General features: G+C 63.2%; 50 protein-coding genes (1 of these 50 running past the window's edge). 26 read left to right on the top strand and 24 right to left on the bottom strand.

Going from position 1 to position 56,277, the window contains the following annotated elements:
• Both BBG20_RS21050 and BBG20_RS21045 read right to left on the bottom strand, forming a co-directional pair.
• Positions 1-175, bottom strand: the beginning of a protein-coding gene (locus tag BBG20_RS21050; protein WP_065906727.1) for a diguanylate cyclase. 884 nt of this gene lie to the left of the window's left edge; the window shows 175 of its 1,059 coding nt (coding positions 1-175); it begins with the start codon at positions 173-175; the stop codon falls past the left edge of the window.
• An 82-nt stretch (positions 176-257) separates the two neighbouring features.
• Positions 258-890, bottom strand: coding sequence for a LysE family translocator (locus tag BBG20_RS21045; protein WP_065906725.1), 633 nt, complete (start codon positions 888-890; stop codon positions 258-260).
• A 123-nt stretch (positions 891-1,013) separates the two neighbouring features.
• Between BBG20_RS21045 and BBG20_RS21040 the strand changes: the two genes are divergently transcribed.
• Positions 1,014-2,423, top strand: a complete 1,410-nt coding sequence (locus BBG20_RS21040; RefSeq protein ID WP_065906724.1) for an aminotransferase-like domain-containing protein — start codon at positions 1,014-1,016, stop codon at positions 2,421-2,423.
• Here the strand turns inward: BBG20_RS21040 and BBG20_RS21035 are convergent.
• From BBG20_RS21035 to BBG20_RS21015, 5 genes are all read right to left on the bottom strand, one after another.
• Positions 2,401-3,480 (bottom strand): sigma-54 interaction domain-containing protein, encoded by a 1,080-nt coding sequence (locus BBG20_RS21035; RefSeq protein ID WP_065906723.1) that lies wholly within the window; start codon positions 3,478-3,480, stop codon positions 2,401-2,403. The genes BBG20_RS21040 and BBG20_RS21035 overlap by 23 nt on opposite strands.
• 140 nt (positions 3,481-3,620) lie before the next feature.
• Positions 3,621-4,286: a methionine ABC transporter permease gene (locus BBG20_RS21030; RefSeq protein ID WP_065906722.1), complete on the bottom strand. Its 666-nt coding sequence runs from the start codon at positions 4,284-4,286 to the stop codon at positions 3,621-3,623.
• Positions 4,283-5,029 (bottom strand): methionine ABC transporter ATP-binding protein, encoded by a 747-nt coding sequence (locus BBG20_RS21025; RefSeq protein WP_083221453.1) that lies wholly within the window; start codon positions 5,027-5,029, stop codon positions 4,283-4,285. The genes BBG20_RS21030 and BBG20_RS21025 overlap by 4 nt, the downstream gene beginning before the upstream one ends.
• On the bottom strand, positions 5,026-5,820 hold the full coding sequence (locus BBG20_RS21020) for a MetQ/NlpA family ABC transporter substrate-binding protein (RefSeq protein WP_065906720.1): 795 nt from the start codon (positions 5,818-5,820) through the stop codon (positions 5,026-5,028). The genes BBG20_RS21025 and BBG20_RS21020 overlap by 4 nt, the downstream gene beginning before the upstream one ends.
• Positions 5,821-5,833: 13 nt before the next feature.
• Positions 5,834-6,868, bottom strand: coding sequence for an isopenicillin N synthase family dioxygenase (locus BBG20_RS21015; protein ID WP_065906719.1), 1,035 nt, complete (start codon positions 6,866-6,868; stop codon positions 5,834-5,836).
• Between the two features lie 237 nt (positions 6,869-7,105).
• Between BBG20_RS21015 and BBG20_RS21010 the strand changes: the two genes are divergently transcribed.
• Both BBG20_RS21010 and BBG20_RS21005 read left to right on the top strand, forming a co-directional pair.
• Positions 7,106-7,846, top strand: coding sequence for a response regulator (locus tag BBG20_RS21010; RefSeq protein ID WP_065906718.1), 741 nt, complete (start codon positions 7,106-7,108; stop codon positions 7,844-7,846).
• Positions 7,843-9,147 carry an ATP-binding protein gene (locus tag BBG20_RS21005; protein WP_065906717.1) on the top strand — a complete coding sequence of 435 codons (1,305 nt, stop codon included), beginning with the start codon at positions 7,843-7,845 and terminating at the stop codon, positions 9,145-9,147. Before BBG20_RS21010 ends, BBG20_RS21005 begins: the two co-directional genes overlap by 4 nt.
• 104 nt (positions 9,148-9,251) lie before the next feature.
• Here BBG20_RS21005 and BBG20_RS21000 read toward each other — a convergent pair whose 3' ends face one another.
• The gene (locus BBG20_RS21000; RefSeq protein ID WP_065906715.1) at positions 9,252-10,184 is read right to left on the bottom strand and encodes a LysR substrate-binding domain-containing protein; all 933 of its coding nucleotides are present in this window, start codon (positions 10,182-10,184) and stop codon (positions 9,252-9,254) included.
• A gap of 256 nt (positions 10,185-10,440) precedes the next feature.
• Here BBG20_RS21000 and BBG20_RS20995 point away from each other — a divergent pair, with 256 nt between their 5' ends.
• The 6 genes from BBG20_RS20995 (at position 10,441) to BBG20_RS20970 (ending at position 17,834) form a co-directional block, all read left to right on the top strand.
• Positions 10,441-12,084 carry an ABC transporter substrate-binding protein gene (locus BBG20_RS20995; RefSeq protein WP_065906713.1) on the top strand — a complete coding sequence of 548 codons (1,644 nt, stop codon included), beginning with the start codon at positions 10,441-10,443 and terminating at the stop codon, positions 12,082-12,084.
• A gap of 49 nt (positions 12,085-12,133) precedes the next feature.
• Positions 12,134-13,087, top strand: a complete 954-nt coding sequence (locus tag BBG20_RS20990) for an ABC transporter permease (RefSeq protein ID WP_065906712.1) — start codon at positions 12,134-12,136, stop codon at positions 13,085-13,087.
• Complete coding sequence (locus BBG20_RS20985) at positions 13,084-13,920, top strand: ABC transporter permease (protein ID WP_065906710.1); 837 nt, start codon at positions 13,084-13,086, stop codon at positions 13,918-13,920. The genes BBG20_RS20990 and BBG20_RS20985 overlap by 4 nt, the downstream gene beginning before the upstream one ends.
• 2 nt (positions 13,921-13,922) lie before the next feature.
• Positions 13,923-15,563 (top strand): dipeptide ABC transporter ATP-binding protein, encoded by a 1,641-nt coding sequence (locus BBG20_RS20980; protein WP_065906705.1) that lies wholly within the window; start codon positions 13,923-13,925, stop codon positions 15,561-15,563.
• 84 nt (positions 15,564-15,647) lie between these two features.
• Positions 15,648-16,817, top strand: coding sequence for a hypothetical protein (locus BBG20_RS20975; protein WP_065906703.1), 1,170 nt, complete (start codon positions 15,648-15,650; stop codon positions 16,815-16,817).
• A gap of 141 nt (positions 16,818-16,958) precedes the next feature.
• Complete coding sequence (locus tag BBG20_RS20970; RefSeq protein WP_065906701.1) at positions 16,959-17,834, top strand: LysR substrate-binding domain-containing protein; 876 nt, start codon at positions 16,959-16,961, stop codon at positions 17,832-17,834.
• On the opposite strand, the gene BBG20_RS20965 is transcribed toward BBG20_RS20970, so the two are convergent.
• The 5 genes from BBG20_RS20965 to BBG20_RS20945 form a co-directional block, all read right to left on the bottom strand.
• Positions 17,781-19,157, bottom strand: coding sequence for an MFS transporter (locus tag BBG20_RS20965; protein ID WP_065906699.1), 1,377 nt, complete (start codon positions 19,155-19,157; stop codon positions 17,781-17,783). The two genes, BBG20_RS20970 and BBG20_RS20965, sit on opposite strands and share 54 nt — an antisense overlap.
• 180 nt (positions 19,158-19,337) lie before the next feature.
• Positions 19,338-20,771, bottom strand: a complete 1,434-nt coding sequence (locus BBG20_RS20960) for an NAD-dependent succinate-semialdehyde dehydrogenase (RefSeq protein ID WP_065906697.1) — start codon at positions 20,769-20,771, stop codon at positions 19,338-19,340.
• Positions 20,768-21,802: an aldo/keto reductase gene (locus BBG20_RS20955; RefSeq protein ID WP_065906695.1), complete on the bottom strand. Its 1,035-nt coding sequence runs from the start codon at positions 21,800-21,802 to the stop codon at positions 20,768-20,770. The genes BBG20_RS20960 and BBG20_RS20955 overlap by 4 nt, the downstream gene beginning before the upstream one ends.
• Before the next feature lie 10 nt (positions 21,803-21,812).
• Positions 21,813-22,325, bottom strand: a complete 513-nt coding sequence (gene fae, locus BBG20_RS20950; RefSeq protein WP_065906694.1) for a formaldehyde-activating enzyme — start codon at positions 22,323-22,325, stop codon at positions 21,813-21,815.
• 104 nt (positions 22,326-22,429) lie between these two features.
• Positions 22,430-22,906, bottom strand: coding sequence for a GNAT family N-acetyltransferase (locus BBG20_RS20945; RefSeq protein ID WP_065906692.1), 477 nt, complete (start codon positions 22,904-22,906; stop codon positions 22,430-22,432).
• A gap of 271 nt (positions 22,907-23,177) precedes the next feature.
• Here BBG20_RS20945 and BBG20_RS20940 point away from each other — a divergent pair, with 271 nt between their 5' ends.
• The gene (locus BBG20_RS20940; protein ID WP_005788524.1) at positions 23,178-24,428 is read left to right on the top strand and encodes a ribonucleotide-diphosphate reductase subunit beta; all 1,251 of its coding nucleotides are present in this window, start codon (positions 23,178-23,180) and stop codon (positions 24,426-24,428) included.
• A gap of 63 nt (positions 24,429-24,491) precedes the next feature.
• Here the strand turns inward: BBG20_RS20940 and BBG20_RS20935 are convergent, their stop codons facing one another.
• The gene (locus BBG20_RS20935; RefSeq protein ID WP_065906690.1) at positions 24,492-24,791 is read right to left on the bottom strand and encodes a putative quinol monooxygenase; all 300 of its coding nucleotides are present in this window, start codon (positions 24,789-24,791) and stop codon (positions 24,492-24,494) included.
• Between the two features lie 238 nt (positions 24,792-25,029).
• Here BBG20_RS20935 and BBG20_RS20930 point away from each other — a divergent pair, with 238 nt between their 5' ends.
• Complete coding sequence (locus BBG20_RS20930; RefSeq protein ID WP_065906688.1) at positions 25,030-25,518, top strand: DUF1289 domain-containing protein; 489 nt, start codon at positions 25,030-25,032, stop codon at positions 25,516-25,518.
• A 48-nt stretch (positions 25,519-25,566) separates the two neighbouring features.
• Here the strand turns inward: BBG20_RS20930 and mdeB are convergent, their stop codons facing one another.
• A complete protein-coding gene (gene mdeB, locus BBG20_RS20925; RefSeq protein WP_065906685.1) occupies positions 25,567-28,245 on the bottom strand; it encodes an alpha-ketoglutarate dehydrogenase in 2,679 nt (892 codons plus the stop codon).
• Positions 28,246-28,436: 191 nt separating this feature from the next.
• Here mdeB and BBG20_RS20920 point away from each other — a divergent pair, with 191 nt between their 5' ends.
• The 3 genes from BBG20_RS20920 to BBG20_RS20910 all read left to right on the top strand — a co-directional run bounded on the left by BBG20_RS20920 (position 28,437) and on the right by BBG20_RS20910 (position 31,190).
• Complete coding sequence (locus BBG20_RS20920) at positions 28,437-29,351, top strand: class I SAM-dependent methyltransferase (protein WP_065906684.1); 915 nt, start codon at positions 28,437-28,439, stop codon at positions 29,349-29,351.
• A gap of 149 nt (positions 29,352-29,500) precedes the next feature.
• Positions 29,501-30,217, top strand: a complete 717-nt coding sequence (gene pcsA / locus BBG20_RS20915) for a phosphatidylcholine synthase (RefSeq protein WP_065906682.1) — start codon at positions 29,501-29,503, stop codon at positions 30,215-30,217.
• A 193-nt stretch (positions 30,218-30,410) separates the two neighbouring features.
• Positions 30,411-31,190 (top strand): TSUP family transporter, encoded by a 780-nt coding sequence (locus tag BBG20_RS20910; protein WP_065906679.1) that lies wholly within the window; start codon positions 30,411-30,413, stop codon positions 31,188-31,190.
• Here BBG20_RS20910 and nudC read toward each other — a convergent pair.
• A complete protein-coding gene (gene nudC / locus BBG20_RS20905) occupies positions 31,158-31,991 on the bottom strand; it encodes an NAD(+) diphosphatase (protein WP_065906678.1) in 834 nt (277 codons plus the stop codon). The two genes, BBG20_RS20910 and nudC, sit on opposite strands and share 33 nt — an antisense overlap.
• Positions 31,992-31,996: 5 nt before the next feature.
• Entirely contained in the window at positions 31,997-32,809 is an 813-nt protein-coding gene (locus BBG20_RS20900; protein ID WP_065906677.1) for a crotonase/enoyl-CoA hydratase family protein, read from the bottom strand.
• 192 nt (positions 32,810-33,001) lie between these two features.
• On the opposite strand from BBG20_RS20900, the gene BBG20_RS20895 reads away from it, so the two are divergent.
• The 4 genes from BBG20_RS20895 (at position 33,002) to BBG20_RS20880 (ending at position 37,134) form a co-directional block, all read left to right on the top strand.
• The gene (locus BBG20_RS20895; protein WP_065906676.1) at positions 33,002-34,249 is read left to right on the top strand and encodes a chloride channel protein; all 1,248 of its coding nucleotides are present in this window, start codon (positions 33,002-33,004) and stop codon (positions 34,247-34,249) included.
• A 95-nt stretch (positions 34,250-34,344) separates the two neighbouring features.
• Positions 34,345-34,899, top strand: coding sequence for a UPF0149 family protein (locus BBG20_RS20890; protein WP_065906675.1), 555 nt, complete (start codon positions 34,345-34,347; stop codon positions 34,897-34,899).
• A gap of 556 nt (positions 34,900-35,455) precedes the next feature.
• Entirely contained in the window at positions 35,456-36,712 is a 1,257-nt protein-coding gene (locus BBG20_RS20885) for a 3-phosphoshikimate 1-carboxyvinyltransferase (RefSeq protein WP_065906673.1), read from the top strand.
• Positions 36,713-36,744: 32 nt separating this feature from the next.
• Positions 36,745-37,134, top strand: a complete 390-nt coding sequence (locus BBG20_RS20880) for a hypothetical protein (protein WP_065906750.1) — start codon at positions 36,745-36,747, stop codon at positions 37,132-37,134.
• Positions 37,135-37,213: 79 nt separating this feature from the next.
• Here the strand turns inward: BBG20_RS20880 and BBG20_RS20875 are convergent, their stop codons facing one another.
• Positions 37,214-37,819 (bottom strand): NAD(P)H-dependent oxidoreductase, encoded by a 606-nt coding sequence (locus BBG20_RS20875; RefSeq protein ID WP_065906672.1) that lies wholly within the window; start codon positions 37,817-37,819, stop codon positions 37,214-37,216.
• Positions 37,820-37,891: 72 nt separating this feature from the next.
• Here BBG20_RS20875 and BBG20_RS20870 point away from each other — a divergent pair, with 72 nt between their 5' ends.
• Positions 37,892-38,494, top strand: a complete 603-nt coding sequence (locus tag BBG20_RS20870) for a TetR/AcrR family transcriptional regulator (RefSeq protein WP_065906671.1) — start codon at positions 37,892-37,894, stop codon at positions 38,492-38,494.
• A gap of 6 nt (positions 38,495-38,500) precedes the next feature.
• Here the strand turns inward: BBG20_RS20870 and BBG20_RS20865 are convergent, their stop codons facing one another.
• Positions 38,501-39,172 carry a GNAT family N-acetyltransferase gene (locus BBG20_RS20865; protein ID WP_065906669.1) on the bottom strand — a complete coding sequence of 224 codons (672 nt, stop codon included), beginning with the start codon at positions 39,170-39,172 and terminating at the stop codon, positions 38,501-38,503.
• Between the two features lie 152 nt (positions 39,173-39,324).
• On the opposite strand from BBG20_RS20865, the gene BBG20_RS20860 reads away from it, so the two are divergent.
• The 5 genes from BBG20_RS20860 (at position 39,325) to BBG20_RS20840 (ending at position 46,012) form a co-directional block, all read left to right on the top strand.
• Positions 39,325-40,035: a FadR/GntR family transcriptional regulator gene (locus BBG20_RS20860; RefSeq protein ID WP_065906667.1), complete on the top strand. Its 711-nt coding sequence runs from the start codon at positions 39,325-39,327 to the stop codon at positions 40,033-40,035.
• 108 nt (positions 40,036-40,143) lie between these two features.
• On the top strand, positions 40,144-41,337 hold the full coding sequence (gene lhgO / locus BBG20_RS20855) for an L-2-hydroxyglutarate oxidase (protein ID WP_065906664.1): 1,194 nt from the start codon (positions 40,144-40,146) through the stop codon (positions 41,335-41,337).
• A gap of 58 nt (positions 41,338-41,395) precedes the next feature.
• Positions 41,396-42,721, top strand: a complete 1,326-nt coding sequence (locus tag BBG20_RS20850) for an MFS transporter (protein ID WP_065906662.1) — start codon at positions 41,396-41,398, stop codon at positions 42,719-42,721.
• Positions 42,722-42,802: 81 nt separating this feature from the next.
• Complete coding sequence (locus tag BBG20_RS20845; RefSeq protein WP_065906660.1) at positions 42,803-43,657, top strand: CAP domain-containing protein; 855 nt, start codon at positions 42,803-42,805, stop codon at positions 43,655-43,657.
• 168 nt (positions 43,658-43,825) lie between these two features.
• Positions 43,826-46,012, top strand: coding sequence for an ATP-binding protein (locus BBG20_RS20840; RefSeq protein ID WP_065906658.1), 2,187 nt, complete (start codon positions 43,826-43,828; stop codon positions 46,010-46,012).
• Positions 46,013-46,014: 2 nt separating this feature from the next.
• Here BBG20_RS20840 and BBG20_RS20835 read toward each other — a convergent pair whose 3' ends face one another.
• From BBG20_RS20835 to BBG20_RS20820, 4 genes are all read right to left on the bottom strand, one after another.
• Complete coding sequence (locus BBG20_RS20835; RefSeq protein ID WP_065906656.1) at positions 46,015-47,181, bottom strand: GGDEF domain-containing protein; 1,167 nt, start codon at positions 47,179-47,181, stop codon at positions 46,015-46,017.
• Positions 47,182-47,233: 52 nt separating this feature from the next.
• Positions 47,234-49,471 (bottom strand): 1,4-alpha-glucan branching protein GlgB, encoded by a 2,238-nt coding sequence (gene glgB, locus BBG20_RS20830; protein WP_065906654.1) that lies wholly within the window; start codon positions 49,469-49,471, stop codon positions 47,234-47,236.
• Positions 49,468-52,815, bottom strand: a complete 3,348-nt coding sequence (gene treS, locus BBG20_RS20825) for a maltose alpha-D-glucosyltransferase (RefSeq protein WP_065906649.1) — start codon at positions 52,813-52,815, stop codon at positions 49,468-49,470. The genes glgB and treS overlap by 4 nt, the downstream gene beginning before the upstream one ends.
• A gap of 149 nt (positions 52,816-52,964) precedes the next feature.
• Positions 52,965-54,953: an alpha-1,4-glucan--maltose-1-phosphate maltosyltransferase gene (locus tag BBG20_RS20820; protein WP_065906644.1), complete on the bottom strand. Its 1,989-nt coding sequence runs from the start codon at positions 54,951-54,953 to the stop codon at positions 52,965-52,967.
• Positions 54,954-55,156: 203 nt separating this feature from the next.
• Here BBG20_RS20820 and BBG20_RS32970 point away from each other — a divergent pair, with 203 nt between their 5' ends.
• On the top strand, positions 55,157-55,330 hold the full coding sequence (locus tag BBG20_RS32970) for a hypothetical protein (protein ID WP_162946078.1): 174 nt from the start codon (positions 55,157-55,159) through the stop codon (positions 55,328-55,330).
• Here the strand turns inward: BBG20_RS32970 and BBG20_RS20815 are convergent.
• Entirely contained in the window at positions 55,308-55,799 is a 492-nt protein-coding gene (locus tag BBG20_RS20815) for an MgtC/SapB family protein (protein WP_065906642.1), read from the bottom strand. The genes BBG20_RS32970 and BBG20_RS20815 overlap by 23 nt on opposite strands.
• Before the next feature lie 122 nt (positions 55,800-55,921).
• On the opposite strand from BBG20_RS20815, the gene BBG20_RS20810 reads away from it, so the two are divergent.
• Positions 55,922-56,161 (top strand): DUF3203 family protein, encoded by a 240-nt coding sequence (locus BBG20_RS20810; protein WP_065906641.1) that lies wholly within the window; start codon positions 55,922-55,924, stop codon positions 56,159-56,161.
• Positions 56,162-56,277: the final 116 nt, after the last annotated feature.

Here is a 56,277-nt window from a genome sequence, read left to right as displayed (position 1 = left end):
AGGCCAGGTGCGGCCACGCGAACGCGTTGATCAGCATCCAGGCCCACAGCCATGCAGGTGGGTTCAGCGGATACATGCCGAACACCACGCAGACGAAACCGAGCGTCAGCCCCAGGGTACGGGATTTGTACAGCCGTGAAGCGAGCGGAAGTCCGTTTCCTTCTGCAGCTGACATGGTGGGGTGAGGTCCTGGAGGAATGCCTGGAGTCTATCAGGGCACGGGCAGATCGCCACTACCGCTCATAAGGCTGTCACCGTCAGTGCGCAAAGCCACGCCCCAGCATCAGCGCCACCCCCAGCAGCAATACTGCCGTGACCCGCTGCAACAGCACTCGGCGCCGGGGATTTTCCAGCACGTGCTTGATGCGTTGACCGAAGTAGCAGTACAGGCAGCCGCTGGCAAATTGCAGCAGCAGAAACGTCAGCCCGAGGATGGCGATGTCCGTCATCAAGCTGTGCTCCCCTGCCCCCGCGAACTGTGGGAACACGGCACTGAACATGATGAGGGTCTTGGGGTTGGAAAACCCGGTGAGCAAACCCTTGCCGAACAGGCCGCGCGCGCCGTCCACGGCGCCCATCCGGTCTATCGACACGCCGCTGCTGGTCCACTGCCGGTAGGCCAGGTAAAGGATGTAGGCCACGCCGACCAGCTGGATTCCTTGGGTGATGGCCTGGTTGCCCTTGATCAATTCCGAGAAGCCCACGGCGAAGACCAGGATCGAAATCAGGTAAGACACACTGGCGCCGAGCTGCGCCGGGAGTGAACTGCGCAGGCCGGCCTTCAGGCCCAGGCTCAACAGCAGCAACGTCATGGGGCCAGGACTGAAGGTCATGGTGGCGCAAAACAGCAGGAAGTAGAGAAACGAAGAAAGCGTCAATGCGCTGGTCATGGCGTGGACCTTGGGTAAGAAGGCCTGCAGTCTAAGCAAGCGGCCGTGTACAAGGCAGGTAAAGTAAGGCCTAATCCGCTCTGACTTTACCGGTGAAATCACCAGCAAACACAAGGAAGGTCCATGTTGGTATCCGCCATTGCCTTTGTACCGGGCGTGCCCAAGGTGCAGCAGATCGTCGAGGCGTTCAGCCAGGCCATCGAGCACGGTGAGTGGGCGCCCGGCAGCAAGTTGCCGTCGGTGCGTGAACTGACCCAGGTGCTGGGCGTCAGCAAGTTCACCCTCAATGAGGCGCTGGACCGCCTGCGCGGGCGCAACCTGCTCACCTCCAGCCAGGGCCGTGGTTTTTTCGTGGCGATAGACCGCGTGCGCCCGGCCTCGACGGCCTGGGTCGAGCTACTGCCCCAGGACCTGCTCAGCGTGTTGCGACGCCCGCTGGCCACCGCCGGCGGCGATCTGCGCCCCGGCGGCGGCCACTTGCCGGAGGAATGGCTGGACGCCGAGCCGATTCGCCAAGCCATGCGCAGCACCGTGCGCGCGCCCTCGTTGCGCATCGCCGGGCTGGGCACGCCGGCCGGGCTGCTACCGTTGCGCCAGGCCCTGCAACAGAAGCTGCACACGGAAGGCCTGTCGGTGCCGGTGGAACAGATCATCACCACGCCCAACACCGTGCAAGGCCTGGACATGCTCATGCGCCTGCTCGCGCGGCCCGGCGACACGGTGCTGCTGGACGCGCCCTGCTACTTCAATTTCCACGCCAACCTGGCCTTGCATGGGGTCAAGGTGGTGACCCTCGAACGCCGCCCCGACGGTTTCGACTTCACCGCCCTCGAACACCTGCTGGCCGAACACCGTCCCAGCCTGTACTTGACCACCAGCGTGCTGCACAACCCCACCGGCCATTCGTTCAGCCCCAGCCAGGCGTTTCGCCTGCTGCAACTGACCCAGCAGTACCACTGCCATATCGTCGAGGATGACCTCTACGGCGATCTGCACCCCAATCCGCCGCCACGCCTGGCCGCCCTCGCCGGCCTGGAGCAGGTCACCTACCTGTCGGGGTTCTCCAAGATTCTCAGTGCCAACGCCCGCGTCAGCTACGTGGTGGCCGCGCCGCAACTGGCGGCCAACCTGACCAATATGAAATTGATGAGCGGCGGCGTGACTTCAGAGCTGTTCGAGCAGATCGTCTACCGCATGCTCAGCGAAGGCAGCTACGGCAAGCACCGCAAGCGCATGGTCCAGCGTTTGATGGAAGCCGGTGGGCGCGTCGAGCAATGGCTCAAGCGCTGCGGTTGCGAGCTGCCAATGGGGTTTGAAGGCGGGATGTTCATCTGGGCGCGGCTACCCGCCGGAGTCGACGGCGAGCAGTTGGCGCAGGCCGCGCTGAAGCAAGGCATGGTGTTGGCACCGGGCACCTTGTTCGGCTACGACCCGGCGCACCGCGATTCGATGCGTTTCAATGTGGCCCACAGTGACGAGCCACGGGTGCAGCAGCTGTTCGAACAGTTGCTCAGGGCTTCGCGCGCCCCTTGAGCATGCCGTGATTGACCAGCAGCGTGCGCATCGCATTGCGGGTAATCCCCAGCAAGTCGGCGGTTCGCAGTTGGTTGAAGCCACAGAACGCAAACGCCTCGCGCACGATCAAGTCTTCGATGTCGTGCAGCAAGGTATCCCCCGGCACCTCGAACAGGCGTAGCAGTTGCTCGCGCATCACCTCCTGGGGGATGCGCGGCGCGCTGCTGTTGGCACTCGAATGCAGGGCACTGAGCCCGGCGGAAAACTTCAGGTGGTTGGGCATGATCGGTTTGTCGCCGGCCACCAACAGTGCCAGATGCACGACATTTTCCAGCTCGCGGATATTGCCCGGCCACGGGTAATCGAGCAGTGCCTGGGTGGCGGACTCGGAGAGCATCGGCTCGGCGATTTTCAACTTGGCGCTGTACAGCCGGCGGAAGTGCTCCACCAACGGCAGGATATCCAGCGGCCGTTCGCGCAACGGCAGCACCTGCACCTGGGCAACGTTGATGCGGTAGAACAGGTCGAGGCGGAAATTGCCCGCTTCCACAGCTTGCTCAAGGTCGATGTTGGTCGCAGTGACCAGGCGGATATTGATCTTGATCGGCTTGCGCGAACCGACGCGCACCACCTCCTGTTCCTGCAACACTCGCAGCAACTTCACTTGCAAAGGCAGTGGCAGGTCGCCGATCTCATCGAGAAACAGCGTGCCGCCATCCGCCTCTTCAAACCAGCCGATGCGCCGCCCGGACGCCCCGGAAAACGAACCGGCTTCGTGACCGAAAAACTCACTCTCGGCAAGGTTCTCGCTGATCGCGCCGCAGTTCACCGGCACAAAAGCGCCGGTCCGCCCGCTGGCACTGTGGATGTAGCGCGCCACCAACTCCTTGCCGGTACCGGTCTCGCCATTGATCAACACCGGCGCTTCGCTGGGCCCGACACGCTTGAGGTAGTCGAGCAATTGCAGTGAGCGCGGGTCGGAAAACACCAGGGCCTTGGCGCGAATCGACAGCGGATCCTTTTCGCCCTGGGGCAAGGTCAGGATCGGCGTGGGGTGCCCGTAGGGACGGCTCATGAACAATTTCCCGGCGGCAAGGATGGAAGATGAAGCGTGACTGTACTGACTCCTCGTTATAACCGAAAATATTTAAAATTCATTAGCAAATAACCATAAGCCCTAGACGCTGGCTGGCCTGCGATAGCCGCGCATCCCCCTCAGCGACGGTGCGCCAATGAGCGTACACACCGATCACCCAGGCTTTGCACGCCCTGCACCAGCACCACCAGCACAATCACCGTGACCACCATGATCTGGTTGTTGAAACGCTGGTAACCGTAGCGGATCGCCAGGTCGCCCAGCCCGCCGCCACCGATCACCCCGGCCATCGACGAAAAGCCGATAAGCATCACCAGCGTCAAGGTCACCCCGGCCACCAGCGCCGGCAGCGCTTCGGGCAACAGCACCTTGAGAATCACATGGCGGATATCGCCGCCCATGGCCACGATGGCTTCGATGCGGCCTTTGTCCACTTCATCCAGCGCGGTCTCGACAATCCGCGCAAAAAACGGAAACGCGCCGATGGTGATCGGTACTACCGCCGCCGTGCTGCCCAGGGTGGTGCCGACGATCAGGCGGGTCAGCGGAATCAGCGCAATCAACATCACCACGAACGGCAACGAGCGCCCCAGGTTGATCACCCCGCCGAGCACACGATTGACCCGTGGCAACGGCAGCAGTCCGCCACGCCGGCTGATAAACAGCAGCACGCCCAGCGGCAGGCCGATCAGCAGGGTGAACCACCCCGCGAGCAGCACCATGTACAGGGTTTCGCCGGTGGCGTTGAAGAGCAATTGCAGGATGTCCTGCCAGTCGGTTTTCATACGGCCCTCACCACTTGCAGGCTGGGGGCCAGCGACCTGCCCAGGCGCGAGGATGGGTCGGCCTGCAATTGCACCAGGCTGCCGCTTTCCACCACGCGCCCATCGGCCAGGGACACGGCGCTGTCGCAAATCGCCTTGACCACCTCCAGCTCGTGGGTGATCAGCACGATGGTCACCCCCAGTTGCCGGTTGATGTCGCGCAACAATTCGAGGATCGACGCCGTGGTTTCCGGGTCAAGGGCGCTGGTGGCCTCATCCGACAACAGATACGCCGGACGCGCCGCCAATGCACGGGCGATGCCGACGCGCTGTTTCTGCCCGCCCGACAGCTGCGAGGGAAAGGCCTGGGCCTTGTCGCTCAAGCCCACCAATGCCAGCAACTCGGCGACCCGCGCGGCACGTTCGGGCTTGGGCATTTTGGCGATTTCCAACGGCACCGCGACGTTATCCGCCACGTTGCGCGAATGCAGCAGGTTGAAACCCTGGAAGATCATGCCGATGCGCTGGCGTTGCTGGCGCAGTTGCTTGTCGCTCAGCTGCGTGAGGTCCTGGCCGTCCATGAGGATGCGTCCGGAGGTCGGCCGCTCAAGCAGGTTGAGGCAGCGCAGCAAGGTGCTTTTGCCCGCACCGCTGCGCCCGACGATGCCAAAGATCGAACCGTCGGCAATCTGCAACGACACGTTATCCAGCGCCGGTGGCTGGCCATTGGCGTAGGTTTTGCTGACCGCCTCGACGACGATCATTCGGCTGCCACCGGGATCACGGAACCGGCGTATTTCTCGCTGATGAACTTGGCCACCGCCGGTGAGCGCAGGTCGTTGGCCAGCTGCTTGATGCGCGGGTCTTCGAGCAATTTCGGCGTGGTCACGAGGATATTCGCATACGGATTGCCTTCGGCCTTTTCCAGCCCCAGCGCATCCTTGGCCGGCTGCAATCCGGCTTCCAGGGCGAAGTTGCCATTGATCACCGCCAGGTCCACGTCATCCAGGGCCCGAGGGATCTGCGGCGACTCAATTTCGAGGATCTTCAGGTGCCTGGGGTTCTCGGCGATGTCCTTGGGCGTGGCCTGGTCCTTGGAGGCGTCGTTGAAGCCCGGCTTGAGTTTGATCAGGCCGTTGGCTTGCAGCAGGTACAACGCGCGGCTGAGGTTGGTGACGTTGTTCGGCACGGCCACGGTGCCTTTGTCCGGCACCTGGGCGAGGCTGGTGTGGCGATGGGAGTAGATGCCCAGCGGCTCGATATGCACGGTGGCCGCCACCGCAAACTTCTGGCCGAGCGCCTGCTCCTGGGAATTGAGGTACGGCAGGTGCTGGAAGTAATTGGCGTCGACATCGCCATGCGCGAGCAACTCGTTGGAGTTCACGCCGCTGGGGATCTCGATGATTTTCAGCTTCAGGCCCGGGTCGAGCTTTTGCACGTATTCAAGGATTTGCGCGTGGGGAATCGGGTCGGCAGCCACGCGCAAGGCGTCGGCGGCCGACACGCTGAAAGAGGCCAGCAACGCCGCCAGGGTAAGTGCAGATTTCTTCAACATAGTGATCTCCTGATCAGGCGGAAAGTGCGTGGGGAAGCGTGGCGTCGGCGTAGAAACGTTGGGCGACATCGGGGTGCGAGCGCAGGCGGCCCTTGAGGTAATTCCAGCCGACCTCGCGCAGCAACGGATTGCGCGGATCGCTGGTCGGGCCATGGGCGTCGTGCAGCAGCTCTGGCGCCAGTGGGAACACCGGCACCACCGCGTCGAGTTGCGCACCGAGGAAGAACGCCAGCGACAGGCGCTCGCTGCCCAGCGACGGCGATACCACCCGGTGCACGGTGGCGCGCAGGTAGCCATTGCTGGCCAGTTCCAGCAACTCGCCGATGTTCACCACCAGCGTGTCGGGGAGCGGCGACGCATCGATCCAGCGGCCCTCCTCGACTTCCACCTGCAGGCCGGGCTGGTCCTGCAGCAAAAAGCTCAGGAAGCCGGAGTCCTTGTGCGCCCCCACCCCCTGGCGGCTTTGCTGGGCGTGACGACCGGGGTAGCGGATCAGCTTGATGTGCTCGTTGGGCTTGTCGCCGTACAGCGGGTCAAAGGCGTTTTCCGGCAACGACAACGCCTGGGCAAAGGCACGCAACAGGCGCAGCGCCATCTGCGTCATCGCCTGTTGCCAGCCGAGCACCAGCGGCTTGAGTTGCGGCAAGGCTGCCGGCCATTGATTAGGGCCTTGCAGGCGCGCCCAGGCCGCCGGATGGTGGCCCGCATCAAGTGGCTCGCGCTCGGCGCCGACGTCAAATTGCTCGCGCAGGTCCGGCTGCCCACGAGTGATCTCCGAGGCCGCGCGGTTATAGCCGCGAAAGTGCGGCGAATTGAGCATGCCCACCGCCAGCTTGTCGGCCTCGGGCAAGGCAAAGAACGCGCGCGCCTGCTGCTGCACTTCGGCCAGCAACGCTGGGTCGATCCCGTGGCCGGTGAGGTAGAAAAACCCGATATGCCGCGCCGCCAGGCGCAACTCGTCGAGGAACTGCTGGCGTTGCTGCGGGCTGCCATCGAGCTGCGACAGGTCGAGCAAGGGCAACGTGGTGATGGACTGCACGTGGGACATCGGCGGCTCGCTCCTTGAACAGAATCCTTGAGAAGCGTCCAAGCTAAACGATCTTAAAAACCCGCAATAAATATCTTTTTAGAATTAGCTTAGGCAGGTCGACCCACCTTCCGCGCTGGTTTTTTGCTTCGTCGTGTATCTCCTTATCGCCAGATACACTGCAATACAAAGGGCACAAGGCAAGCGCGCCGACACTGGCTAGACTGCCGCCCAAGAGTATTTAACGAGGAAGGCAGCATGGACCATGTCGATCACATCCTGATCGTCGATGACGACCGCGAGATCCGCGAACTGGTGGGCAATTACCTGAAAAAAAACGGCATGCGCACCACCGTGGTTGCCGACGGCCGCCAGATGCGCAGCTTCCTCGACACCACCCCCGTCGACCTGATCGTGCTGGACATCATGATGCCCGGCGACGACGGCCTGCAGCTGTGCCGCGAGCTGCGAGTGGGCAAGCACAAGGCCACGCCGGTGCTGATGCTCACCGCGCGCAACGATGAAACCGACCGCATCATCGGCCTGGAAATGGGCGCTGACGATTACCTGGTCAAACCCTTCGCCGCCCGCGAGTTGCTTGCACGCATCAACGCAGTGTTGCGGCGCACGCGGATGCTGCCGCCGAACCTGGTGGTCAGCGAAACCGGGCGCTTGATCCGGTTTGGCCGTTGGCGCCTGGACACCACCGCGCGCCACCTGCTCGATGAAGATGACACCCTGGTGGCGCTGAGCGGCGCCGAATACCGCCTGCTGCGGGTGTTCCTCGACCACCCCCAGCGAGTGCTCAACCGCGACCAGTTGCTCAACCTGACCCAGGGCCGCGATGCCGACCTGTTCGACCGCTCCATCGACCTGTTGGTGAGCCGCCTGCGCCAGCGCCTGCTGGATGATGCGCGCGAGCCGGCCTATATCAAGACCGTGCGCAGCGAGGGTTATGTGTTTTCCCTGGCGGTGGAAATCCTCGGGGCCGATCAATGACCTTCAAACTCGGCTGGCCACGCACCCTGGCGTCGCAGTTGTCGCTGATCTTCCTGATCAGCCTGGTGTGCGCCCATGGCCTGTCTTTCAGTGCGCAGTTCTACGAGCGCTATATCAGCGCGCGCACTGCCATGCTCGGCAACCTGGAAAACGACGTATCGACCTCGGTGGCGATCCTCGACCGCCTCCCCGCCAACGAACGCGCGGCCTGGCTGCCGCGCATCGACCGCCAGAACTACCGCTACCTGCTCAACGCCGGCGAGCCCGGCGAGCCGATGCGCAACGATGACATCCCGATGGCCGCCACCTCGATCGCCGAGGCCCTGGGCGAACAGTACGCCCTGACCTTTCGTACGATCCCTGGCCTGCAGAAGCACTTCCAGGCGCACCTGACCCTGGCCGATGGCAATCCCATCACCCTCGACGTGCGCCCCGCCGCCCTGCCCGTGGCCTACTGGCTGCCGGTGGTGCTGGTGCTGCAACTCGCGCTGCTGCTGGGCTGCACCTGGTTCGCCGTGCGCCTCGCCATCCGCCCGCTGACCCGCCTGGCCCGCGCCGTGGAGACCCTCGACCCCAACGCCCATCCGACGCCGCTGGATGAACACGGCCCGACCGAAGTGGCCCACGCGGCCGCCGCGTTCAACGCCATGCAGCAGCGCATCGCCGAATACCTCAAGGAACGCATGCAGATCCTGGCGGCGATTTCCCACGACCTGCAAACCCCGATCACGCGCATGAAACTGCGCGCCGAGTTCATGGAGAATTCGGCTGATCGCGACAAACTCTGGGGTGATCTCAGCGAAATGGAGCACCTGGTGCGCGAAGGCGTCGCCTATGCCCGCAGCGTGCACGGCGCCACTGAAGCCAGCCACCGCATCCACCTCGACGCCTTCCTCGACAGCCTGGTGTTCGACTACCAGGACATGCACAAGCAGGTAAGCCTCAGCGGCAAAAGTGCAGTGGTGCTCGACACCCGTCCCCACGCGCTGCGGCGGGTGCTGGTCAACCTGGTGGATAACGCCCTCAAATTTGCCGGCGCCGCACAGCTGGAAGTCGGTTCGACGACCGAGGGCGAGCTGTCGATCAAGGTGTTGGACGACGGCCCCGGCATCGCCGAAGACGAACTGGTGCAGGTCATGCAACCGTTCTACCGCGTGGAAAGCTCACGCAACCGTGGCACCGGCGGCACCGGGCTGGGGCTGGCGATTGCCCAGCAACTGGTGGTGGCCATTGGCGGTTCGCTGACTTTGAGCAACCGCCCGGAAGGCGGGTTGTGCGCGCAGATCAAGATCAGCTTGTGAGATACCCCGGCAGGCGCTGGTTTGCCGGCGCTGCGGACACCCGGGTGTAGCAGGCCTGCCGCGACGATGCGATCGCCGGCAAGCCCGCGCCTACAGAAAATCCGTCAGTTCGCCGCCGTAGACGGCTCCAACTGCCGCTGCGCCAACCAGATCTCTTCCTGCAACCACTGGCTGAACACCTGCAACTGCGGCAAATCCGTCTGCTCCGGCCGCGTCACCAGCCAATAGGACTGATGCCCCTCCACATGCACGTTCAGCACCTGGGTCAACTGTCCCGATGCCAACTCCGCCGCGACCATATGCCAGTCGGCAATGGTGATCCCCAATCCATCGGTGGCCGCGCGAATGGCCAGGTCCAGCAAGTCGAATTCATACCCGCCCTGGGTATCCACACCGTGGATGCGCGCCGCGTCCAGCCAGTGTTTCCAGGTCAGATAGCGCTGGTCTTCGCTGGCCAGCACATGCAACAAGGTCATGCGGTTGAGGTCCACGCCCTCGTCGCTGCACTCACGGGCATACAGCGACGGCGCGCACACGGCGATATGCCGCTCCTGTATCAACAACGAACTGTCGAGGCCATCCCATTCGCCGTTGCCAAACCGAATCGCGCAATCCAGCGTGCTGGTCTGCGCCAGGCTGTCCTGCAAACAGGTGGTGATGCTCAGTTCCAGCTCCGGATGGGCTTCGCGCAAGCGGCCCAGGCGGGGCATCAGCCAGCGGCTGGTGAAGGTCGGCGGCGCGTTGACGTGCAGACGGTTGGAATGGGTTTTCTGCTGGATGCTGCGCACCGTCAACTCGATCTTGTCGAACGACTGGTGCAGCGCGCGCAGCAACACGCGCCCGGCGCTGGTCAGTTCGAGGTGATGGTGACGACGCTCCAACAAGTTCTCGCCCAGCTGCTCTTCCAACTGCCGGACCTGGCGGCTGACCGCGCTCTGGGTCACGTTCAGCAGCTCGGCAGCCCGGGTAAAACTGCCGGTACTGCCGGCCACTTCGAAAGCCTTGAGGGCATTGAGCCCGGGCATTTTGCGTTTCATGGGAAGCACTCGAGGACGACTGACGAGGCGCCAAGCATCCCATGAGCCAGCAGTTTTTTCCTAGCCAACATGATTTTTTGTATCGCGCAGTAACGATCGCCACGCCAGCGGCGCGTCTATCTCGACACACCGCCACCGCCACGCCGACTAACATGCGTTTAAGGAACGTTTAACCGCTGAATTTATCGTTTGTCGATCGTCGCACCGATGACAAAACTGCGGGCATCTCTAATAAAAACAACATGAGAGCAGCCCCATGTCCGATTCCAACGTTTTAGCGACCCTGGACGGTAACGCGCCGCACCCCGCCGTCGAAGCCCTGTGCAATCAAGTGCAAAGCGGCGAGATCAACCGCCGCCAATTCCTGCGCACCGCCGCCCTCCTCGGCATCACCGTGGCCAGCGCCAGCAGCTTTATCGGCGCAGCCCTGCTCGGCAACGATGCCCAGGCCGCCGACGGCACGCCGGCCCGCCAAGGCGGCAGCCTGCGTTTTGCCTGCGCGATCCAGGAAATCCAGGACCCGATGCTGATCACCTGGATCGAAGCGTCGAACCTGCTGCGCAATGCGCTGGAATACCTGACCTGGGTCGACGCCGACAACATCACCCACCCGTACCTCGCCGAAAGCTGGAGCCCGTCCGACGACCTCACCACCTGGACCTTCAACCTGCGCCAGGACGTGAAGTGGAGCAACGGCGACAGCTTCAACGTCGACGATGTCCAGCACAATATCCAGCGCTGGATCGCCGCCGACTCCAAGTCGGTCAACCGCACGGCGTTCCAGGACATCAAGGCCTTCGAAAAAGTCAGCGACTACCAGTTCCGCCTGCAACTCAAGCGGCCGATCCTGGCGATCCCGGAGATGCTCAACGCGTTCACCTGCGCCATGGTCCATCGCAGCTTCAAGGCTGGCGATGACTGGGCCAAGAACCCGCTGGCGACCGGGCCATTCAAGCTGGTGTCATTCGCGGTCAACAAGCAGGCGACGTTCGCCAAGCGCGCCGACTATTGGGGCAAGCCGGCCAACCTCGACGAGCTGCGCTATATCGACATGGGCACCGACGTGTCCACCCACCTCGCCGCCCTGCAGGCCGGCCAGGTCGACGTGCTGTACCGCGTGACCGTGGCCGAACTCGACCTGGCCAAGCGCTTGCCGGGTGCGCAGCTGCTCAGCTGCAAATCCGCGCAGACCGTGGTGATGCGCATGGCCTGCGATCAGAAGCCGTTCACCGATGTGCGGGTGCGCAAGGCGGTAGTGCTGTGCGCCGACAACGCGCAAATGCTCAAGGTCGCCTATCGCGGCATGGGCACCCTCGGCGAAGACCACCACGTGGCGCCCTCTCATCCCGAGTACTTTGCGTTGCCCAAGCGCGAGCGCGACGTGGCGGCGGCGAAAAAACTGCTGGTCGAGGCCGGGTTTGCCAATGGCCTGGACATCGACCTGATCGTCGGCAACACACAGGGCCGCTATGAGCAGGATTGCGCACAGATCCTGCAACAGAACTGCCTGGAAGCCGGCATCCGCATCAACCTCAAAGTGGTGCCCGCGGCCCAGTACTGGCCGATCTGGGACAAGGCCGCGTTCAGCCTGACCTACTGGGCCCACCGCCCGCTCGGGGTGATGTCCCTGGAGCTGGCCTACCGTGGCGGCGGCGCCTGGAACGAAAGCCACTACCACGACCCGGCCTTTGATGCGGCCCTGGACAAGGCCATGGGCATCATCGACCCCAAGCAACGCGCGGCGGCCATGCAGGACGTCGAGCAGATCCTGCAGGACGCGTGCGTGATCGTGCAGCCGTTCTGGGGCGATAAGTTCACCGCCGTGAGCAAAAAGGTCCAGGGCTTCCAGGTCCACCCCTCCGACTTCTACCCCATGGGCAGTGTTTGGCTGAGCGCCTGATCGACAGGCGCAACACCCCTTCCCATCCCCCCGTCGGAGCGTGCACCTGATGGCTCATTTTCTACTGCGCAAATTGCTGATGCTGCTGGCGACCCTGCTGTCGGTATCGCTGATTGTGTTCCTGGCGCTGGAACTGAATATCGAGGACGTGGCAATCAACGTCCTCGGCCCCTACTCCGCCGCCGACCAGCGCGCCGCGTGGCTGCTGGAACAGGGCTATAACCAGCCGTTCGCGTGGCGTTACCTGGTGTGGTTGAAGGATTTCGTCAGCGGCGACTGGGGCACTTCGGTGTACTTTCGCGAATCGGTGCTCAAGCTGCTGCTGCCCAACCTCTGGCAAACCCTGACCCTGGCCGGGCTGGCCTTGCTGGTGATGGTGCCGGTGGCGCTGACCCTGGGCGTCCTCGCGGGGATCCGCCAGGGCTCGCCGGTCGACCGGCTGGTGTCGTTCCTGTCGATCGTCACCACCTCGATCCCGGACTTCGCCAGCGCCGTATTCGTCTCGGCGATCTTTGTGTTCTGGCTCAACTGGCTGCCCGGTGTCAGCAGCATGAGTGACGGCTTCAGCGCCGTCGAACTGGTGCTGCCGCTGATGGTGCTGTGCCTGTTCGGCATCGGCTACCTGGCGCGTATCACCCGCGCGTCGATGGTCGAGGTGATGCAGGCGCCGTACATCCGCACCGCGCGCCTCAAAGGTGCCTCCACTGCACGCATCGTGCTGCGCCATGCGCTGCGCAATGTGCTGATCGCGCCGGTCACGGTGATCATGCTGTACATCCCCTGGCTGCTGTCGAACGTGATCGTGGTGGAAGTATTTTTCGCCTACAAGGGCTTCGGCTCGCTGCTCTATACCGCTTCGCTCAACCATGACGTCTACCTGATCGAAGCCTGCGCGATGATCAGCGGCGTGGTGGTGGGCATCAGCAAGATCTTCTCGGACCTCGCCTACACCTGGCTCAACCCGCGCATCACCCTGCGCAGTCTCGGCGGAGGCCGCCCATGAACCTGCTCAAATCCTTCAAGCATCCGCTGGCGCTGCTCGGCCTGCTGCTGGTCGGCGGCTGGGTGCTGATCGCCCTGTGCGCGCCGTGGCTGGCGCCGCATGATCCGCTGGAAAGCTTCACGCCACTGCTGACCCCGCTGACTGCCAGCGATGGCGGCGCGCGGTTCCTGCTGGGCACCGACATGATTGGCCGCGACATTCTCTCGCGGCTGATCTGGGGCACGCGCACCGTGCTGTTCTGGTCGATCCTCGCCACTCTCACCGCGTTTGCCGTGGGCATCGCCATGGGCCTGTGCGCCGGTTACTTCAATGGCTGGGTGGACGCGGTGCTGTCGTATGTGGCCGACACCGTGCTGTCGTTCCCGGTGCTGGTACTGTACATCGTGATCATCATCGCCCTCGGCGCTTCGGCGCTGAACATTCTGATTGCCGTGACCTTCACCAGCGCGCCGGCGATCTTTCGCATCATGCGCGCGCTGACCATCGACATCCGCTCGCGCGACTACGTGCTCAGCGCCATCACCCAGGGCGAAGGCTCGCTGCGGATCATGCTGGTGGAAATCCTGCCCAACTGCGGCGGGCCGCTGATCGTCGATTTCTGCCTGCGCATTGGCTACACCGCGATCATGATCGGCGCCCTCGGGTTCCTCGGCCTCGGCCTGCCGCCACCGACCCCGGACTGGGGCGGCATGATCAATGACGGCCGCGCCATGGCCATTTCCTTCCCGCACCTGGTGATCTTCCCCTGCATCGCCATCTCCACCCTGATGCTCGGCCTGAGCCTGCTCGCCGACGGGCTGGATGAACACGCGCAGCAAGGCGCAAGGAGTTGAGCATGAGCAGCCAGCAAACTGTATTGCGGGTCGACAACCTGTCCGTCGAACTGCCCAAGGGCGCCGACCGCAGCCACGCCGTGCAAGGCATCAGCCTGGACGTGCGCAAGGGCGAAATCCTCTGTGTGATCGGCGAGTCGGGCTCGGGCAAGTCCGTGCTGTCGGCGGCGATCATGGGCGATTACGCCAAGGGCCTGCGGCATGCCGGTGGGGTCATCGACTTCCTCGGCGAGGATATCTGCCGCCTCGACGACGCGCGCCTGCGGGCATTGCGCGGCAACCGCATTGCGATGATTTTCCAGGAGCCGATGGCCGCACTCAACCCGGCGATTCGCATCGGCAAGCAAGTCGAAGAGATCTTCGACATTCATGCGCCGCACATGCCCGCCGCCGAGCGCCGCGAACGCATGCTTGCGCTGTTGGCATCCACGCAACTGCCGGACCCGCCGCGCATCGCCAACAGCTTCCCGCACCAGTTGTCCGGAGGGCAATGCCAGCGCGTGGTGATTGCCATGGCCCTGGCGATGAACCCGGACCTGTTGATCGCCGACGAACCCACCACCGCCCTCGACGTGACCACCCAGGCCCAAGTACTGAAGCTGGTGCGCGACCTGCGTGGGCGCGGGCAGCACGGCATCCTGTTTATCACCCACGACTTTGGCGTGGTGGCGCAGATTGCCGACCGCATCGCGGTGATGGAAGGTGGCCGCCTGGTGGAAATCGGCGCACGCGACCAGGTACTGAATGCGCCGGCTCATGCCTACACCCGCAAGCTGATTGCGGCGGTGCCGGCGCTGCACCCCGAACTGCATGTGCCGAGCGAGGACGGCGAAATGGCCTTGCGCATCGAGCACCTGACCAAGACCTACACGGTCGGCGGCAGCTCGGTGGCGGCGCTGCGCGATGTGTCGCTGAACCTGCCGCGCGGCAAGACGCTGGCGATTGTCGGCGAATCCGGCTCGGGCAAAAGCACGCTGGTCAAGGCCGCGATCCGCCTGGTGGACAGCGACAGTGGCCATGTGTGGGTCGGCGACACCGACTTCCTGGCCCTGCGCGGCGCGGCTTTGGCCGCCAATCGCCGGCGTATCCAGATGATTTTCCAGGACCCGTATGGCTCGCTCAATCCCCGCCACCGTGTCGGCGACATCATCGCGCGCGCCGCGCAATTGCGGGGACTGTCGGCCAAGGATGCCTGGGCCGAAGCCGGCGACCTGCTCGAGCAGGTGGGCCTCAAGCGCGATGCCCTGCAGCGCAAGCCTCGGCAGTTCTCCGGCGGCCAGCGCCAGCGCATCGGCATTGCCCGCGCCCTGGCGATGCGCCCGGAGGTGCTGATCGCCGATGAAAGCGTGTCGGCGCTGGATGTGTCGGTGCAAAAGCAGGTACTGGAATTGCTCGCCACACTGCAGCAGCAGTTGAACCTGAGCATACTGTTCATCACCCACGACCTGCGCGTGGCGGCGCAGATCAGCGACCACATCGCGGTGATGCGCCAGGGCGAGGTGGTCGAGTACGGCACCGCCGAACAGGTGCTGCTGCGCCCGCAGAACGCCTACACCCAGGCATTGCTCGCCGCTGCTCCCGGCGCGTCGCAATTGCCGGCGGCCGGGCCGCCGCTAAGGCTGATCCGCCCCGTCGCGCACTGAGTTGAAACCTTTTCCCCGCGTCGCAGCGTTCGCTGCGGCAACGGGCTGCTGTTGCCAAAAATAACTAAAAACGAGAGTAAAACCATGCGACCAACGATGCGCTACTTCACCCTTATCCCTGTGCTCGGCGCCCTCGCGGCGCCGGCCATGGCCGTGCAAGTCACCGATAACCTCGACCTCGGCGGCGCCATCCGGGCACGCTGGGACTATGACCCGGACCGCGACATCCAGAAGTTCGGCCTCGACACCGTGTACCTCAGCGCCAAGTACAACTCCGACAGCTGGATCGGCGAAGCGCAGTACCGGTTCTACGGGCGCTCGTACCCCTACCAGTACACCAAGAACTACGGCGATATCCAGTTCGCCAAGTTCGCCTGGGTCGGCTACAAGTTCAACCCCGAGCAACAGGTGCAAGTCGGCCTCAACACCGTGCCGTTCGGGCTGCAGCCGTACTTCGGCAGCACCTTTTATGAAACCCTGGGCAACGTGATCGGCCTGGAAGACGTGCAGCAGGTCGGCGCCAAGTACGTGCAGCAGACCGGCGACTGGAACGTCCAGGCCGGCTACTACCTGCGTCCGGCCTGGCAAGGCAAAGGCACCAGCAAGGGCGTGACCTATTCCAGCGTGGTCTCCGGCGCCGACAGCTACGTCGCCGACGGCAGCGACAACCAGGAACGCAACACCGTGGTGCTGCGCGTGGCCAAGGCCCTCGACCTGGGCGGCTGGAAGTCCGAAGTCGGCGTGTCCGGCCTGACCTCCACCCTGGAAAACAAAGACACCGGCAACGACGGCCGCCGCAACGCAGTAGCCGTCCACTACCTGGGCAAGAACGGCCCGTGGGGCCTGCAGCTGCAGGCAGCGCGCCAACAAATGTCACCGCGCAACCCGGGCACTGACAGCGTGGTCACGTTGGGCGGTTATGACGGCACCTTCAACGTGGCCAGCCGGGGCAATTTGTATGTGGCGGACCTGAGTTATGACGTCGGCGGCAAGTACCTGTTCGACCAGGTCAGTGGGGTGAAGCTGTATGCCAACTACAGTGCGTTCGATAAATCCGAGGATCAGTTCAAGACCTCGCAGCGGGTGATTCTGGGGACGTCGTTTTCGGTCAGCAAGTTGTGGGTGGCGACGGAATGGTTGATCGGCAAGAACGATCCGTACATTGGTGGGAGCAGCTATACCCAGAGCTTGGGGGCTGGGGGTAGTAACCAATGGGAAAATCAGCTGTACATGAACATTGGGTATTACTTCTAATAGGCGGCGTCATTACTGACGCCTTCGCGAGCAAGCCCGCTCCCACATTTGATCGGCGCCGCGGTCCAACTGTGGGAGCGGGCTTGCCCGCGAAGAGGCCGCCAAAAACACTATAAAAACAACCGGTGTGGAATCCATTTCATGCGCCAACTGCCCTCCCTCAACATGCTCCGCGTCTTCGAAGAAGTCGCCCGCCACCGCAGCTTCAGCCAGGCCGCCGTCGGCCTCAACGTGACCCAAGGGGCGGTCAGCCGGCAGATCAAGCAGTTGGAGGACTACCTCGGTGTCGCTCTGTTCATCCGCACGCCGCAAGGCCTGGCCCTGACCGAAGCCGGCTTCGCCCTCTCGCCGCACCTGAGTGACGCCTTCGACCATATCGAGCGAGCCCTGCAGGCCGTGCGCGTGCCCAACCTGCGCCAGCGCCTGCGCATCGTCGCGCCGCCGACCTGGGCCACGCGCTGGCTGTCCGCGCACTTGCGGCGCTTTTGCGAGCGCTACCCGGACATCAACCTCAGCGTCACCCATCAAAACAGTCACGCAAGCCTGGCGGAAATCGACTGCCAGATCCGCTTCGGCCTGGAACCGGCGCTGCATTGCAGCAGTGAATTGCTGGTGATGGAACGCCACATCGCCGTAGCCAGCCCGGAGCTGTTCATCGACGGCCAGCCGCCCGACCTGCGCCGCGCCCCGCTCCTGCATATCCTGCACGACGGCAAACGCTTGAAGGTCTGGGAGAACTGGCTGGCGGCCATGGGCCGGGAGGACATCGATGCGGACCAGGGCCTGGAATTCAGCACCCTCGACCAGGTGATTCACACCGCGCTGGCAGGCGGTGGACTGGCGGTGATCGACCGGCAGATGATCGAGCGGGAGTTGGCCAATGGCAGCCTGCTGCCGATCACCCCCGTGGAGGTGATCGGCCCGTATGGCTATTGGCTGGATGTGGCGCCGGACAAGCTGGGCTTATCCAAGGTTCGGCTGTTTACGCAGTGGCTGGGCCAGGTCAGCAATCCCTGATGGCACGGGCGCCTCGGCCTTGCACGCCTGGCTCAAGGTCAACGCCTTGGTTTCCGGCGCCCAGGCCCAGGAGATGAGCGCGCCCAGCACCAGGATCGCCGAGAGAATGCCCATGGTCGGGCTCAAGCCGATGCCGGCCACGCTCACCGGCAGCAGGAAGGTACTGACCGCCGAGCCCAGGCGGCTCACCGCCGTCGCCAGGCCAATGCCGCTGGCACGCACTTCGGTGGGGAAGCTTTCTGCCGGGAACACCCCGACCAGGTTGCTCACCGCCGACAACACCAGGGTGAACACGCCGAAGGTCAGCACCATCAGCCAGGCCATGCTGCCCGGCAACACTGCGAGCAGGAACAGCGCGACGGCGAGGATGATGAACGAGTTGATCAGGAAGCCCCGGCGCGAGAACTTCACCGTGCACCAGATGCCGATCAGCGCACCGACAATCAGCAGCAGGTTGAGCAGCAGTTCGGTGCCAAAGCCCTGGGACAGGCCCATCTTCTGCAGGATCGACGGCAGGAACGTGTAGATCGCAAAGTACGGCATCACGATGCACACAAAGAACAGGCAGTTGAACGCCGTGCGCTTGCGGTATTCACGGCTGAACAGGACACCGTAGCCCGAGCGGGTCGGCGTCGACGGTTCTTCATCGAGGACCACGTGTTCGCCGAGGTGCTTCTTGACGATGGCGCGGGCTTCGGCGATGCGCCCACGGTTGATCAGCCAGCGCGGTGATTCCGGGGTGCCGATACGCGCGATCAGGATCAGCCCGGCGGGAATCGCCGAGGACGCCAGCATCCAGCGCCAGGCATCGTCACCCAGGCTGAGCATGGCCGTGCCGACAAAGGTTGCGGCCACGTAGCCGAAGGTCCAGATCACACTGAATGAGCCCAGCAGCACGCCGCGATGTTTCTTCGGCGAGAACTCCGCCAGCATGGCATGGCCGACACTGAAATCACCGCCCAGGCCAATGCCGATGAGGATGCGGCACAACAACAGGCCCATGGCCGTTTCGGCATAGAACTGCATGACCGAGGCGACAGTGATCAACACAAAGCTGACCAGGAAGATTTTCTGCCGGCCGAGGCTGTCGGAGATCCAACCGAAAAACAGGCTGCCGAGGAACAGCCCGATCAGCGCCGAGGCGCCGATCAAGCCTTGCCACAAGGCGTCGAGTTGCATCTGTGGGCTGAGCAGGGTGAAAGCGATACCGATCAGGCCGAGGATGTAGCCATCGGTGAAGTGCGCGCCGAAAGTCAGGCCAGCGATCTTCAGGTGAAAGCGGCCGATCGGCAGGTCGTCGATATTGACGGGTTGGGCGGTCATGGTGTTCTCCCTATTGTTGTTTTTGATGGAGTAACGGTGGGCGTGCGCCTTGTGGTTGCTCTGTGTAGGCGCTGGCTTGCCTGCGAGCGGTGGATCGGTCGAAGCATGGGTAGCTGGCGTCCCGCTGTCGCAGGCAAGCCAGCTCCCACAGTCGACCTCTGCTGTTTGCAGACCTGGGTTCTACAGCCCGCCCATCAACAGGTATTTGATCTCCAGGTAATCATCCAGGCCGTACTTGGAGCCTTCGCGGCCCAGGCCGGATTCCTTGATGCCGCCAAACGGCGCGACTTCGGTGGAGATGATCCCTTCATTGATGCCGACCATGCCCGCCTCCAGGCCTTCGGCCATGCGCCACACGCGGCCAATGTCGCGGCTGTAGAAATAGGCCGACAAGCCGAACGGCGTGTCATTGGCGCGCTGCAGTACCTCGGCTTCATCGCTGAAGCGGAAGCACGCCGCCACCGGGCCGAAGGTTTCTTCCTGGGCGATCAGCATCTCGCCGTGGGCTTCGGTGAGGATGGTCGGCTCGAAGAAGGTGCCGCCCAGCGCATGGCGCCGGCCGCCGCACAACAGCTTGGCGCCCTTTTCCAAGGCGTCGCCCACGTGGGCTTCAACCTTGGCCAGCGCGGCGGCGTTGATCAGCGGGCCTTGCTCGGTGTCGCCGTCCAGGGCGCTGCCGACGCGCATGGCCTTGACCGCCTCGGCGAGTTTGGTGGTGAACGCGTCATACACGCCGTCCTGGATAAAGAAGCGGTTGACGCACACACAGGTCTGCCCGGTATTGCGGAACTTGGACGCCATCGCGCCTTTGACGGCGGCGTCGAGGTCGGCGTCGTCGAACACAATGAACGGCGCGTTGCCGCCCAGTTCCAGCGAGACTTTTTTCAGCGTGTCCGCCGCCTGGCGCATGAGCAGTTTGCCGGTGCGCGTCGAGCCGGTGAACGACAGCTTGCGCACCACGCTGGAGGCCTGCAGCGCGCCGCCGATGGCCACGGCGTCACCGGAGACAATATTGAACACACCGGCCGGAATGCCGGCCTGCTCGGCAAGGACCGCCAGCGCGAAGGCCGACAGCGGGGTTTCTTCCGAGGGCTTGAGGATCATCGTGCAGCCCGCCGCCAGTGCCGGGCCGACCTTGCGGGTGACCATCGCCAGGGGGAAATTCCACGGCGTGATCGCCGCGACCACGCCGATGGCTTCCTTGGTCACGATGATACGGGCATCGGCCTTGTGGCTCGGAATCACGTCGCCATAGGCGCGCTTGGCCTCTTCGCCAAACCACTCCAGGAAGCTCGCGGCGTAGACCACTTCGCCCATGGCTTCGGCGAGGGGCTTGCCCTGCTCCAGGCTGAGCAACTGCGCGAGGTCTTTCTGATGGCTGAGCATCAGCTCGCTCCAGCGCTTGAGACGCTGGCTGCGCTCCTTGGCCGTGAGCGTGCGCCAGGCCGGCAACGCGCGGTGGGCGGCGGCGATGGCCAGGTCGGTGTGCTCAGCCCCGGCGCGTTGTACGTCGGCGATCAGCGCGCCATTCGCCGGGTTGAGCACCGGGTAGGTCGGGCCACCGCTGGACCATTGGCCATCGATGTAGTTGCCAGTACGGATCAGCGGGTTCATGCCACGGCCTCGATCAGGTTGAAACGGTCCAGGCCCGGACGGGCCGCACGCAGGATGCGCTTGCCGGCGGTGTAATCGTTGATCACATCGCACGGTGTGTAGTTGCGTTCCAGCTCATGCAGTTCTTCGGCATCCAATTGGGTGTCGAGGGCGGCCAGCGCGCTGTCGAACTGCGCGGTGGTGTCGGCGCCGACCAGCATCACGTCGACACCTGGATGGTTGGCGACCCACGCCTGGGCGATCTGCGCGTTGGACACGCCACGGGCACGTGCCACGCGCTGCACCGAATGGGCGATATCGAACGAGGTTTGGTCGCTGTACATCTGCTGGGTGAAGAAGTCGGTCTGGTTGCGGGTCGATTGCACCTCGCCGGTGAGCAAGCCGCGCGCCAGCGGGCTGAACACCGAGACACCGAGGCCCTGGTCGCGGCAGAACGGGATCATCTCGCGCTCTTCCTCGCGGTAGGCGCAGTTCAGTTGCAGCTGCATGTTGATTGGCTTGACCCAGCCATTGCGTTCGCAAGCCAGGAGAATTTTCGCCAGCTGGCCGGTGAGCATGGTCGACACGCCGATGTAGCGCGCCTTGCCGGAGCGCACGATGTCATTGAGGGCGCTCATGGTTTCTTCGACCGGGGTGTTCACGTCGAAGTAATGCAGCATGAACACGTCGACGTAATCCATGCCCAGGCGACTGAGGGATGCGTCGATGCTGTCCATGATGTGCTTGCGCGAATGGCCGCTGGCGTTGATGCCGCTGCGGGTGCCGTAGCCGACCTTGGTGGTGACCACGATCTCGTCACGCCGGGCGACGCGCTTGAGGATGCGCCCTACCACTTCCTCGCCGACACCGGCGGAATAGAAGTCGGCCAGGTCGATGAAATTGACGCCGTTGGCCAGGGCGTGGGCGACGATCGGCTCGCTTTGCTTCTCGTCGAAGATCCACGGTTTCCAGTCCGGGGTGCCCATGTTCATGGTGCCCAGGCACAGGCGCGAGACTTGCAGGCCGGAGTTGCCCAAACGAATGTATTGCATGGGGATGTCCTCAGGCTTTAGGCGTGTAGAAAGGGTTGCTGATCTGGTTGACCACGTCCGCCAGTTGCGCGGTGTACGGCGTGCCGGTTAGGGCGGCGCGGATCGCGGTGCGGCAGGCGTTGTAGTTGTTCAGGTAGACGGCATCAAGGTCGTCGCAGGCCGGGTTGACCCAGTTGGCGGTGACGATGGCCCACTCGTCTTCGGCCTCGGCCGGCAAGGTGCCGTCCAGCAACGCTTCGAGCACGGCCTTGGCGATACCGGCCTGGGACGCGCCCCAGGTGGCGTTGCCGTGCAGGTCGCTGCCGATCGCGGCCTTGTTGACGTAGAGGGTCATGGGCTTGACCGGGATGTTCGGCTGGGCGATCACCATGAACGGGCAATGCCCTTGGCTGGGAGACGCCAGGCTGTTGGCGAACGCCTGGCCGGCCGGGCCGTTGCGCGGGCCGATCAGGATATTGATGTGGGCCGCGTTGACGCCCGGGCCTTCAAAGCCTTCGCCGATGTACAGATCCAGTGTTTTCATTTCGCAAACGCTCTTTGTTGTTATGGGGAGCTGGTTGGCGATTTTTTAGCACTGGCGCTGAGGGCGGGCGTAACCATTAAAAGTCATGGGGCTGTGAGTTTTTCTCATGCCCCCGGGAAAGCACGCTCCATCTTGATGATCTCGATGCAAACCGGGCTGTTGCCACGGCTGAAGGTGCCCTCGCCAATCTTGCGAAAGCCGCTCGCGGCATAGAATTTTTCGGCGGTGAGGGTCGCCTCCAGATACGCCTTGGCATGACCGGCGGCTTCGATGCGCGCCAGCGCTTCGCGGAGCAGGCTAGCCCCTACGCCCTGCCCGGCGGCCTGGCCACGGACAAACAGTTTGCTGACTTCGTGGCCATCGATTTCCACGAACCCCTGGATCACGTCCGTGCAGGCCAGCCACACATTGCCGGCGACGATTGCCTCGCGGTACGTCTCGGGCGAGCGGCCATCCAGCCACATGCTGATCTGGGTGGGGCCGTAATCGGCGTGGCAGAGGCTTTCGACGGAGTCTTTATGCACGTGGAAAATGCCTTCGGCGTCTTCCAGACAGGCGGCGCGGATCAATAAATGGCTCATTCCCTTGAGGTCCTGCTTCGGGTCAATAATGCCGGTCTTTATAGCTGACCCACGTCACGCCAGCCACTCAAGAGCGTACATCTTGTGCGTTGACCATCTTTGTTACACACCATATAGTGTGCCCACAAACAGAACAGACCACTACATAGTGTGCAGAATCGATATTTACCGACCACACTACGCGCAGTATTTCAATGCCTAGTAGCCTGCAAATTACATATTTTTGGACGGGTTCACACGCCGTCAGAACAGACCAGGAAGGAGTATTTCAATGCTGAGTTGGGATGAAGTCGACAACGAAGACACCGGTGCAGCGGTGATCAAGGGCGCCAACGCCGGCCACGCCAGTGAAGCCAACATGGACCGCCTGGATGGCGCAGGCGCCGCCGCCGCGCTGGAAGCGCGCAACGTGACGGCCAACGACTCCGCCGCGATCATCCGCGCCAAGGCCGCCCTCGACAAACTCGACGTCGCCGAAGGCCTCGCCGAGCTGGAAGGCTCCGCCGCCCGCGTCGCCGTTGACGAAAAGCGCATGATCAACTGCCGCGCCGACCTCAACCAACTCGTGCCCTTCAAGTACGACTGGGCCTGGCAGAAGTACCTCGACGGCTGCGCCAACCACTGGATGCCGCAAGAGGTCAACATGACCGCCGACATCGCCCTGTGGAAAAACCCCGAAGGCCTGACCGACGACGAACGTCGCATCGTCATGCGCAACCTGGGCTTCTTCTCCACCGCCGACTCGCTGGTTGCCAACAACCTGGTCCTGGCCGTGTACCGCCTGATCACCAACCCGGAGTGCCGCCAGTACATCCTGCGCCAGGCCTTCGAAGAAGCGATCCACACCCACGCCTACCAATACTGCATCGAATCGCTGGCCATGGATGAAGGCGAAATCTTCAACATGTACCACGAGATCCCATCGGTCGCGAAAAAAGCCGCCTGGGGCCTGAAATACACCCGTTCGATCTCCGATCCGAAGTTCGAAACCGGCACCGTCGAGACTGACAAGGAGCTGCTGCGCAACCTGGTCGCCTACTACTGCGTCCTGGAAGGCATCTTCTTCTACTGCGGCTTCACCCAGATCCTGTCGATGGGCCGTCGCAATAAAATGACCGGCGTCGCCGAGCAGTTCCAGTACATCCTGCGCGACGAGTCGATGCACCTGAACTTCGGTATCGATGTGATCAACCAGATCAAAATCGAAAACCCACACTTGTGGGATGCCGAGATGAAGGAAGAAGCGACCCAGATGATCCTGCAAGGGACTCAGCTGGAGATCGAATACGCGCGTGACACCATGCCGCGCGGCGTGCTGGGCATGAACGCCGCGATGATGGAGGACTACCTCAAGTTCATCGCTAACCGTCGCCTGTCGCAGATTGGCTTGAAGGAAGAATATCCAGGCACGACTAACCCGTTCCCGTGGATGAGCGAGATCATGGACTTGAAGAAAGAGAAGAACTTCTTTGAGACCCGCGTGATCGAGTACCAGACTGGCGGTGCGTTGAGCTGGGACTGATTGATCTTGTGGACGCTATCGCCGGCAAGCCGGCGATAGCGCCCTGAAGACCGCCATCGCTCTTCAGTTGGAAACCTGCTCCAGGAAGATCAGCTTCAACGGCTCGCTGAGCAGCTCATCCGCCGTCGCGGCAAACCGCTGAAAGTATGGCGTCGCAAAATGCGCATCGAGTGCCGCCTGGTCCTTGAACGCTTCACGCATGTAGAACGTGCCGGGTTCGTCCCGCAGTTCATACAGCACATAGTCAAGGTTGCCGGGTTCTGTGCGCGTAGGCTCCACCAGCGCCAACAAGCCTTCCTTGAGCGCCTGTTGTTTGCCTGGCTTGGCCTTGAGGACTGCGATCGATACCAGCGGTTTGTTCATGACGGTAGCTCCGTTAGAGGGCGGACTTGCGGAGACGCTGCTCGCAACGGCAATCATCACTGCGCAGAGCCAGTATCCCAGGGGTTTGAGGGTGGGTTTCATGATCGGTACTCGGTGTGGAATGCGCCCATCTTTGCCCGCTCAGCCACAAAGAAAAACCGACAAAACGCGCTAACACTTTCATCACCAGATTGAAAATGAGCCCACGTTTTCTTGATTAGAAAAGCAGTCGCTATTTATGCCCAATCAAACCATCAAGACGCCCTGCGTCGGCCTGTGCTCTACCGTCTACGGTGACCTGGTCTGCCGGGGGTGCAAGCGTTATCACCATGAAGTCATCCAGTGGAATGGCTACAACGCCGATGAAAAGCAGGCGGTGTGGCTGCGCCTGGAACAGCTGTTGGTGCAGGTGATGACCAGTAAGCTCGAAGTGCTTGACCCGCAGCGCCTGCGCCAGCAGCTGGAAGACCGCAAGATTCGCTTCATGCCGCATCAGTCGCCGTATTGCTGGGCCTACCAGCTGATTGCGCGGGGTGCGCGGGTGATTTCCAAGCTGGATGCGTATGGCCTGGCGTTGCTGCCGGAGTTTCGCGAGCGCAGCCTGGCGGATTTGCGCGATGCGATTGACCGCGAGTTTTTCCTGCTGTCCGAGGCGCATTACGAGCGGTATATCGCCCCGGTTTTCTTGAAAGAAGCGTTTGGGCCGGCCCTGATCGCCACCCTCTGACCAACACCGCTGCCCCGTAGGAGCCCGGCCAGCCGGGCTCCTGCAGGTTCAGCGGGTCCAGGAAGCTTCGCGTTCCGCCTGCAGGCCGTACCGCTCAATCGCCTGCTGGCACACCTGCGGCTGCAGGCTCCCCTGCTCCACCAACGCCGTCAGCGCTGCCAGCACCAGGTGATGGCGGTCCACTTCAAAGAAATCGCGCAACGCCGCACGCGTATCACTGCGCCCGAAACCATCGGTGCCGAGCACGGTGTAGCGCGAGTCCAGGTACGAGCCAATCATCTGCGGCACTGCGCGCACGTAGTCAGACACCGCGATCACCGGCGCGCCGGTGGGCAGGCAATCCGCGAGGTGGCTGCTGCGTGCGGCTTCCTGCGGGTGCAGGCGGTTCCAGCGTTCCACTTCGCGCGCTTCACGCGCCAGTTCGCTGAAACTGGTCACGCTGAACACTTCGCTGGTCACCTGCCAATCGTCTGCCAGCAACTGCGCCGCAGCCTGCGCCTCACGCACCAGCGTGCCCGCACCGAGCAGGCGCACCTGGGCGCCGGCGGTGCCTTGCAGGCGATACAGGCCCTTGATGATCGCCGCTTCAACCCCTTCCGGCAGGCTTGGCTGCGGGTAGTTTTCGTTCATCAGGGTCACGTAGTAGAACTCGTCCACGTCGTGCTCCAGCATCTGGCGCATGCCGTGGTCGAGGATCACTGCAAATTCGCCGGCAAATGCCGGGTCATAGGCGCGGCAATTCGGCACGGTGGCGGCCGTGAGGTGGCTGCTGCCGTCCTGGTGCTGCAGGCCTTCGCCGCCGAGGGTGGTGCGCCCGGCAGTGGCGCCGAGCAGGAAACCGCGGGCGCGCTGGTCGGCGGCGGCCCAGATCAGGTCGCCCACGCGCTGGAAGCCGAACATCGAGTAATAGATGTAGAACGGCAACATGCGCAGGCCATGCACCGAGTAGCTGGTGGCCGCTGCGACCCAGGAGCTGATGGCGCTGGCTTCGCTGATGCCTTCCTCCAGGATCTGCCCGTCCGTGGCCTCGCGGTAGCTGAGTATCGAGCCGATGTCTTCCGGCTCGTAGCGCTGGCCGACGCTGGAATAGATGCCGATCTGCTTGAACAGGTTGGCCATGCCGAAGGTGCGCGCCTCATCCGCCACAATCGGCACGATGCGCGGGCCCAGCGCCTTGTCCTTGAGCAGCTGGGTGAGCATGCGCACGAAGGCCATGGTGGTGGACATTTCCTTGCCGTCGGCCGCCGTGGCGAAACCGGCATAGCCCGCCATGGGCGGGATGCTCACCGGCGCAGCAAGCTGGCTGCGGCTGGGCACATAACCGCCTAGGGCCTTGCGCCGCTGATGCAGATAACGCAATTCCAGGCTGTCGTCCTCGGGCTTGAAGAAGCTCAGCGACTCGGCCTGTTCATCACTCAGCGGCAACTGGAAGCGATTGCGAAAGGCGATCAGCGCCTCGCGATCAAGCTTCTTCTGCTGGTGCGTAGTCATCTTGCCCTGCCCCGCCTCGCCCATGCCGAAGCCCTTTTTGGTCTGGGCGAGGATCACCGTGGGCTTGCCCTTGACGCGGCGCGCGGCGTGGTAGGCGGCGTGGATCTTAACCATGTCGTGGCCGCCGCGCTTGAGACGGTCGATCTGTTCGTCGCTCATGCCCTCGACCAGCCTGGCCAAGGCCTCGCTCTGGCCAAAGAAGTGTTCGCGGTTGTAGGCACCGTCCTTGGCGGCGAAGGTCTGGAATTGCCCATCGACGGTGTTCGACAGCGTATCGACCAGCGAGCCGTCGGCGTCCTTGGCGAGCAAGGCATCCCAATCCGAACCCCAGACCAGCTTGATCACGTTCCAGCCGGCGCCGCCGAACAACGCCTCCAGTTCATCGATGATGCGCCCGTTGCCGCGCACCGGCCCGTCGAGACGCTGCAGGTTGCAGTTGACCACCCACGTCAGGTTATCCAGGCCTTCGCGCGCGGCCAGGGTCAGCGCGGACATGCTCTCCGGCTCGTCCATCTCACCGTCGCCGAACACGCCCCACACGTGGCGGTCGGTGGTGTCCTGCAAGCCGCGATGCTGCAGGTAGCGCATAAAGCGCGCCTGGAAAATCGAGCTGATCGGGCCAATGCCCATGGAGCCGGTGGGGAATTGCCAGAAGTCCGGCATCAACCACGGGTGCGGATAGCTGGAGAGCCCGCGCGCACCGGCTTTTGGCCCGCCGAGTTCCTGCCGATAGTGGGCCAGGTCGCCCTCGTCCAGGCGCCCCTCGAGAAACGCACGCGCATAGATGCCCGGCGCGGAATGCGGTTGGTAGAACACCAGGTCGCCGCCAAACCCATCGTTGCGGGCGCGAAAAAAGTGGTTGAAGCCCACTTCGAATAAATCCGCCGCACTGGCGTAGCTGGCGATGTGGCCGCCGAGTTCGCCATACGCCTGGTTGGCGCGCACCACCATGGCCAGCGCGTTCCAGCGCACCAGCGAGGCCAGGCGCTCTTCCGTCGCGAGGTCACCGGGGAACGCCGGCTGCTGCTCGACGCTGATGCTGTTGATGTAGGGCGTGCCGTGGCGCGGAGTCCAGTCGATGTGCGGCGCACTGGCGTCGCGGGCCAGCAGGTCGAGGATCTGGCGGGCGCGCTCGGGTCCGGCGTTGGCCACCAGCGAGGCCAGGGCATCGCGCCACTCGTCCTGCTCCAACTGATCCGTGGCTGTGTGATTGACTGCACTCGCGAAACCGTTCATGGGCACCTCCGGGCTTTTTTTCCAGTTTATGTGGGTACCGGAGGATTTTTTGCCTGTTATCAGGCGCAGATAGCAGAATTTTGAGCATGAATCACTGCCAATCCTGGTTTTACCAGCACGTTGTGCTCAGCCAACCCGCAAGCCCGCAAGTGTGTTTAAAATGCCGCCCGCTCAATGACTGACGTTTAACGATGACCCCAGACGCCCTCGCCACCCTGCACGCCCACCTGCTCACCGCCCTCGCCACTCCACCGAGTGAAACCCGGCGCCTGTTCCACGGCCGTGGCCGTTGCTGGCCGGGCCTGGAACAATTGACCGTGGACTGGCTGCAAGGCGTGCTGCTGGTCGCGCTGTTCAAGGAGCCCGAGGCCACGCACCTGCAGGCCTTGAAACACCTGCTGCAGGCTGAGTTCGGTACCCATGCCATTGCCCTGCAACACCGCTACCTGCCGCACAGCACCACCGAATGGCTGGCGGGCGACGCTGTCGACGAGAAGGTGATTACCGAAGGCGGCCTGCGCTACCTGATCGACCTGGGTAAAAAACAGAATAGCGGGCTGTTCCTCGACATGCGCTACGGGCGCAACTGGGTGCGCGAACAGGCCAAGGGCCAGCGCGTGCTCAACCTGTTTGCCTACACCTGCGGGTTTTCCGTGGCGGCCATCGAAGGCGGCGCCGACCATGTGGTGAACCTGGACATGGCGCGTGGCGCGCTCAGCCGTGGCCGCGACAACCATCGCCTGAATGGTCACGACCTGAGCAAGGTCAGCTTCCTGGGCCACGACCTGTTCAAGTCCTGGGCCAAGGTCACCAACAGCGGCCCTTATGACCTGGTGATCATCGACCCGCCGTCGTTCCAGAAAGGCAGCTTTTTGCTGACCAAGGACTACCAGCGCGTGCTGCGTCGCCTGCCGGACTTGCTGACGCCACAGGGCACGGTGCTGGCGTGCATGAACGACCCGGCCTTCGGCGAAGACTTCCTGATCGACGGCGTAACCCGCGAAGCACCGGGCCTGCGCTTTGTCGAGCGGCTGCAGAATCCGCCGGAATTTCCGGATATCGACCCACAAAGCGGCTTGAAAGCCCTGGTGTTCCGCCAGGGTTGATGCCGAAACGTCCTACGCTTGCTACGCTAAGCAATACACCGGGGTGGTGAACCTTATCCCCCCCTTCCCGGTCGATACCTGCATTCCCCGGCCAGACCCGACGGTGTCACACCGTCGGCTGCCCCGTTTCACCTTTTGGAGAACCGCCCGTGATATCGACCCTGCATGTAGCCAGACTCAAAGCCTGGGGCGCCCACGGCTTTACCGCCACCGGCGTGGTACTGGCCTTCCTGGCCACCCTGGCGCTGCTGGAAAACTCGCCCAAGGCCTGCCTGCTCTGGCTCGGCTTCGCGCTGGTAGTGGATGGCGTCGATGGTTCCCTGGCGCGACGGGTCAATGTCAGCACGGTGCTGCCCAGCTTCGACGGCTCGGTGCTGGACCTGGTGATCGATTACCTCACCTACGTGTTTATCCCGGCACTGTTTATCTACCGGTATATCGACCTGCCGGAATTTACTCACCTGTTCACGGTGTCGGTGATCCTGGTGTCGTCGCTGTTCTGCTTCTGCAACGTGAACATGAAGAGCAAGGACAACTACTTCGTCGGCTTCCCTGCCGCCTGGAACGTGGTGGCGCTGTGCGTGTACATCATCCAGCCGGAAGCCTGGGTGACTTTGCTGACGGTGATCGGCCTGGCACTGCTGACCGTGACCCCGATGAAGTTCCTGCACCCGTTCCGGGTCAAGCGGTTCATGCCGATCAACATCGCGGTGACCACTATCTGGCTGCTGTGCAGCTTTTTGATGGTGATGGATTACCCGAATACCAACCCGTGGACATTTGGGTTGTGGTCGTTGATGTCGGCGTACTTCCTCGGGATTTGTATCTGGCGTACGGCGCTGGAGTGGCTGGGCAACCACAAATAGCCGCGCCCACAACGTTCAATTACAGGGGCCGGCTTGTCGGCGATTGCGGTTCGTCAGCTCCAGAGAGAGTGGCTGATGTTGCGCTATCGCCGGCAAGCCGGCTCCTACATTTGGATCTGTGTACAGCAGGCAGGTAAGATGCAGGCCTTCGGTGTAGCCCCTTCGCTGCGCCCTTCCAAGAATAAGCCCTGCCATGCCCTTCGAACTCAGCGTTGACCTGACCACCCTCGCCATTCTCGCCGTCGTTGCCTTTATCGCCGGTTTCATCGACGCCATCGCCGGCGGTGGTGGCCTGCTGACCACCCCGGCACTGCTCACCGCCGGCATGCCGCCACACCTGGTGCTGGGCACCAACAAGCTCAGTTCCACCTTCGGCTCCGCCACCGCCAGTTTCACCTTTTACCGGCGCAAGCTGTTCCACCCGCGCCAGTGGGTGCATGCCATCGTCGGGACGTTGATCGGCGCCCTCACCGGTGCCGTGGTCGCGCACTACCTGCCCGCCGAAACCCTGAACAAGATGCTCCCGGTGATTGTGTTCGGCTGCGGCCTGTACCTGTTGTTCGGCGGCACGCCCAAGGCGCCGCTGGACGCCGATGCGCCGATCAAGAAGAAATGGCAATCCACCCAAGGCTTTGGCCTGGGCTTCTATGATGGCGTGGCCGGGCCCGGCACCGGGGCGTTCTGGACCGTCAGCACGATGCTGTTGCACCCCATCGACCTGGTGAAGGCCAGCGGCGTGGCGCGCAGCATGAACTTTGTCAGCAACGCGGCAGCGCTGTCGGTGTTTATCTTCAATGGCTCGGTGGACTGGATCGTCGGCCTGGCCATGGGCATCTCGGTGATGGGCGGCGCGTTTTTTGGCGCACGCAGCGCTATCAGCGGCGGCGCCAAATTCATTCGCCCGGTGTTTATCACCGTGGTGCTCGGGCTGACAGTGCGCCTAGCCTGGCAACACTGGTTCAGCGTGGCCTAGGCGCCGAGCCACATAGAGGTCGATCAGGTAACGCGCAATCGAACGTGACGCCGGCAGCGGCGGCAGGTCGTGGATGTTGAACCACTGCGCGTCCTCGATCTCGTCGGCCTGGGGCACGATATCGCCGCCGGCGTACTCGGCGTGGAACCCCAGCATCATCGAATGCGGGAACGGCCAGCACTGGCTGCCCTGGTACTCGATATTCTTGACCTCGACCTGCACTTCCTCGCGAACTTCGCGGATCAGGCAGTCTTCGGCCGACTCGCCCGGCTCGGCAAACCCTGCCAGCGTGCTGTAGACACCGGTCACAAAACGCGGCGAACGCGCCAGCAGGATTTCGTCGCCACGCGTCACCAGCACAATCATGCTCGGCGAGATCCGTGGATAGCTGCGCAGGTCGCAGGCCTGGCAAAACATCGCCCGTTCCCGTGGCACCTGGACCATCGCCTGGCCACAACTGCCGCAGAAACGGTGTTCGCGCGCCCAGGTACCGATCTGCGCGGCGTAACCGAGCACTTTGTACAGGGTGTGATCGCCTTGCAGCATGAAGCCGCGCAGGCCTTGCCAGCTGCAGTCGGGCACTTGCGCCGCCGCGTCGAGTTCCAGCAGGTACACCGGTTCGCCATCAAGGTGACCGATGCCGTGTTCGGCGAACACAGCGAGGTCCTGGCGCTTGAGCCATTCCCGGGGGAACAGCGGGCCGTTGGCATCATGCAAAAAGCCGTCGCGGCTGCGGGCGACGGCCCAGCCGCCGGGGGCGTCGTTGTCCAGCAGCGTTGTGGTAATCCAGCCTGGGGTCATGTCAGTCAATCCACGAATTCGGGTTTCTGCTTACTCATATGGGCCGCAATGGCCACGTGCAGGTCGTTGGATTGCAACATAGCCGAGTTCCAGGTGGCAACGTATTCCAGACCATCATTGACCGTATGGTCACGCATGTAGCTGATCATCGCCTTGGTGCCGGTCACCGCAATCGGCGACTTGGCGGCGATTTCATGCGCGATTTCGAAGACTCCGGCCAGCAGGCTGTCCTGATCGGCATACACCCGGTTGACCAGGCCGATGCTGCGCGCTTCCTCGGCGCCGAACTGGCGGCCGGTGTAGGCCAGCTCGCGCAACATGCCGTCGCCGATAATGCGCGGCAGGCGCTGCAGGGTGCCGACGTCGGCGGCCATGCCGATGTCGATTTCCTTGATCGAGAACTGCGCGCCCTCGGCGGCGTAACGCATGTCGCAGGCGCTGATCAGGTCGATGGCGCCGCCGATGCAGTAACCCTGGATCGCCGCCAATACCGGTTTGCGGCAGTTGTCGACGGCGTTGAATGAGGCTTGCAGCTCGAAGATCTTGCGGCGCAGCAAGCGTGCGTTGCGCCCCACATCCTTGCCGAATTCATTGGCGACCGAAGCCAGCATCATCAGGTCGATACCCGAGGAGAAATGTTTTCCCGCACCACTGAGCACCACCGCACGGACGGCGTCGGTGTCTTCGATCCATTGGAAAATGTCGATGATCTCGGTCCAGAACGCCGCGTTCATCGCGTTGATCTTTTCCGGGCGGTTGATCTGCACATGGGCAACGTTGCCGGTGAGTTCGACGACAAAAGCTTGGTATTCGGACATGGCAGTGATCCCTGACTGGCGAGTGATAAGGCCCGAACTATAACAAGGGTACGCCACGGCGCATCGGCCAAAACCGGGACTGGCAAAGGTAATGGAATGTTGTGAGGACGCGCTGCGTGCAGTGCCGATACATTTCATCCGTAAGGCCCGGTTTATCGGCTATACAATCAGGGCCACTGCCTGGAGCCGCCTATGCCGACCACGTTTCGCTCATCAATGATCCTGGCCCTGGTGGTCGTGCTGACCGGCATCGGTGCCGGCTTGGGCGGGATGCTCCTGGCGTTGCTGCTGCATGGCATCCAGCACCTGGCTTACGGCTACAGCCTCGACAGCCTGGTCAGCCATGCAACCTTTTTATCCGGCGTGACCGCTGCAGCGCCCGAACGGCGCCTGCTGGTGCTGGTGGTGTGCGGGCTGGTCGCGGGGCTGGGCTGGTGGACGCTTTATCGCTACGGCCGCCCGCTGGTGAGCATCCGGCAGGCGGTGTCCGAGAAGATGCCGATCATGCCGCCCAAGACCACCCTCGCCCACGCCTTGCTGCAGATCATCACCGTGGCCCTCGGCTCGCCGCTGGGGCGTGAAGTGGCGCCGCGTGAAGTCGGTGCGCTGGCGGCGACATGGTTGTCGCAGCGGGCGCGGCTGGAACCGCACATGCATCGCCTGATCGTCGCCTGCGGTGCAGGGGCCGGATTGGCGGCGGTGTACAACGTGCCATTGGGCGGCGCGGTGTTTGTGCTGGAAGTGCTGGTGGGCGCGTTCAGCTGGCCGGCGGCGATCATCGCCCTGGCCACCTCGGCGATTGGCGCGGCGGTGGCCTGGGTCGGGCTGGGTGCCGAATCGCAGTACGTGGTGCCACACTTTGTGCTGAGCCCGGCATTGATCGCCTGGGCGCTGGTATGCGGCCCGGTGTTCGGCGTGGCGGCGTATGGCTTCACCCGCCTGACCGGTGCGGCGCGGGCCAACGCCGCGCGCGGCTGGCGCTTGCCGGTGTGGTCATTGATCAACTTCACCCTGATCGGCGGCCTGGCGATGCTGCTGCCGCAAATCCTCGGCAATGGCAAAGGCCCGGCGCAACTGGGTTTCGACAATGAACTGACGATCGGCCTGGCGGCGCTGTTGCTGCTGGTCAAGGTGTTGATCACCACCAGCAGCCTGCGCGCCGGCGCCGAGGGTGGCCTGCTGACGCCGGGCCTGGCGAATGGCGCGCTGCTGGCGATCATCCTCGGTGGCGCCTGGAGCCTGGCCTGGCCCGGCGTGCCGCTGGGCGCGTTCGCGATCATCGGCGCCGCAGCGTTCCTGGCCGCGAGCATGAGCATGCCGCTGACCGCGATCGTGCTGGTGGCGGAATTCACCCGGATCGACCATGACTTCCTGGTGCCGATCATTCTGGCGGTAGTGGGCGCGGTGTGCGTGAGCAAACTGTGCCAGCGGTTCGGCTAAAAACCCTGCAAACCGCTGGATAAAAACCGCCTCAAGCGCCATCCTTTGCGCTTTAAGCCGCCCCATCAGCGGCGCTCGACGCTCAAGGAAATGCCATGCACGCCCAACCCCTCACCGCCGCCGATTTCGACTTCATCGAAGAGACCCTGCTCAAGTACGGCGACGACCACTCGGTGCTGAACCTGGCCGAACTCGACGGTTACTTCACCGCGCTGGTCTCCAGCCCAGCCCAGGTCGACGTGGCCGAGTGGTTCCCGGCGATATGGGGCGGGCAGAACCCGGAGTGGGACAACATGGACGAAGCACAAAGCTTCCTCGAACTGTGCGTGCGCCACCTCAACACCCTGGCCAGCCAACTGGCCACCGACGCCCGTGGCTTCAAGGCTCGCTTCGACGAAACCGAACACCAGGGCCAGAACGTCACCCTGGCCGAAGAATGGTGCTTTGGCTACATCCGCGGCGCGGCCATCGGCAACTGGCCGGAACTGCCGGCGGAACAAGCCGCACTGCTGGAAAAAATCTCCTGGTGCGCCGAACAGGACAACTTCGAATTACCCGCCGACCTCGACGTGCAAACACACCAGCAGCGCGTCAGCGAACTCGAACCCGCCGCACGCGCGCTGCATGACTACTGGTTGGCAAAACGATAAAAAGATGCAGAGCGCATCTGAAACCCCGAGTCAGCAAGCCGGCTCCTAAAGGTTTTGGCTTTTGATCTAACCACTCAGGCCGGCTGCCAGGCCGCCGTGCTTTTGCTTTTGCTTTTGATCGTGATCTTGATCTAGGCGCCCCATCAAACACGCTGGCCGGAATTCGATATTGATTTGGGGGGTAAACCGGCAGGGATGCCGGTTTAGCCGCCCCGCGCCATGGATGGCGCGTGGCGGCGGCCCCCCAAATCAATGTCGGATTACGGGCACACCGAGCCTAGGCGAGGTGCCGAGTGTTGGGGCAAGAGCCCTTTTGGTTACTTTTGGGGCTCTTTTCCAAAAGTGACCCGCCGTAAGGGCGGAACCATAGCCCGCCGTTACCACAGAAACGGATATACCCCCGACCTGATCCCCCCCCAGTGACACCAAATCCCACCCAATAAATATCAGCAACCACGACCCCAAGCTCGACAAGCACCGCATCTATACCCGATTATTCAAGTCCGCCCCGTCGGCCACTCCGTGCCACCTCGCCTAGAATCAGGAGCCTCGTACCTTGAGTTCGCAGAAAACCGTGACCGTGACACCGCCCAATTTCCCCCTCAATGGCAAGGTCGCGCCCCCCGGCTCCAAATCCATTACCAACCGCGCCCTGCTGCTGGCGGCCCTGGCCAAGGGCACCAGCCGCCTGAGCGGCGCCTTGAAAAGCGATGACACCCGCCACATGTCGGTCGCCCTGCGCCAGATGGGCGTGACCATCGACGAGCCGGATGACACCACCTTCGTCGTCACCGGCCAAGGCAAACTGCAGTTGCCGACGCAGCCGCTGTTCCTCGGTAATGCCGGCACCGCCATGCGCTTTCTGACCGCCGCCGTCGCCACCGTTGAAGGCACCGTCGTGCTGGACGGCGACGACTATATGCAAAAACGCCCGATCGGCCCGCTGCTGGCCACCCTGCGCCAGAACGGCATCGCGGTCGACAGCCCGACCGGTTGTCCACCGGTCACCGTGCACGGTGCGGGCAAGGTCGCGGCCAAGCGCTTCGAGATCGACGGCGGCTTGTCCAGCCAGTACGTGTCGGCCCTGCTGATGCTGGCGGCCTGCGGCGAAGCGCCGATTGAAGTGGCGCTGACCGGCAAGGACATCGGTGCACGCGGCTACGTCGACCTGACCCTGGACTGCATGCGCGCGTTCGGCGCGCAGGTCGAGGTGGTCGACGACACCACCTGGCGTGTGGCGCCGACCGGCTACACCGCGCACGACTACCTGATCGAACCCGACGCTTCCGCCGCCACCTACCTGTGGGCCGCTGAAGTGCTGACCGGTGGGCGCATCGACATCGGCGTCGCCGCGCAGGACTTTACCCAGCCGGACGCCAAGGCCCAGGCGGTGATCGCGCAATTCCCGAACATGCAGGCCACGGTCGTCGGTTCGCAGATGCAGGACGCCATCCCGACCCTCGCAGTGCTCGCCGCATTCAACAACACCCCGGTGCGCTTCACCGAGCTGGCCAACCTGCGGGTCAAGGAATGCGACCGCGTGCAGGCGCTGCATGATGGCCTGAATGAAATCCGTGCGGGCCTGGCCACGATCGAGGGCGATGACCTGCTGGTCGCCGCCGACCCTGCGTTGGCCGGCACCGCGTGCAATGCGTTGATCGACACCCACGCCGACCACCGCATCGCCATGTGCTTTGCGCTGGCCGGGCTGAAGGTTGCGGGTATCCGCATCCAGGATCCGGACTGCGTGGCCAAGACCTATCCTGAGTACTGGAAGGCCCTGGGCAGTCTCGGGGTCCAACTGACCTACTGAGGCATCGGCGCCGGAATGGGGAGGCAATGCACATGACAATTCGCCAACCCTGCCCACCCGGCGCCTGCGTCTGCGAACGTGAACAACTGCTGGAACGTCCCGGCGCCGACCTGCGCATCCTCAGCCTGACGCGCCAGGAAGAAAAACGCCTGGTCGAACGCCTCGAAAACCTGCAGAGCCTGCAGGACCTCGAACGCATGCAGCAGCGCATGTACGAACTCCTCGGAATCCGCGTGCACATCGCCCCCGGCCACGCCGAGGTCAAGAGCATGCGCGGCATCCAGATCGTCATCGACGACCTGCCAGGCCTGTGCCGCAAGACCCGCCAATCGATCCCGGCGGCGATTCGCCGGGGCATGGAAAAACACCCCGAGATCGCCTACCGCCTGCTGGATGCCCACGACCTGTTTCGCGACGGTTGAACCGCGCTCGAACTAGCGCCCTGGCACATGGCACTGGGCACGCTTGATTCATTCAACGCCACCTGGAACAGGCTGGCGCTCAGGCGTTCTCTCGTACCTGACGCGGGACAAACAACTGTCGGCCGAGCTTCTCGGCGGTGCGCAAATGGCTTTGCGCGCTGTCGCTTTCCGACTCCAGCAACAGCTCGGACGTCAGCACCTGCGCTCCACAGTAGTCAAAAATCCCGTAGTCGATCTGCGTACGCATCGCCTGGGCATAACCATGCCGTTCAAACGCGCTTTCATCGGCGGCGCCCAGCGCCAGCAGATGCACCTGCAAGTGCCGCAGCTTTTTCACCACCGGCGTGTCCGGGCCGTAGTCGATGGCCCAGCCGTTGACGAACACGCGATCGACCCAGCCCTTGAGCAGGCCCGGCAGCGACCACCAGTAGATCGGGAATGCCAGCACCAGCGCATCGGCGCGGTCGATACGCGCCTGCTCGGCCAATACGTCGGCCGGTGGCGTGGCGCGAGTGCGGTGTACGCGGTGGTCGGCGGCGGTGTAGCGCGGGTCGAAGCCTTCGGCGGCGAGGTCGGCGATTTCCACGGTGTGGCCGCTGGCAGTCAGGCCGGCGGCCACCTGCGCCGCGACGGCGTGAGTGAGGGATTGTGGGTCGTGGTGCGCGACAACGATGAGTGCATGCATGACATTGACTCCCTTTGGGCTTAAGCTACGTTTAGTAAGTTACAGTCACTAAGTTACTTTTGGTATATAAGCATGTCAAGCAGTCAGTCCCCTGCCCCACGCCGGCGCTTGAGCCGTGAAGATCGTCTGCGCCAACTGCTCGATGTGGCCTGGCAACTGGTCCGCGATGAAGGCACCGAAGCCCTGACGCTGGGGCGCCTGGCGGAACTCGCGGGAGTGACCAAGCCGGTGGTCTATGACCATTTCGTCACCCGCGCGGGGTTGCTCGCCGCGCTGTATGCCGACTTCGACGCGCGCCAGGACAAGGTGTTTACCCAAGCCATCGAGGCCAGCGATGCCACTCTGGAGGGTCGCGCGTGGGTGATCGCCTCGAGTTATGTCGATTGCGTGCTGTTGCAGGGCCGGGAGATACCGGGGGTGATTGCCGCGCTGAGCAGCTCACCGGAACTGGAAACCCTCAAGCGCGAATACGAGGCGATTTTCCTCGCCAAGTGCCGCGACGCGCTATCGCCCTTCGCGCCCGGCGGCACGGTGTCCCAGGTCGGCCTGCGAGCGGTGCTGGGCGCGGCGGAAGCCTTGTCCCAGGCGGCAGCCAGTGGCGAAGTCAGCCGTGAAGAGGCGCAGCAGGAGCTGCTCGCGACCCTGCTGGCGATGGTCAATCGCGGGCGCGGTTGACGCGATTTACGCCGGAAGATTCTGGACGAACAACCGCACCTTGCGCGTCAGTTGATCCAGATGCCGGTCGCGCTGTTTCTCCGCGTCGAGCATCGCGCGCTTGCCGTGCTTTTGCAGCAGGTACGTGTGGATCTGGCGCACTTCCAGCGAGCTGTAGATCGACGCCACGTCCAGCACGCCCATCAGGCCATCAGTGCCGTAATCGCGGGTATTCATCAGCACCTGGGTGCCGCGCGCGCCCCGCACCTGAAAGCCCATGCGTTCAAAAGCCGGTACTTTTTCCACCGAGCACGCGAGTTCCGCATGGGGATAACGGCTCAGCACATCGCGCATCATCGCCCGCGCCACACCCTGGCGCCGATGGCCGACTTGCACGGCCATGAATGCAATCCCACAGGCTTGCGGATCGTCCTTGACGGGCAGGTACAGGCAAAAGCCAAGCAGATTTTCCGCGTCCGTCGCCACGACCAACTCGACGGCAATCCCCTTTGAACCGTCCAGGGCTTCCAGGTACAGGTGCACTTCAAAACCGATGGCGTACTGGTAGATGTTGTAGAGCAGGTTGCTCGGCGGCAGCGCGACGCTGCTGATGTCGGTGAGGTTGTCCACCACCATCTGCAGGACCTGCGCATTGATGGGCTCGGGGCACGGTGTCGTGTAGCGGGTAAGGCTGTACATGCAAATTCCTGGGGTTTCGCGTCAAGGCAGCGGCGATTGTACCTGTTGCGGCGAGTGTATGGCCTGCAGGCCGCACCCAAAAGCCACGCCGATATTGACAAGGTAAAATCGTAACGACTATTGTCTGACAACCTGATCAACAAGGTTTTCCCATGCTTGAGCTTCAACGCCCCGATTCGCTGGTCGTCCGGGTTGTCAGTGCCATCCGCGCAGAAATCGACTCCGGCCAACTGCCGCCCGAGTCGCGCTTGCCTACGGAACAGCAACTGGCCGAACAACTCAACGTCAGCCGCTCTGTAGTGCGTGAAGCCATTGCCCAGCTCAAGGCCGATGGCGTGATCACTGCGCGCCGGGGGCTGGGCTCGTTTATCTCGCAGACGCCAGCCGGTACGGTGTTCCGTTTCCCGCAGCCGAATGGACGACGGCCCGACCTCGCGCAGATGTTCGAAGTGCGCCTGTGGATCGAGACCCAGGCCGCCGCGATTGCCGCGCAACGCCGCGATGAAGCCGACCTGCAGCGCATGAAAAGCGCGCTGCAGGACATGCAGGAGCACCGGGACAACTTCGAAGCTGCCGCCCTCGCCGATGTGGAGTTCCACCGCGCCATCGCCGACGCCAGCAAGAATGACTACTTCGTGGCCTTCCATGACTTCCTGCGCAGCCAGTTGGCCAGCGCCCGCAAAACCGCTTGGGAAAACTCCGCCTCGCGTTTTGTCACCGGCTCTGCCGACGCCACCCAGGAACACCAGGCGCTGTTCCAGGCGATTGCCGACGGCGACGCCCAGCGTGCCGCCGCGAGTGCCGAGGCCCACCTGCGCGCGGCAGCACGCCGCCTGAGCCTGGAACTGCCCGCCAAACATTGACCGAATCACCCTTTTGCAGCGTGTCCCCGACACGCCATTTTTTTAACCAAAACATTAGTCTGACAACCTGATAATCAGACTGATGTGCAACTGCAGGTACCCCACGCAATGATTCACGACTTTTGCATCATCGGCGGCGGCATCGTCGGCCTCGCCACCGCCATGGAGTTGCTCAAGCGCCAGCCGGGCGCCTCGCTGGTGATCCTCGAAAAGGAATCGGTGCTGGCCAAGCACCAGACCGGCCACAACAGCGGCGTGATCCACGCCGGCATCTACTACGCGCCGGGGAGCCTCAAGGCCGACTTGTGCAAGCGTGGCGCCGAAGCCACCAAGCAGTTCTGCACCGAGCACGGCATCAAGTTCGAGGTGTGCGGCAAGCTGCTGGTGGCGTCCAGCCCGCTGGAAATGCAGCGAATGGAAGCGCTGCATGCCCGCGCCCAACTCAACGGCATGCAGGTCGAGCGCCTCGATGCGGACCAGTTGCGCGAGCGCGAACCGAACATCGTCGGCCTGGGCGGGCTGTTTCTGGATGCCACCGGCATCGTCGATTACCGCCAGGTGTGCGAGACCATGGCGCGGGTGATTCGCCGCAGCGGTGGCGAGATCTGCCTGGAACGCACCGTCACCGGCATCCATGAAGACACCGACACCGTCACCATCAACACCCTTGGCGAAACCTGGCAGGCGCGTCATCTGGTGGTGTGCGCTGGCTTGCAGTCGGACCGCCTGGCGACCCTGGCCGGGATCAAGATCGACCACCAGATCATCCCGTTTCGCGGCGAATATTTCCGCCTGCCGCCGGAAAAAAACGGTCTCGTCAATCACCTCATCTACCCGATTCCCGACCCGGACTTGCCGTTCCTCGGTGTGCACCTGACCCGCATGATCGACGGCAGCATCACCGTCGGGCCGAACGCCGTGCTGGGCCTGGGTCGCGAAAACTACCGCAAGTTCTCGATCAACTGGCGCGACGTGGCCGAGTACGCGCGCTTCCCCGGCTTCTGGAAAACCCTCTGGCAGAACCTCGGTTCGGGCACCACCGAGATGAAGAACTCGTTGTTCAAATCCGGCTACCTGGAGCAGTGCCGCAAGTATTGCCCGTCACTGACCCTCGACGACCTGCTGCCCTATGAAGCCGGGATCCGCGCCCAGGCGGTGATGCGCGACGGCAGCCTGGTGCACGACTTCCTGTTCGCCCAGACCTCGCGAATGCTCCACGTCTGCAACGCGCCCTCACCGGCCGCGACGTCAGCCATGCCGATCGGCGCGATGATCGCCGACCGCCTGTTCACGCCCCAGTAACACCCGGCAATACGCCTCCATTTGACAATAACTACAAAGACTCAGAAGGAAGTACAGCATGACGGCATCTGCCTCCATCCCCGGCACCGAAACGCCCGAACAAACCCGCAAGCGCCTGCGCAAAGTCGCCGCCGCGACCATCTTTGGCTCAATGCTGGAGTGGTACGACTTTTACCTGTACGCGACCATGGCGGCGATTGTGTTCTCGAAAATCTTCTTCGATAACAGCGACCCGAAGACCGCCACGCTGATGGCCTTTTCGACCTTTGCCATCGGCTTTATCGCACGCCCGTTCGGCGGCATCCTGTTTGGCTACCTGGGCGACAAGTTCGGCCGCAAGCAAGTGCTGGTAGTGACCTTCTGCCTGATGGGCGTGTGCACCACGCTGATCGGCCTGATCCCCAGCTACGCCTCCATCGGCATCTGGGCGCCGATCGTGCTGGTGTTCATCCGCATCATCCAGGGCCTGGGTGCGGGGGCCGAACTGTCCGGCGCGGCGGTCACCTCCTATGAGCACGCGGCGCAGGGCAAGCGCGGCAGCCAAGGCGCATGGCCGGCGCTGGGCCTGAACCTGGGCCTGTTGCTGTCGTCGCTCACCGTTTACCTGCTGACCATCAACGGCAACGAGTTCCTGCTGGCCGGCGGCTGGCGCATTCCCTTCGTCTGCAGCATCGTGCTGGTGGGCGTCGGCCTGTGGGTACGCAAGAGCATTCCGGAAACCCCGCAGTTCAAGGAGCTTAGCAAAGAAGCCGCCAAGGCCAAGGCCTCGCCGCTCAAGGCCCTGTTCAAGAACGACCTCAAAGGCCTGGCCGTGGTGTTCTTCGTTGCCATCGGCTACAACGCGCTGAGCTACATCTTCAAGACCTTCTCCCTGGCGTACCTGACCCAATTCAAAGGCGTGGATGTGCACGTCACGTCGCTGTCGGTAACCATCGCCAGCCTGATCGCCATCGTCGCCGTGCCTTGCTTCGGCTGGCTGTGTGACAAGTGGAGCAGCAAGCACGTGCTGATCCTCGGCGGGCTGTGCTCGCTGCTGTTCGCCTACCCGTTCCTGGCCCTGCTCAACAGCGGCGAAAGCCTGATGATCTACATCGCGATCGGCGTCGGCACCGGCCTCCTCGCACCGATGATGTTCGCCCCGCAGGGCTCGTTCCTGAGCCGGCAGTTCCCGACCCAGACGCGCTCTTCCGGCTTCGGTACCGGGCGTGAAATCGGCACCGCCATCGCTGGCGGCCTGGCGCCACTGGGTGCGCTGTCGATGGTGGCGGCATCGGCCACCCACTCCACTGATGGCGTGGTGATAATCCTCGCCATTTCGGCGCTGCTGGTGGTGGTGTTTGCGTTGTGTGACCAGGGCCGCAAGCACTCGGCATTCAAGAACTGAGGAAAAAAGTTCGGACCAACGGGTGCATGGACGCACCTACATCGCGCATCATGGGCACTTTCAAGCTCAAGGGTAACGTCCATGCGCGTTCTGTCATTGATGATGGGTCTTACGACGCTGGCCGCCAGTACGGTGTTCTGCGCCAGCGCGATGGCGAATGAAGAAATCCAGCTGGTGCAACAGATCAACGACTACCGCAGCCAGGTACAGCGCTGCGGTGACCAGGGTTCCCAGGAACTGCCACCTTTGGCCAGCGACACCCGCCTGGTGCTGCCGGCCACCAATGTCGGCGACTTGCAACAGGCCCTGGCCCGGGCGGCATACCCGATGGTGAATGTGCAGGCCATCAGCCTGTCCGGCCCCAAGGATGCCCAGGCTGCCATGAAGGCGGTGCGCGAGAGTTTCTGCCGCGTGGTGCTCGATCCGCAATTTGTCGATATCGGTGTGAGCAACAGCGGCCAGGACTGGCGCATCGTGCTCGCCCGTCCACTGCTGTCCAGCGGCCTCGGCGACTGGCAGACCGAAGGCAAGCAACTGCTCACCCTGATCAACACCGCGCGCGCGCAACCGCGCCAGTGCGGCACCCAGGCATTCAGCGCGACCACCCCGCTGTCCTGGAATGACGACCTGGCCGGCGCCGCCAACAGCCACACGCGCAACATGGCCAACGGCAATTTCTTCGACCACCTCGACCACGACGGCCGCACCCCCGGTGACCGCGCCGAACTGGCCGGCTACCCGGCGAAAAACATCGGCGAAAACATCGCCGCCGGCCTGGACACGCCGCGCAAGGTCGTCGACGGCTGGCTCGCCAGCCCCGGCCATTGCGCCAACCTGATGAACCCGCAGTTTCGCGAATTGGGCGCGGCCTATGCCATGGACCCGAAAAGTGACGCAGGGATCTACTGGACCGGTTTGTTCGGCACATCGCAGTAAAAAACAGCGCCCGGATCGCGGAATATTTATCTATTCAAATGGATGAAGCATCAAATTGCCATCTCGTGGATAATTCCGCTGAACTGGCAACGTTCATTTCGGTCTGTTGCTTGTTAGCCTGACCTCTTCAGGCGCTCGACCGATTGTGGCAAACAAGGTGTTCTCCCAATGATGAATTGGCTGCAAAGCAGCAGCGACATGGCTGAGCGGGTACGCCAGCATGATTGGGCAAGTACGCCCCTGGGTCCGCTGGAACAATGGCCGGATGTGCTCAAGACCACGGTAGCGTTGTGTTTTGCCTCGAGCTTTCCCCAGGCCATCGTCTGGGGGCCCCACCTGATCACGCTCTACAACGATGCGTTTGTGCCCATCCTTGGCGACAAGCCCTACTCGCTGGGGCGACCTTTCAGCGAAACCTGGCATGAAGTGTGGGACCAGGTCGGCCCCATCGCGGACGCGGCTTTCGAAGGGCATGCCACCTACATCGAGAACTTCCCGCTGCTGATCGAGCGTGGCGCGGGCCCCGAGCAGGCCTACTTCACCTTTTGCTACAGCCCCATCCGCGATCCGCAGGGCAAGGTCGTCGGCTTGCTGGACACGGTGACCGAAACCACCGCCACGGTATTTCTAGCGCGGCGCCTGGCGGTGCTGGATGCGATCGGCAACGCCGTGACCAATGCCACCGATGCCGAAACCATCATGTCCACCACCACGCGCCTGCTGGCCGAGCACCTGCAGGTGTCCAACTGCGCCTATGCGGACATGGACGCCGATGAAGACGGCTTCACCATTCGCGGCAATTGGGCGGCGCCCGGCTCGCCGAGCATCGTCGGACGCTACAGCCTGGCCTCGTTCGGTGAGTTGGCCGTACAACGCCTGCACGCCGGCGAGCCGGTGGTGGTGCAGGACAATCGCATCGAATTCGAGCCGCACATCGCCGCCAGCTACCAGGCCCTGGGCGCGTTGGCGACCGTGTGCTTCCCGCTGATCAAGCATGGCCGGCTCACCGCGCTGATGGCCGTGCATCACAAAGCGGCGCGCGTGTGGTCGCCCTATGACCTGGCCCTGGTGGGCGAAGTCACCGAACGCTCCTGGGCACATATCGAGCGCGTGCGCGCCGACGTCGCCGTGCGTGAGGGCCTGGCCGCATTCACCGAGCTGAATGCGACCCTGGAACAGCGGGTGGCGGAACGCACCACCGCCCTCTCCCAGGCCGAAGCCGCGCTGCGCCAGTCCCAGAAGCTGGAAGCCATCGGCCAGTTGACCGGCGGCGTCGCCCATGACTTCAACAACCTGCTGACGATCATTCGCTCGTCGGTGGATTTCCTGCGCCAGCCCGGTCTCTCCGAGGAGCGGCGCCAGCGTTACATGGGCGCGGTGTCGGACACCGTCGAGCGGGCCAGCAAACTCACCAGCCAGTTGCTCGCCTTCGCCCGGCGCCAGCCATTGAACCCGGAAGTGTTCGATGTGAGCCTGCGGGTCAGGAATATCGGCGAGATGCTGGAAAGCCTCACCGGGGCGCGGATCCAGGTGCGCGTCGAGTTGCCCGACAGCCCGTGCCATGTGCGCGTCGACTCCAGCCAGTTCGAAACCGCGCTGATCAATATGGCCCTCAACGCCCGTGACGCCATGAACGGCCAAGGCACGCTGACCCTGCGCGTGGCCACCGTGGCGGCCCTGCCGCGTATCCGTGGCGACGCCGAGTCGCGCCAGCCCTTCGTCACGGTGTCCCTGGCCGACACCGGCAGCGGCATGGCCAGCGACAACCTGGAGCGCATCTTCGAGCCGTTCTTTACCACCAAGGCCGTCGGCAAAGGCACCGGGCTGGGTTTGTCCCAGGTGTTCGGTTTCGCCAAGCAGTCCGGCGGCAACGTCGACGTGGCCAGCACCCAGGGCCAGGGCACGGTATTTACCCTGTACCTGCCGGCCGTTGAATCCCAGGCAGTCCAGTTGGCGCACCTGCAGCAAGCCGCGTGCCCGGACCATGACCCGTCGCACCGCCATATCCTCATCGTGGAAGACAACCTCGACGTGGGCCGCTTCGCCAACCAGATCCTCCAGGACCTGGGCTACCAGACCACCTGGGCCACCGATGCCGAACAGGCACTGGCGATGGCCGGCGAGGACGCCATGGCCTTCGACGGGGTGTTCTCGGACGTGGTCATGCCGGGGATCACCGGCGTGATGATGGCCAGGGTGCTGCGCGAGCGCCGGCCGGACCTGCCGATAGTCCTCACGTCGGGCTACAGCGAGGAGCTGGCTGACAGCGGCTATGAAGGCTTCGAGTTCCTCGCCAAGCCCTACTCCGCCGACCAGGTCGCACGCGTGCTGGCCAAGGCCATGCTCAAGGACTGAGCCTATTCCGCCACGGCCACTTGATTGCGACCCAACGCCTTGGCGCGATACAGCGCCTTGTCGGCGGTGTTCATCAGGCCGTGCAAATCCTGGTCAAGGGTATGGGTGGAGGCCACGCCGAGGCTGGCGGTCAAGCCATGCACCGGCTCGGAGACCAGGCCGGAGATCGCCTTGACCAACTGCTCGGCAATGTCTCGCGCTGCCTCCAGCGAGGTATTGGGCAGCAGCACAGCGAACTCCTCGCCCCCCAGGCGGCCGTACACATCGGCCTGGCGGAACGAAGCACTGATCACCCCGCCAATCTGGCGCAGCACCTGGTCCCCGGCCTGGTGACCGTAGGTGTCGTTGATCTGCTTGAAGTGGTCCATGTCCAGCATCAGCGCGCACAACGGCTGCTGATTGTGGCGGCATTGCGCGTACAACACCTGGGCATGTTCGAAAAACGCGCGACGGTTCATCAGCCCGGTGAGTTCGTCGGTCTGTGCGGCGCGTGTAGAGATGTTGTGGGCCCGTTCCATTTGCCGGGTCAGGCGAAAGGCTTTTTCCAGCGCATCCGACAGCTTGCGCGTGGCGCTGACCACAAAGGTGGAGAACACCAGCACCGCGACAGCCACCCCGACTTGCATGGACGACGGCTGGAACAACAGCCACAGCGTGCACGGCAGCAGCACCAGGGCCAGGGACGCCAGGGTCATGTAGCGATACGCGGAATAACACGAGACGGCACTCACCGACATGCCCACGGTAAACAGCATGACCAGCACCTGCGACACTCGATCGTCGGTCGGCATCACGGCCAGTGCGCCGGCGCCCCAGACGCCGGCAGAGAGCATCAGCGTGATCCAGTAGCGACGTTCCCAGCGCTGCGGGGTGCGCTCGCCGTTGGGACAGCGGAACCACTCCATGAACATCTTGACCCGCAGCAATGACGTGGCCGCCAGCACCAACAGCCAGACCAGCATGACCGTGTGGTCAAAGCGCTCCCAACACAGCCAGCAGAGCATCACCGCAGCGAGGTAGCTGCCGAAAATCGCGGCAAAGGACTGCCGAAACAACTGATGCAAACGGTCAGTCCGCACCTGTTCCTCTATAAAGCAATCCTGGTCCTGCCTACGCCCAAGGCCGTTCATGAAATTCGCCTGATTCAACTGCCACGACAAGGGTGCCATTGTGGCACCCTGCCAGTAGCGCGGACAACAGAATCCAGCCGTGTAGAGCGCTTTAAAGCGCTTGCGGCCGCAGAATCAACACACCCAACGGCGGCAGATTCAACGACAGCGAGACCGCCTGCCCATGGCGCGGCTCATCACGCGTGGAAACGGTGCCACCGTTACCGTAATTGGAGCCCGCATACAGGTCAGCGTCGCTGTTGAGCACTTCGCTCCAGCTCCCGGCAAACGGCACCCCGACGGCGTATGCCTCACGCGGCACCGGGGTGAAGTTGGCAACCACCAGCACCGGCTTGCCATCCTTGCTCCAGCGCAGCCAGGCATACACGCTGTTGATCGCATCGTCGCCGATCAGCCATTGGAAGCCCTGGGGCGCGTTGTCCTGTTCGTGCAGGGCCGGTTCCTCGCGGTACAGGCGGTTCAAGTCGCCCACCAGTTTCTGCACGCCGCGGTGTTCCGGGTATTGCAGCAGGTACCAATCCAGCTGCTGGTCGTGGTTCCACTCGCGCCACTGGCCGAATTCGCAGCCCATGAACAGCAGTTTCTTGCCAGGGTGCATCCACATGAACGCCAGGTAAGCACGCAGGTTGGCAAATTTCTGCCAGCGGTCGCCGGGCATCTTGTCGATCAACGAGTGCTTGCCGTGCACCACTTCATCGTGGGAAATCGGCAGGATGAAACGCTCGGACCAGGCATACACCAGGCCGAAGCTCAGTTCATTGTGGTGATGGGCGCGGTACACCGGGTCCTGCTGGATGTAGTGCAGCGAATCGTGCATCCAGCCCATGTTCCACTTGTAGTTGAAACCCAGGCCGCCCTGTTGGGTGGGCTGGCTGACGCCGGGCCAGGCGGTGGATTCTTCGGCAATCACCAGCGCACCGGGCGCCTCCAGGGCGACCACGTCGTTGAGGTGGCGCAGGAAGTCGATGGCTTCGAGGTTCTCGCGACCGCCGTGGCGATTGGGCACCCATTCGCCGGCCTTGCGCGAATAATCGCGGTACAACATCGACGCCACGGCATCCACGCGCAGCCCATCGATGTGGAAGTGCTTGAGCCAGTGCAGCGCCGAAGCCAGCATGAAGCCGTGGACTTCGGTGCGGCCCAGGTTGTAGATCAGCGTGTCCCAATCCTGGTGAAAGCCTTCGAGCGGATTGGCGTATTCATACAGCGCGGTGCCATCGAACTGCGCCAGACCGTGGGTATCGGTAGGAAAATGCGCCGGCACCCAGTCGAGAATCACACCAATATCCGCCTGATGCAGTGCATTGACGAAGTAGGCAAAGTCTTCCGGCGAGCCAAAGCGTGCCGTCGGAGCGAATTGCGACAGCGCCTGATAGCCCCAGGAGCCGCCGAACGGGTGCTCCATGATCGGCATCAGTTCAACGTGGGTGAAGCCCAGTTGCTGCACATAGGGCACCAGCCGTTCGGCCAGCTCGCGCCAGCTGTATTGGCGCGAGACCTCGCCCGCCTCGTCCAGCTCGCACTGCCAGGAACCCACGTGCAGCTCGTAGATCGACAGCGGCGCGGTGGTCTTCTGACGCTCGACGCGCGACTGCATCCACGCATGGTCCTGCCAGTCCACCTGCAACGGCGCCGCGACCTTGGAGGCGGTGTCCGGCGGCAGTTGGGTGGCCAGCGCCATCGGGTCGGCCTTGAGCGGCAGGATCCCGTTGGCAGCGAGAATTTCGTATTTGTAGGCTGCGCCCGGTTGCAGGCGTGGGATAAAGATCTCCCATACACCGGACGGATGACGCAGGCGCATCGGGTGCCGACGCCCGTCCCAGATGTTGAAGTCGCCGACCACCGACACGCGCCGGGCATTCGGCGCCCACACGGCAAATCGCACGCCCTCCACGCCGTCGACGCTGGTCACCTGGGCGCCCAGGCAGCTGCCGAGGTCGCGGTGATTGCCTTCGGCAAACAGGTACAGGTCCATTTCACCCAGCAGCAGTTGCTGGAAGCTGTACGGGTCTTCGGTGATCTGCTCACCGCCCGCCCACTGGATTTTCAGCAGGTAGGCCTGGCGAGTCGCGAAGTGCCCGACAAACAAACCCGGCACCTGGGTCGCATCGAGGCTGCCGATCTGCTCGCCGCTGTCGCGTGCCAGCACCTGCACACTGAGGGCTTCCGGCAGGAAGGCGCGGATAAACTGGCCGCCCTGCTCGTCATCGTGCGGCCCCAGGATCGAGAACGGATCATGGTGCTCGGCGCGCACCAGCGCTTCGACGTCGTTGGACGCCGGCAATGCAGTCAATTTCGGCTGCAGCGGTTCTTTATGTGTAAACCTCATGACGTCTCCCCACCGCGTACAGTTTTCGATATAGGTACAAGCCCACTCAGCAAGCCGTGCAACCCTTGCAGGGGCACTGGCAGCCAGGTCGGGCGATTTTCCGCTTCGTAAGCCACTTCATACGCGGCCTTCTCGAGGCTGAACAGCGTCAGCGCAGCGTCCTGGCCCTTGGCATCCTGCCAGTCATGCGCCAGTGTAGACGTAGCTGCCTGATAAGCCTGGATAAATGCCTGGCGCGCTTCTTTCAGGTAACGATCGGTCACGCGCTTGCGGGCAACGTCCGCCTCCGTCGAGTGATCCACGCCCTGCACATTCAGCGCCATCGCCGCCGCGTAATCAAAGGAACGCAACACCCCACTCACATCCTTGTACGGGCTGTGCTTGCCCCGGCGCTCATGCAGCGGCCGCGCAGGCTCGCCTTCAAAGTCGATCAGGTAGGCATCGCCCTTCACCACCAGCACCTGGCCCAGGTGCAAATCACCGTGGACACGAATGCGCAGGCCGCCCAGCGTGGCTTTCGCCAAGGCCTGCACATGGCTGGCGATGGCTTTTTTCTGCGCCAGCAATTCACTGACCAGCGCCTGATCGCCAGGGTTCAATTGGCTTTGGTGCAGCTTGAGCAATTGCAGGGCGCGGTCGATCTGTGCACCGACATCCTTGGCCCAGGCCTGGGTATCCTTGACTGTGGTGACCTCGGGCTTGAAGTCTTTGTTAGTGGTCTTCGCGCCCAGTACCCCATGCATTTCGCCCAGGCGCTGCCCGAGCAATCCGGCAAAGTCGGCCAGTTCGCCCAGGGCGTTGTAGTGTTGTTCCTGCTCGGAGATGGCTTCGGCGAGTTCGTCGCGGATCGCGCGCTCGAGGTTGTTCTGGGTCCAGCTCCAGGCATCGCCCTGGTTGCTCAGGTAGCCTTGGGCAATCATCAACAGGTTGTCGTCGCCCGCCGCATCGCGGCGCACCATCGAGCCCAGCAATGGCGAGATGTTCGGGTAGTCGGCGGCGGTCAGGTAGGCGCTCATTTCCAGCTCCGGGTGCACCCCGGCGCTGACTTTGCGGATCAGTTTGAGCACCAGGCTTTCGCCCACCACCACTGAACTGTTGGACTGCTCGGCCGACAGGTAGCGCACCACCGACTCGTCATTGAGCTGCAACCTGGCCAAGTGCGGCGTGGCTTCAAAACGCAGGTCGCCATCGCTGGTGTTCAGCACGGTGCCGGCTTGCAGGCCCTGGATGACCGCGCGAATGAAGTGCTCAAGGCTGAAGGCGTCCGTCACCAACCCGACCTGGCGCACACGGCGCACGCGGGCCAGCGCCAGTTGCTGCGGCAAGGCGCTGGTGAACTGGTCTTCGCCGAGAAAGCCGAATGGCAGCTGATAACGGTTGACCTGGCCACCGGCGGTCACCTCAAGCTCGCTGAGCAACACCGGGTGCTGCGGGTCGCCAAAGCGTGCGCCATAGACGATGCGCACACTGTCGATGGCCGTGTCCTTGCCGGCAAACCAGCGCCGCTTGGGCAGCCAGGCCGGCAGCGAGGTCTGCTCCAGGGTCGCGCGGCACGGCTCTTCGAGCAGCTCTTCCATGCGTTTTTTCAGCACCAGCGTGGTGAAGTCCGGCATGCTTTGCGCCGGTTCCACATGCCAGCTCGGCATCTGGTTTTCCGCCGCCAGCACGAACCAATAGAAGCCGTATGGCGCCAGGGTCAGCAGGAAATTCAGCTGGCCAATCGGCGGGAACGCATTACCGCCCAGCATCTCCACCGGTACCATGCCGGCGAAGGCCGACAGGTCCAGTTCGGCCGCCTGGGCACTGCGCGACACGTTGGCCACGCACAGGATGATTTCGGTGCGCCCATCGTCGCCGGTGAATTCGCGGGTGTAGGCGAGGATGCGGCGGTTGCTTGGCGAGAGCATTTTCAGGCTGCCACGGCCGAACGCCTTGGACTGCTTGCGCACCGCAAGCATGCGGCGGGTCCAGTTGAGCAGCGAGTGTGGATCCTGGGCCTGGGTTTCGACGTTGACCGACTGGTAGCCGTATTGCGGGTCCATGATCGGCGGCAACACCAGGCTCGCCGGGTTGGCCCGGGAAAAACCGCCGTTGCGGTCGATGGACCACTGCATCGGCGTGCGCACCCCGTCACGGTCGCCCAGGTAGATGTTGTCGCCCATGCCGATTTCATCGCCGTAATACAGGGTCGGTGTGCCTGGCATCGACAGCAACAGGCTGTTGAGCAGTTCGACACGTCGACGGTCACGCTCCACCAACGGCGCCAGGCGCCGGCGGATGCCCAGGTTGATCCGCGCGCGGCGGTCAGCGGCGTAGTAGTTCCACAGGTAATCGCGTTCTTTGTCGGTGACCATTTCCAGGGTCAGTTCATCGTGGTTGCGCAGGAAAATCGCCCATTGGCAGTTGGCGGGGATCTCTGGGGTCTGGCGCAGGATGTCGGTGATCGGGAAGCGATCTTCCTGGGCCAGCGCCATGTACATGCGCGGCATCAGCGGGAAGTGGAAGGCCATGTGGCACTCGTCACCGTCATCGCCCTTGCGGTCACCGAAGTACAGCTGGGTGTCTTCAGGCCACTGGTTGGCCTCGGCGAGCAGCATGCGGTCGGGGTAATGCGCGTCGATCTCGGCGCGGATCTGCTTGAGCACGCCGTGGGTTTCGGGAAGGTTTTCGTTGTTGGTGCCATCGCGTTCGATCAGGTAGGGAATCGCGTCCAGGCGCAGGCCGTCGATACCCATGTCCAGCCAGTAGCGCATCACCGACAGCACGGCTTTCATCACCTGCGGGTTGTCGAAATTGAGGTCCGGCTGGTGGGAATAGAAGCGGTGCCAGAAGTACTGGCCGGCGACCGGGTCCCAGGTCCAGTTGGATTTTTCGGTGTCGAGGAAAATGATGCGTGTGCCGTCGTACTTCTGGTCATCATCCGACCACACGTAGAAGTCCCGCGCCGCCGAACCGGGCTTGGCCTTGCGCGCGCGTTGGAACCAGGGGTGCTGGTCCGAGGTGTGGTTGATCACCAACTCGGTGATGACCCGCAATCCGCGCTTGTGGGCCTCGGCGATAAAGCGCTTGGCGTCGGCCATGGTCCCGTAGTCGCTGTGCACGCCCCGGTACTCGGCAATGTCATAGCCATCGTCGCGGCGCGGCGAGGGGTAGAACGGCAGCAGCCAGATGGTGTTCACGCCCAGGTCGGCGATGTAGTCGAGCTTGGCGATCAGCCCGGGAAAGTCACCGATGCCGTCGTTGTTGGAGTCGAAATAGGATTTGACATGAACCTGATAGATCACCGCGTCCTTGTACCAGAGCGGGTCTTTGATAAAGGTGGCAGCCTTGGGTTTCTTCGCCATTGGAAACTCCTGAAATGCGTGAACATCCACTTGAAACACCGCGAACCCGTGTCGGAGCCGGCTTGCCGGCGGTCGCGGTGTTTCAGCGAAAAAAAGGTGTCAGGCCCGCTGCCATCGCCGGCGAGCCGGCGCCTGCAGGGGAGACGGTCTCAGGCAACAGTGAGGCGCCAGATCCCGAACGGCATATGCGGCTCCAGGCGGGTCCACTGGTTTTTGCCGTACCAGGTCCAGCGATGGCCGTTCATCAAGTCTTCGCCTTGGGTCTGGGCATCGTCGGGCAGGCCCAACTCCCATAACGGCAGCTCGAAATGCGCTTCCTGGGCGTTGAACGGGTCGAGGTTGACGGCCACCAGGATGAAGTTGCTGCCATCCTCGCTGCGTTTGCCGAAATACAGGATGTTGTCATTCCAGGCGTTGTAGAGCTTGAGGCCCAAGTGCGTGTGCAAGGCCGGGTTCTGTCGGCGAATGCGGTTGAGTTGGGCGATCTCGGCAATGATGTTGCCGGGCGCGGTGAAGTTCCGTGGACGGATCTCGTATTTCTCCGAGTCCAGGTATTCCTCTTTGCCCGGCACCGGCGCCGCTTCGCACAGCTCGAAACCCGAATACATGCCCCACAGGCCCGAGCCCATGGTCGCCAGTGCGGCGCGGATGAGAAACCCCGGCCGACCGGATTCGTGCAGGAAGCCGGGGTTGATGTCCGGCGTGTTGACGAAGAAGTTCGGCCGGTAGCATTCACGCCACGGCGACTGGTTCAGCTGCGTCAGGTACTCACCGAGTTCGGCCTTGGTGTTACGCCAGGTGAAATAGGTGTAGCTCTGGGAATAGCCGACCTTGCCCAGGCGCGCCATCATCGCCGGCGTGGTGAACGCCTCGGCGAGAAAGATCACGTCGGGGTGCTTGGATCGCACGTCGCTGATCAGCCATTGCCAGAACGGCAGCGGCTTGGTGTGAGGGTTGTCGACGCGAAAAGTCTTCACGCCCTCTTCCACCCAGCCCACCACGATGTCGCGCAATTCGGTCCACAGGCTCGGGATCGCGTCGGCGGCATAGAAGTCGACGTTGACGATGTCCTGGTATTTCTTCGGCGGGTTCTCGGCGTATTTGATCGTGCCGTCCGGGCGCCAGTTGAACCAGCCCGGGTGTTGCTTGAGCCACGGATGGTCCTGGGAGCATTGGATGGCGAAGTCCAGGGCGATTTCCAGGCCGTGATCGGCGGCAGCCTTGACCAGGCGCCGGAAGTCATCGCGGCTGCCCAATTGCGGATGGATCGCCTCATGGCCGCCCTCCTCGCTGCCGATGGCATACGGGCTGCCCGGATCCTCCGGACCGGCGGTCAGGGAATTGTTCTTGCCCTTGCGATGGCTGCGGCCGATGGGGTGGATCGGCGGGAAATACAGCACGTCGAATCCCATGTCGTGGATCATCGACAAGCGCGAGTGCACATCGTTAAAGGTGCCATGGCGGGCGGGATCGTCAGTGATCGAGCGCGGAAACAGCTCGTACCAGCTGGCAAACTGAGCCGCCTCGCGCTCGACATCAATCGGGTAGACCCGGCTGATGCTCAAATAGGCACGGTGGTCGGCCTGGGTCATCAAATGTGCACTGTCTTCGTGCAGGAACTGCGCGACCTGCTCGGTTTCCAGCAGGCCGGAGAGTTCGTGGTGCAGCAGCATCAGGCGGTCGCGCAACTCGTTGTCGCTGCGTTCGGCGGCCTGCAGCACCAGGCTGCGACCTTCCTGCAACTCCAGGCTGACCGGTACCCCGGCCTCATGTTTCTTGCGCAGTTCGTAGCAGAAGCTGGCGAAGGTATCGATCCAGGCTTCAATGCAGTATTCGTGGGGGCCTTGGTCACTGACGGTGAACCCGCCCTCCCAGCCATTGTTGCCCACGTCGTTCATCACCACGCTGTGCCAGTGTTCCTGGTGCAGCGGGCGCCAGCGGATCAGCACCGCCAGCTTGTCGTGGCCGTCGGCAAAGACGTTGCTGGTGACGTCAATGCGCTGGCCAACCACCGCCTTGACGGCGAATTCGCCGCCATCGATCACGGGGGTGGTGCTTTCGATCGCGATCCTGGGCAGTAACAATGCCTGGGACAGCGGCAAGAGGGATTCTTCTGGAACCTGTGTTTCAGCAGTCATCGAGCATCTTCCCCTTACGCCCTGTGGACGCTCTTTGCTTGATCTGAATTCTGAGACGACGCCGCTCTCCCTGAGCAGGGCCGTATAAGGTCCGAGCCTGCCTCACCGGGAAAAGTTCAGGTGGATGTGCGGCCATTGAGCGGGAATCAAATCGCCCCGGCGGCTGTCCACCGATAGAGCAAAGCACAAAGGAGGCCACACCGATGAATATCCCGATCCCGGCAGAAACCCCGGACCCGAATATCGACAACCCGACGCTGCCACCCACCGAGCCGGAGCCGATTCCGGAACAAGACCCGCCCCAAGACCCGCCACCCGTGGAGGAGCCGCCGACCACCATGCCGCCCGTGATTGTCAGCCCTTCTCAAAGCGCTTGACGATTTTTGGCATCACGCTGAACACCAGCAGAGCCAGCAAGGTACTCAGCACCGCTGTCGATTCCCGGCCCAACCCGGCCGAGACCCCAATCGCAGCGGTCATCCAAAGGCCGGCGGCGGTGGTCAGGCCCTTCACGTGCCCTTCTTCCTCATCCTTGCCCTTGATGATGGTCCCGGCGCCGAGGAAGCCAATCCCGGCAATCACGCCCTGGACCACGCGGCTCATGGCATCGGCCTGATTGCCGGACATCTGCGGCACCATCACGAACAGCGCCGCGCCCAAGGCCACCAGCATGTGCGTGCGCACGCCCGCGGCCTTGCCCTTGCTCTCGCGCTCGAAGCCGAGAATGCCGCCCAGGACCGCAGCGATCAGCAGGCGCACGGTGATCTGGGTGAGTTGTTTCGCATCGCCGATATCGGCAAATTCAGCTTGCAGGGTTTGCCACACTTCTTGCCACCAGGCGTCCATGGATGCCGTCCTTTTTGTCTTTATGGGTCAACGATGGACAGCGGCGACCGCCAGTCAGTTGCCTTGAACCCGCGCACATCGCTGCGCCCTAACGTTCATAGCCCATGAGAAAGGAGAACGGCATGCCCATTCGTATCGAAAACCAGCTGTGCTACTTCATGCTCGATGACAATGGCCAGGAACAGAGCGTGCCGGCGACACGGGTCAATATCGTCACCGACATCGACAAATCCATGTCCTACGTAGAATTGGCGGCCGAGCGGATCTACATCACTGAAGCCGAGGCCGATGCGCTCACGGTCGCCGGCGCCCACGACGGGCGCCAACATGTGAAGGCCGAAGAACCTGGTTCGTTGATTTAATTGATCTGTATCAGCACGCCCAGGATAGCGCTGCACCCCTCATGCAACGGGGTGCAGCACATTGTCGCAGCGGCGCTCGAAGCCCCTATCTGATCCGCTTTTTATCGCCCTAGCTG

The organism is Pseudomonas aylmerensis, assembly GCF_001702265.1.
Lineage (GTDB): Bacteria > Pseudomonadota > Gammaproteobacteria > Pseudomonadales > Pseudomonadaceae > Aquipseudomonas > Aquipseudomonas aylmerensis.
The sequence above is the reverse complement of the archived record's forward strand: the minus strand, read 5'-3'. Positions and strand labels throughout refer to the sequence as shown.

What these genes read in the sequence shown, in the direction of transcription:
- BBG20_RS21045 (WP_065906725.1), bottom strand. Translation starts at nt 890, where the DNA reads ATGACCAGCGCATTGACGCTTTCTTCGTTTCTCTACTTCCTGCTGTTT.
- BBG20_RS21040 (WP_065906724.1), top strand. Translation starts at nt 1,014, where the DNA reads ATGTTGGTATCCGCCATTGCCTTTGTACCGGGCGTGCCCAAGGTGCAG.
- BBG20_RS21035 (WP_065906723.1), bottom strand. Translation starts at nt 3,480, where the DNA reads ATGAGCCGTCCCTACGGGCACCCCACGCCGATCCTGACCTTGCCCCAG.
- BBG20_RS21030 (WP_065906722.1), bottom strand. Translation starts at nt 4,286, where the DNA reads ATGAAAACCGACTGGCAGGACATCCTGCAATTGCTCTTCAACGCCACC.
- BBG20_RS21025 (WP_083221453.1), bottom strand. Translation starts at nt 5,029, where the DNA reads ATGATCGTCGTCGAGGCGGTCAGCAAAACCTACGCCAATGGCCAGCCA.
- BBG20_RS21020 (WP_065906720.1), bottom strand. Translation starts at nt 5,820, where the DNA reads ATGTTGAAGAAATCTGCACTTACCCTGGCGGCGTTGCTGGCCTCTTTC.
- BBG20_RS21015 (WP_065906719.1), bottom strand. Translation starts at nt 6,868, where the DNA reads ATGTCCCACGTGCAGTCCATCACCACGTTGCCCTTGCTCGACCTGTCG.
- BBG20_RS21010 (WP_065906718.1), top strand. Translation starts at nt 7,106, where the DNA reads ATGGACCATGTCGATCACATCCTGATCGTCGATGACGACCGCGAGATC.
- BBG20_RS21005 (WP_065906717.1), top strand. Translation starts at nt 7,843, where the DNA reads ATGACCTTCAAACTCGGCTGGCCACGCACCCTGGCGTCGCAGTTGTCG.
- BBG20_RS21000 (WP_065906715.1), bottom strand. Translation starts at nt 10,184, where the DNA reads ATGAAACGCAAAATGCCCGGGCTCAATGCCCTCAAGGCTTTCGAAGTG.
- BBG20_RS20995 (WP_065906713.1), top strand. Translation starts at nt 10,441, where the DNA reads ATGTCCGATTCCAACGTTTTAGCGACCCTGGACGGTAACGCGCCGCAC.
- BBG20_RS20990 (WP_065906712.1), top strand. Translation starts at nt 12,134, where the DNA reads ATGGCTCATTTTCTACTGCGCAAATTGCTGATGCTGCTGGCGACCCTG.
- BBG20_RS20985 (WP_065906710.1), top strand. Translation starts at nt 13,084, where the DNA reads ATGAACCTGCTCAAATCCTTCAAGCATCCGCTGGCGCTGCTCGGCCTG.
- BBG20_RS20980 (WP_065906705.1), top strand. Translation starts at nt 13,923, where the DNA reads ATGAGCAGCCAGCAAACTGTATTGCGGGTCGACAACCTGTCCGTCGAA.
- BBG20_RS20975 (WP_065906703.1), top strand. Translation starts at nt 15,648, where the DNA reads ATGCGACCAACGATGCGCTACTTCACCCTTATCCCTGTGCTCGGCGCC.
- BBG20_RS20970 (WP_065906701.1), top strand. Translation starts at nt 16,959, where the DNA reads ATGCGCCAACTGCCCTCCCTCAACATGCTCCGCGTCTTCGAAGAAGTC.
- BBG20_RS20965 (WP_065906699.1), bottom strand. Translation starts at nt 19,157, where the DNA reads ATGACCGCCCAACCCGTCAATATCGACGACCTGCCGATCGGCCGCTTT.
- BBG20_RS20960 (WP_065906697.1), bottom strand. Translation starts at nt 20,771, where the DNA reads ATGAACCCGCTGATCCGTACTGGCAACTACATCGATGGCCAATGGTCC.
- BBG20_RS20955 (WP_065906695.1), bottom strand. Translation starts at nt 21,802, where the DNA reads ATGCAATACATTCGTTTGGGCAACTCCGGCCTGCAAGTCTCGCGCCTG.
- fae (WP_065906694.1), bottom strand. Translation starts at nt 22,325, where the DNA reads ATGAAAACACTGGATCTGTACATCGGCGAAGGCTTTGAAGGCCCGGGC.
- BBG20_RS20945 (WP_065906692.1), bottom strand. Translation starts at nt 22,906, where the DNA reads ATGAGCCATTTATTGATCCGCGCCGCCTGTCTGGAAGACGCCGAAGGC.
- BBG20_RS20940 (WP_005788524.1), top strand. Translation starts at nt 23,178, where the DNA reads ATGCTGAGTTGGGATGAAGTCGACAACGAAGACACCGGTGCAGCGGTG.
- BBG20_RS20935 (WP_065906690.1), bottom strand. Translation starts at nt 24,791, where the DNA reads ATGAACAAACCGCTGGTATCGATCGCAGTCCTCAAGGCCAAGCCAGGC.
- BBG20_RS20930 (WP_065906688.1), top strand. Translation starts at nt 25,030, where the DNA reads ATGCCCAATCAAACCATCAAGACGCCCTGCGTCGGCCTGTGCTCTACC.
- mdeB (WP_065906685.1), bottom strand. Translation starts at nt 28,245, where the DNA reads ATGAACGGTTTCGCGAGTGCAGTCAATCACACAGCCACGGATCAGTTG.
- BBG20_RS20920 (WP_065906684.1), top strand. Translation starts at nt 28,437, where the DNA reads ATGACCCCAGACGCCCTCGCCACCCTGCACGCCCACCTGCTCACCGCC.
- BBG20_RS20910 (WP_065906679.1), top strand. Translation starts at nt 30,411, where the DNA reads ATGCCCTTCGAACTCAGCGTTGACCTGACCACCCTCGCCATTCTCGCC.
- nudC (WP_065906678.1), bottom strand. Translation starts at nt 31,991, where the DNA reads ATGACCCCAGGCTGGATTACCACAACGCTGCTGGACAACGACGCCCCC.
- BBG20_RS20900 (WP_065906677.1), bottom strand. Translation starts at nt 32,809, where the DNA reads ATGTCCGAATACCAAGCTTTTGTCGTCGAACTCACCGGCAACGTTGCC.
- BBG20_RS20895 (WP_065906676.1), top strand. Translation starts at nt 33,002, where the DNA reads ATGCCGACCACGTTTCGCTCATCAATGATCCTGGCCCTGGTGGTCGTG.
- BBG20_RS20890 (WP_065906675.1), top strand. Translation starts at nt 34,345, where the DNA reads ATGCACGCCCAACCCCTCACCGCCGCCGATTTCGACTTCATCGAAGAG.
- BBG20_RS20880 (WP_065906750.1), top strand. Translation starts at nt 36,745, where the DNA reads ATGACAATTCGCCAACCCTGCCCACCCGGCGCCTGCGTCTGCGAACGT.
- BBG20_RS20875 (WP_065906672.1), bottom strand. Translation starts at nt 37,819, where the DNA reads ATGCATGCACTCATCGTTGTCGCGCACCACGACCCACAATCCCTCACT.
- BBG20_RS20870 (WP_065906671.1), top strand. Translation starts at nt 37,892, where the DNA reads ATGTCAAGCAGTCAGTCCCCTGCCCCACGCCGGCGCTTGAGCCGTGAA.
- BBG20_RS20865 (WP_065906669.1), bottom strand. Translation starts at nt 39,172, where the DNA reads ATGTACAGCCTTACCCGCTACACGACACCGTGCCCCGAGCCCATCAAT.
- BBG20_RS20860 (WP_065906667.1), top strand. Translation starts at nt 39,325, where the DNA reads ATGCTTGAGCTTCAACGCCCCGATTCGCTGGTCGTCCGGGTTGTCAGT.
- lhgO (WP_065906664.1), top strand. Translation starts at nt 40,144, where the DNA reads ATGATTCACGACTTTTGCATCATCGGCGGCGGCATCGTCGGCCTCGCC.
- BBG20_RS20850 (WP_065906662.1), top strand. Translation starts at nt 41,396, where the DNA reads ATGACGGCATCTGCCTCCATCCCCGGCACCGAAACGCCCGAACAAACC.
- BBG20_RS20845 (WP_065906660.1), top strand. Translation starts at nt 42,803, where the DNA reads ATGCGCGTTCTGTCATTGATGATGGGTCTTACGACGCTGGCCGCCAGT.
- BBG20_RS20840 (WP_065906658.1), top strand. Translation starts at nt 43,826, where the DNA reads ATGATGAATTGGCTGCAAAGCAGCAGCGACATGGCTGAGCGGGTACGC.
- BBG20_RS20835 (WP_065906656.1), bottom strand. Translation starts at nt 47,181, where the DNA reads ATGGCACCCTTGTCGTGGCAGTTGAATCAGGCGAATTTCATGAACGGC.
- glgB (WP_065906654.1), bottom strand. Translation starts at nt 49,471, where the DNA reads ATGAGGTTTACACATAAAGAACCGCTGCAGCCGAAATTGACTGCATTG.
- treS (WP_065906649.1), bottom strand. Translation starts at nt 52,815, where the DNA reads ATGGCGAAGAAACCCAAGGCTGCCACCTTTATCAAAGACCCGCTCTGG.
- BBG20_RS20820 (WP_065906644.1), bottom strand. Translation starts at nt 54,953, where the DNA reads ATGACTGCTGAAACACAGGTTCCAGAAGAATCCCTCTTGCCGCTGTCC.
- BBG20_RS32970 (WP_162946078.1), top strand. Translation starts at nt 55,157, where the DNA reads ATGAATATCCCGATCCCGGCAGAAACCCCGGACCCGAATATCGACAAC.
- BBG20_RS20815 (WP_065906642.1), bottom strand. Translation starts at nt 55,799, where the DNA reads ATGGACGCCTGGTGGCAAGAAGTGTGGCAAACCCTGCAAGCTGAATTT.
- BBG20_RS20810 (WP_065906641.1), top strand. Translation starts at nt 55,922, where the DNA reads ATGCCCATTCGTATCGAAAACCAGCTGTGCTACTTCATGCTCGATGAC.